The sequence below is a fragment of the Labilibaculum filiforme genome, from assembly GCF_002843315.1.
Lineage (GTDB): Bacteria > Bacteroidota > Bacteroidia > Bacteroidales > Marinifilaceae > Labilibaculum > Labilibaculum filiforme.
Map to the genome: position 1 here is coordinate 461,372 of NZ_MVDD01000003.1, position 50,955 is coordinate 512,326.

General features: G+C 34.8%; 50 protein-coding genes (1 of these 50 running past the window's edge). 34 read left to right on the top strand and 16 right to left on the bottom strand.

All coding sequences use genetic code 11. The features are described 5' to 3' along the window. The 6 genes in view from BZG02_RS06615 to BZG02_RS06640 are tightly spaced (at most 58 nt apart) and all read left to right on the top strand, a layout consistent with a single transcriptional unit that may run on beyond the window. Nucleotides 1-823, top strand: the 3' portion of a protein-coding gene (locus BZG02_RS06615; protein ID WP_101260618.1) for a glycerophosphoryl diester phosphodiesterase membrane domain-containing protein. Its footprint begins 32 nt before the window's first position; only the last 823 of its 855 coding nucleotides appear in the window; its start codon lies off the left edge, out of view; it ends in the stop codon at nucleotides 821-823. Further along, nucleotides 816-1,562, top strand: coding sequence for a DUF4129 domain-containing protein (locus tag BZG02_RS06620; RefSeq protein WP_101260619.1), 747 nt, complete (start codon nucleotides 816-818; stop codon nucleotides 1,560-1,562). The genes BZG02_RS06615 and BZG02_RS06620 overlap by 8 nt, the downstream gene beginning before the upstream one ends. After that, nucleotides 1,559-2,749 carry a DUF4350 domain-containing protein gene (locus tag BZG02_RS06625; protein ID WP_101260620.1) on the top strand — a complete coding sequence of 397 codons (1,191 nt, stop codon included), beginning with the start codon at nucleotides 1,559-1,561 and terminating at the stop codon, nucleotides 2,747-2,749. The genes BZG02_RS06620 and BZG02_RS06625 overlap by 4 nt, the downstream gene beginning before the upstream one ends. Nucleotides 2,750-2,762: 13 nt before the next feature. After that, on the top strand, nucleotides 2,763-3,743 hold the full coding sequence (locus BZG02_RS06630) for an AAA family ATPase (protein ID WP_101260621.1): 981 nt from the start codon (nucleotides 2,763-2,765) through the stop codon (nucleotides 3,741-3,743). A 58-nt stretch (nucleotides 3,744-3,801) separates the two neighbouring features. Next, complete coding sequence (locus BZG02_RS06635; protein WP_101260622.1) at nucleotides 3,802-5,133, top strand: DUF58 domain-containing protein; 1,332 nt, start codon at nucleotides 3,802-3,804, stop codon at nucleotides 5,131-5,133. 47 nt (nucleotides 5,134-5,180) lie between these two features. Continuing rightward, complete coding sequence (locus tag BZG02_RS06640; RefSeq protein WP_180335653.1) at nucleotides 5,181-5,756, top strand: peptidylprolyl isomerase; 576 nt, start codon at nucleotides 5,181-5,183, stop codon at nucleotides 5,754-5,756. Nucleotides 5,757-5,761: 5 nt separating this feature from the next. Here BZG02_RS06640 and BZG02_RS06645 read toward each other — a convergent pair whose 3' ends face one another. Further along, on the bottom strand, nucleotides 5,762-6,451 hold the full coding sequence (locus BZG02_RS06645; protein ID WP_101260624.1) for an HAD family hydrolase: 690 nt from the start codon (nucleotides 6,449-6,451) through the stop codon (nucleotides 5,762-5,764). A 189-nt stretch (nucleotides 6,452-6,640) separates the two neighbouring features. On the opposite strand from BZG02_RS06645, the gene BZG02_RS06650 reads away from it, so the two are divergent. Further along, nucleotides 6,641-7,045 (top strand): DUF7670 domain-containing protein, encoded by a 405-nt coding sequence (locus BZG02_RS06650; RefSeq protein ID WP_101260625.1) that lies wholly within the window; start codon nucleotides 6,641-6,643, stop codon nucleotides 7,043-7,045. On the opposite strand, the gene BZG02_RS06655 is transcribed toward BZG02_RS06650, so the two are convergent. Beyond that, nucleotides 7,032-7,970 carry a metallophosphoesterase gene (locus BZG02_RS06655; RefSeq protein WP_101260626.1) on the bottom strand — a complete coding sequence of 313 codons (939 nt, stop codon included), beginning with the start codon at nucleotides 7,968-7,970 and terminating at the stop codon, nucleotides 7,032-7,034. The two genes, BZG02_RS06650 and BZG02_RS06655, sit on opposite strands and share 14 nt — an antisense overlap. A 97-nt stretch (nucleotides 7,971-8,067) precedes the next feature. Then, on the bottom strand, nucleotides 8,068-9,540 hold the full coding sequence (locus BZG02_RS06660; RefSeq protein WP_101260627.1) for an aminotransferase class V-fold PLP-dependent enzyme: 1,473 nt from the start codon (nucleotides 9,538-9,540) through the stop codon (nucleotides 8,068-8,070). Between the two features lie 328 nt (nucleotides 9,541-9,868). Between BZG02_RS06660 and BZG02_RS06665 the strand changes: the two genes are divergently transcribed. From BZG02_RS06665 to BZG02_RS06680, 4 genes are all read left to right on the top strand, one after another. Then, nucleotides 9,869-11,770 carry an AMP-dependent synthetase/ligase gene (locus BZG02_RS06665; protein ID WP_101260628.1) on the top strand — a complete coding sequence of 634 codons (1,902 nt, stop codon included), beginning with the start codon at nucleotides 9,869-9,871 and terminating at the stop codon, nucleotides 11,768-11,770. 95 nt (nucleotides 11,771-11,865) lie between these two features. Beyond that, nucleotides 11,866-13,395 (top strand): alkaline phosphatase, encoded by a 1,530-nt coding sequence (locus BZG02_RS06670; protein WP_101260629.1) that lies wholly within the window; start codon nucleotides 11,866-11,868, stop codon nucleotides 13,393-13,395. Between the two features lie 163 nt (nucleotides 13,396-13,558). Continuing rightward, nucleotides 13,559-14,698, top strand: coding sequence for a YibE/F family protein (locus tag BZG02_RS06675; protein WP_101260630.1), 1,140 nt, complete (start codon nucleotides 13,559-13,561; stop codon nucleotides 14,696-14,698). A 322-nt stretch (nucleotides 14,699-15,020) separates the two neighbouring features. Beyond that, a complete protein-coding gene (locus tag BZG02_RS06680) occupies nucleotides 15,021-16,142 on the top strand; it encodes a hypothetical protein (RefSeq protein ID WP_101260631.1) in 1,122 nt (373 codons plus the stop codon). Nucleotides 16,143-16,218: 76 nt separating this feature from the next. Here the strand turns inward: BZG02_RS06680 and BZG02_RS06685 are convergent, their stop codons facing one another. Continuing rightward, nucleotides 16,219-17,022 carry a Cof-type HAD-IIB family hydrolase gene (locus BZG02_RS06685; RefSeq protein WP_101260632.1) on the bottom strand — a complete coding sequence of 268 codons (804 nt, stop codon included), beginning with the start codon at nucleotides 17,020-17,022 and terminating at the stop codon, nucleotides 16,219-16,221. 337 nt (nucleotides 17,023-17,359) lie between these two features. Between BZG02_RS06685 and BZG02_RS06690 the strand changes: the two genes are divergently transcribed. The 6 genes from BZG02_RS06690 (at nucleotide 17,360) to BZG02_RS06715 (ending at nucleotide 22,495) form a co-directional block, all read left to right on the top strand. Continuing rightward, nucleotides 17,360-18,295, top strand: a complete 936-nt coding sequence (locus BZG02_RS06690; protein WP_180335654.1) for a helix-turn-helix domain-containing protein — start codon at nucleotides 17,360-17,362, stop codon at nucleotides 18,293-18,295. A 26-nt stretch (nucleotides 18,296-18,321) separates the two neighbouring features. Next, the gene (locus BZG02_RS06695) at nucleotides 18,322-19,191 is read left to right on the top strand and encodes an AraC family transcriptional regulator (RefSeq protein ID WP_101260634.1); all 870 of its coding nucleotides are present in this window, start codon (nucleotides 18,322-18,324) and stop codon (nucleotides 19,189-19,191) included. 218 nt (nucleotides 19,192-19,409) lie between these two features. After that, complete coding sequence (locus BZG02_RS06700; RefSeq protein WP_101260635.1) at nucleotides 19,410-20,054, top strand: NAD(P)H-binding protein; 645 nt, start codon at nucleotides 19,410-19,412, stop codon at nucleotides 20,052-20,054. A 78-nt stretch (nucleotides 20,055-20,132) separates the two neighbouring features. Beyond that, entirely contained in the window at nucleotides 20,133-20,726 is a 594-nt protein-coding gene (locus BZG02_RS06705; protein ID WP_180335655.1) for a carboxymuconolactone decarboxylase family protein, read from the top strand. A 171-nt stretch (nucleotides 20,727-20,897) separates the two neighbouring features. Then, nucleotides 20,898-22,184, top strand: a complete 1,287-nt coding sequence (locus BZG02_RS06710) for an OsmC family protein (protein WP_101260637.1) — start codon at nucleotides 20,898-20,900, stop codon at nucleotides 22,182-22,184. A 56-nt stretch (nucleotides 22,185-22,240) separates the two neighbouring features. Next, nucleotides 22,241-22,495, top strand: coding sequence for a DUF3861 domain-containing protein (locus BZG02_RS06715; RefSeq protein ID WP_101260638.1), 255 nt, complete (start codon nucleotides 22,241-22,243; stop codon nucleotides 22,493-22,495). Nucleotides 22,496-22,880: 385 nt separating this feature from the next. On the opposite strand, the gene tnpA is transcribed toward BZG02_RS06715, so the two are convergent. After that, nucleotides 22,881-23,327 carry an IS200/IS605 family transposase gene (gene tnpA / locus BZG02_RS06720; protein WP_101260639.1) on the bottom strand — a complete coding sequence of 149 codons (447 nt, stop codon included), beginning with the start codon at nucleotides 23,325-23,327 and terminating at the stop codon, nucleotides 22,881-22,883. A 393-nt stretch (nucleotides 23,328-23,720) separates the two neighbouring features. Between tnpA and BZG02_RS06725 the strand changes: the two genes are divergently transcribed. The 9 genes from BZG02_RS06725 to BZG02_RS06765 all read left to right on the top strand — a co-directional run bounded on the left by BZG02_RS06725 (nucleotide 23,721) and on the right by BZG02_RS06765 (nucleotide 33,776). Then, complete coding sequence (locus BZG02_RS06725; protein WP_101260640.1) at nucleotides 23,721-24,992, top strand: OsmC family protein; 1,272 nt, start codon at nucleotides 23,721-23,723, stop codon at nucleotides 24,990-24,992. A 218-nt stretch (nucleotides 24,993-25,210) separates the two neighbouring features. Beyond that, nucleotides 25,211-25,594, top strand: coding sequence for a hypothetical protein (locus BZG02_RS06730; RefSeq protein WP_101260641.1), 384 nt, complete (start codon nucleotides 25,211-25,213; stop codon nucleotides 25,592-25,594). 140 nt (nucleotides 25,595-25,734) lie between these two features. Next, complete coding sequence (locus BZG02_RS06735; RefSeq protein ID WP_101260642.1) at nucleotides 25,735-27,102, top strand: OsmC family protein; 1,368 nt, start codon at nucleotides 25,735-25,737, stop codon at nucleotides 27,100-27,102. 122 nt (nucleotides 27,103-27,224) lie between these two features. Next, nucleotides 27,225-28,589: an FAD-dependent oxidoreductase gene (locus tag BZG02_RS06740; RefSeq protein WP_101260643.1), complete on the top strand. Its 1,365-nt coding sequence runs from the start codon at nucleotides 27,225-27,227 to the stop codon at nucleotides 28,587-28,589. 603 nt (nucleotides 28,590-29,192) lie between these two features. Continuing rightward, a complete protein-coding gene (locus BZG02_RS06745) occupies nucleotides 29,193-30,632 on the top strand; it encodes a reductive dehalogenase (RefSeq protein ID WP_101260644.1) in 1,440 nt (479 codons plus the stop codon). A gap of 153 nt (nucleotides 30,633-30,785) precedes the next feature. Next, nucleotides 30,786-31,097, top strand: a complete 312-nt coding sequence (locus tag BZG02_RS06750) for a hypothetical protein (RefSeq protein WP_101260645.1) — start codon at nucleotides 30,786-30,788, stop codon at nucleotides 31,095-31,097. Nucleotides 31,098-31,147: 50 nt separating this feature from the next. Then, nucleotides 31,148-31,840, top strand: a complete 693-nt coding sequence (locus BZG02_RS06755; protein WP_101260646.1) for an FAD-dependent oxidoreductase — start codon at nucleotides 31,148-31,150, stop codon at nucleotides 31,838-31,840. Between the two features lie 196 nt (nucleotides 31,841-32,036). Then, a complete protein-coding gene (locus BZG02_RS06760) occupies nucleotides 32,037-32,510 on the top strand; it encodes a DUF4405 domain-containing protein (RefSeq protein ID WP_101260647.1) in 474 nt (157 codons plus the stop codon). Between the two features lie 81 nt (nucleotides 32,511-32,591). Then, a complete protein-coding gene (locus BZG02_RS06765) occupies nucleotides 32,592-33,776 on the top strand; it encodes a 4Fe-4S binding protein (protein WP_101260648.1) in 1,185 nt (394 codons plus the stop codon). Nucleotides 33,777-34,266: 490 nt separating this feature from the next. Here BZG02_RS06765 and BZG02_RS06770 read toward each other — a convergent pair whose 3' ends face one another. The 9 genes from BZG02_RS06770 to BZG02_RS20695 form a co-directional block, all read right to left on the bottom strand. Further along, entirely contained in the window at nucleotides 34,267-35,121 is an 855-nt protein-coding gene (locus tag BZG02_RS06770) for a hypothetical protein (protein ID WP_101260649.1), read from the bottom strand. 89 nt (nucleotides 35,122-35,210) lie between these two features. Next, nucleotides 35,211-36,056, bottom strand: coding sequence for an SDR family oxidoreductase (locus BZG02_RS06775; protein ID WP_101260650.1), 846 nt, complete (start codon nucleotides 36,054-36,056; stop codon nucleotides 35,211-35,213). Nucleotides 36,057-36,162: 106 nt separating this feature from the next. Beyond that, the gene (locus BZG02_RS06780; RefSeq protein WP_101260651.1) at nucleotides 36,163-37,023 is read right to left on the bottom strand and encodes a helix-turn-helix domain-containing protein; all 861 of its coding nucleotides are present in this window, start codon (nucleotides 37,021-37,023) and stop codon (nucleotides 36,163-36,165) included. A 129-nt stretch (nucleotides 37,024-37,152) separates the two neighbouring features. Beyond that, the gene (locus BZG02_RS06785; RefSeq protein ID WP_101260652.1) at nucleotides 37,153-37,515 is read right to left on the bottom strand and encodes a DUF1801 domain-containing protein; all 363 of its coding nucleotides are present in this window, start codon (nucleotides 37,513-37,515) and stop codon (nucleotides 37,153-37,155) included. A gap of 12 nt (nucleotides 37,516-37,527) precedes the next feature. Then, on the bottom strand, nucleotides 37,528-37,719 hold the full coding sequence (locus BZG02_RS06790; protein ID WP_101260653.1) for a hypothetical protein: 192 nt from the start codon (nucleotides 37,717-37,719) through the stop codon (nucleotides 37,528-37,530). Between the two features lie 10 nt (nucleotides 37,720-37,729). Further along, a complete protein-coding gene (locus BZG02_RS06795) occupies nucleotides 37,730-38,764 on the bottom strand; it encodes a serine hydrolase domain-containing protein (protein ID WP_101260654.1) in 1,035 nt (344 codons plus the stop codon). Nucleotides 38,765-39,227: 463 nt separating this feature from the next. After that, entirely contained in the window at nucleotides 39,228-40,532 is a 1,305-nt protein-coding gene (locus tag BZG02_RS06800; protein ID WP_101260655.1) for a retropepsin-like aspartic protease, read from the bottom strand. Nucleotides 40,533-40,905: 373 nt separating this feature from the next. Beyond that, entirely contained in the window at nucleotides 40,906-41,070 is a 165-nt protein-coding gene (locus tag BZG02_RS20790; RefSeq protein ID WP_180335656.1) for a hypothetical protein, read from the bottom strand. 202 nt (nucleotides 41,071-41,272) lie between these two features. Further along, the gene (locus tag BZG02_RS20695) at nucleotides 41,273-41,413 is read right to left on the bottom strand and encodes an AAA family ATPase (RefSeq protein ID WP_143470427.1); all 141 of its coding nucleotides are present in this window, start codon (nucleotides 41,411-41,413) and stop codon (nucleotides 41,273-41,275) included. A 253-nt stretch (nucleotides 41,414-41,666) separates the two neighbouring features. Here BZG02_RS20695 and BZG02_RS06805 point away from each other — a divergent pair, with 253 nt between their 5' ends. From BZG02_RS06805 to BZG02_RS06840, 8 genes are all read left to right on the top strand, one after another. Next, nucleotides 41,667-42,230, top strand: a complete 564-nt coding sequence (locus tag BZG02_RS06805; protein ID WP_101260656.1) for a TetR/AcrR family transcriptional regulator — start codon at nucleotides 41,667-41,669, stop codon at nucleotides 42,228-42,230. A 280-nt stretch (nucleotides 42,231-42,510) separates the two neighbouring features. Beyond that, nucleotides 42,511-44,694: a haloalkane dehalogenase gene (locus BZG02_RS06810; protein ID WP_101260657.1), complete on the top strand. Its 2,184-nt coding sequence runs from the start codon at nucleotides 42,511-42,513 to the stop codon at nucleotides 44,692-44,694. Nucleotides 44,695-44,896: 202 nt separating this feature from the next. Then, on the top strand, nucleotides 44,897-45,214 hold the full coding sequence (locus BZG02_RS06815; RefSeq protein WP_101260658.1) for a (2Fe-2S)-binding protein: 318 nt from the start codon (nucleotides 44,897-44,899) through the stop codon (nucleotides 45,212-45,214). Between the two features lie 76 nt (nucleotides 45,215-45,290). Continuing rightward, the gene (locus tag BZG02_RS06820; RefSeq protein WP_101260659.1) at nucleotides 45,291-45,707 is read left to right on the top strand and encodes a hypothetical protein; all 417 of its coding nucleotides are present in this window, start codon (nucleotides 45,291-45,293) and stop codon (nucleotides 45,705-45,707) included. Nucleotides 45,708-45,973: 266 nt separating this feature from the next. Then, nucleotides 45,974-46,621, top strand: a complete 648-nt coding sequence (locus tag BZG02_RS06825; protein ID WP_101260660.1) for a DsbA family oxidoreductase — start codon at nucleotides 45,974-45,976, stop codon at nucleotides 46,619-46,621. A gap of 247 nt (nucleotides 46,622-46,868) precedes the next feature. Continuing rightward, entirely contained in the window at nucleotides 46,869-48,038 is a 1,170-nt protein-coding gene (locus tag BZG02_RS06830) for an MBL fold metallo-hydrolase (protein WP_101260661.1), read from the top strand. 32 nt (nucleotides 48,039-48,070) lie between these two features. Then, complete coding sequence (locus BZG02_RS06835) at nucleotides 48,071-48,613, top strand: peroxiredoxin family protein (RefSeq protein WP_101260662.1); 543 nt, start codon at nucleotides 48,071-48,073, stop codon at nucleotides 48,611-48,613. A gap of 63 nt (nucleotides 48,614-48,676) precedes the next feature. Further along, the gene (locus BZG02_RS06840) at nucleotides 48,677-49,258 is read left to right on the top strand and encodes a nitroreductase family protein (RefSeq protein WP_101260663.1); all 582 of its coding nucleotides are present in this window, start codon (nucleotides 48,677-48,679) and stop codon (nucleotides 49,256-49,258) included. A gap of 567 nt (nucleotides 49,259-49,825) precedes the next feature. Here the strand turns inward: BZG02_RS06840 and BZG02_RS06845 are convergent. Then, complete coding sequence (locus BZG02_RS06845; RefSeq protein WP_101260664.1) at nucleotides 49,826-50,266, bottom strand: SMI1/KNR4 family protein; 441 nt, start codon at nucleotides 50,264-50,266, stop codon at nucleotides 49,826-49,828. 2 nt (nucleotides 50,267-50,268) lie between these two features. Next, nucleotides 50,269-50,706 (bottom strand): hypothetical protein, encoded by a 438-nt coding sequence (locus tag BZG02_RS06850; RefSeq protein ID WP_101260665.1) that lies wholly within the window; start codon nucleotides 50,704-50,706, stop codon nucleotides 50,269-50,271. Nucleotides 50,707-50,955: the final 249 nt, after the last annotated feature.

Genomic DNA, 50,955 nt, shown 5'->3' on the forward strand with positions numbered 1-50,955 from the left:
TCGTGACTTTGGAGAACTTTTCAACGACACCTTCCTTTTCATTAAGTACAATTTCAAAAATTTACTGATGGGAATGATCTACTTTGTAGTGCCTTTTGCATTGCTACAAGGAATAGCTCTAGGAATAGTGCAACACCAAGCACTTACGTCCTTATCTTTAGGCCAAGTTCCTAGTGCTTTCGGCGCAAGTACGATTAACAATCTATTAATCACCTATTTGTTTTTATTCATTACGTATACATTTACTATCGCTTTTATTTTTCAATACATGAAACTGTACAAAGTTTCAACCGATAAAGTGATTGAATTAAAAAACGTTTGGAAATTAATGCTTGGAGTTACTCCTAAAATTTTCCTAAGTATTATTTCGATGGCAATTTTATCTGGTATTGGATTTATTTTCTTGATTATTCCGGGCATTTACCTAATGGTTTGTTTTAGTCTGGTTCTTCCAATCATTATTTTTCAAGAAGATTCGTTAGGAGGAGCTATCAGCTCCTGTTTTTCGTTAATTAAGAATAACTGGTGGAAAACATTTGGATTTCTAATTATCCTTGGATTGATTGCAAGCGCATTATCCTTTGTATTTCAATTACCTGCACTCATTTATCAACTAATTACAACTATTCATGTAGCACAAAATGAAACTTCACAAGTTACCGAAAGTTTAAGTATTCTTTTTTCCATTATTCAAGCAATTGGAACTTCTTTATTACAGTTACTTCCTTTTACAGGAATAGGAATTCTTTACTTTAGCTTAGTGGAACAAAAAGAAAATCCAGCATTACTTAAAGAGTTAGAAAGCGTTGGAGCGAATGAATAAAAAAATACTAATACTACTATTTATTGGCTGGTTCCATCTATTTATTGGAGCCAGCCCTATTTTAGCGCAGGAAACTTATAGCTCCGATACTATTGTTACAGATAGGGGGCAGGTAAAATTGTGGGAAAAATCAGTACCGGAAGAACGTATTGAAGCCTATCGTAAACAGAGCGATTTTAATTACGATTTTACGGTAGTAAAACAAGAAAGTATTTGGAGTCGTTTCATCCATTGGGTTCAAAACTGGCTAGGTTTTCTGATTAAAGGATTAGGAGTTGTTTGGTATTTACGATACATTATTTTAGCTGCGCTAATTATTTTTCTTATTTCACTAATTTATCGAGGCAAATTCACTGGTTTATTTAACACGAACCAGAATATTACCTCTATTGAGTTTAGTGACAGTGCAAATCCTACAAAAGTAAATTGGGAGGAAAAAATCCGCGAAGCTCTTCTTCATAAAGAATACCGCTTAGCCGTGCGATATCACTTCCTATCTATTTTAAAAAAATTAAGCGAAAAAAAATTAATAGTCTGGAAATCAGAGAAAACCAATTACGATTATATTCGGGAAATAAAACAGGCAAGAATAAAAACTGATTTTATTGAGCTAAGTGAATTGTATGAGGCAGTTTGGTATGGCGATTTTCCAATAATGAAACAAGACTATGATCAAATCGAAACCGAATTTGGTCAATTGAATCTTCTTCTATCGCAAGAAAAAGAATTTGCCTTATGAAAATAAATATCCCTAAAAACGCATTTCCGGTACTAGGAATTCTAATCATTCTTATATTGATGGAACTTTTTGCGCCTCAGCCAATCGACTGGACAAAGAGTTTTGATCAGAATGACAAACGTCCGTTTGGTTGTTTTTTACTAAATGAATTGCTTCAAGAAGATTTATTTCCTGATCAGGAATTTACAATTAGTAATAAAGCAATTTTTGAATATCCGGAACCAAATAGTACTTCCACCAAAAAGAACTACATTTTTGTGACCAATAATTTTTCTCCTCAGCCGTGGGAAATCAATATAATTATGAATTTGGCGAAAAATGGAAATCAGGTATTTATTGCAAGTTCCCTTTTAGGAAATGCTTTTGCAGATTCTTTACATCTTCATTTTACAAACGAAATTCAGTTAAGCGAAGTAGTTGTAACAAAAGAGAAAACTCAAACTTTCGAAAACCCGAAATTACAAGGAAAATCAGAATTTAAATATCCAAAAGCATTCGATAATTCGACCATTAGTCAATTTTACAAAGACAGTGTTATTGTTCTGGGACGAGATCATCAAAAAAACATTCAGCTTGTAAAAATACCACACGGAAAAGGCAATTTTTATATCTGCAGTCAACCATTAGCGTTTACCAATTACAATGTGGTACAAAATAAAAATGCAAATTATATTGCAGGAGCATTCAGTTATTTGCCTCCAATGCCAATAGTTTGGGATACCTATTACAAACCTCTAAGAGCTTTGCGATCCACTAGCCCAATCGTATTTTTACTTTCAAGTCCTCCATTAAAACTAGCATACTATCTCTTGCTAGTCTGCCTACTACTTGTTTTGCTTTTTCAAGGCAAACGGCAACAAAAAATGATTCCAATTCTAAAACCACTACCAAACACTTCGCTCGAGTTTATTAGAACAATGGGACGTTTGTACTACAATCGTAAAAATCATAAAGACATTGCTTTAAAGAAAATTAAATATTTAAAAGAATTTTGTAAGAGTCGCTATCATGTCGACTTAAGCCTCGACACGTTAACCGAAGTGAGTTTGCGATCGGGAATCTCTTTAAAAACGCTTCAAATTCTGTTTACACAGATTGATAAAATATCCAATTCCCAAAATATATCGCAGGAAGAATTGGAAGACTTACACTCAAAAGTGGAATTCATTTATAAATCCGGCAAATAAAATACATCCAAACATGGAAAATAAACCACAATTTAAAAACCGTATCGATTTGGGAGAACTCAATCATCTGATTGACCAAATTAAATTTGAACTTAAAAAAGTAATTATCGGTCAGGAAAAAAACATCGACTTATTATTGGTCGGATTATTTGCTAAAGGCCACGTATTAATTGAAGGTGTTCCCGGAATTGCTAAAACTCTTTCGGCGAAACTACTTGCCAAATCCATATCTTCCGACTTTTCGAGGATTCAATTTACGCCAGATTTAATGCCATCGGATGTTTTAGGAACTACCATATTCAACCTAAGCACCTCAAAATTTGAATTTAATAAAGGACCTATTTTCTCCAATATTATTCTGATAGATGAGATTAACCGAGCTCCTGCAAAAACTCAAGCAGCTCTTTTTGAAGTAATGGAGGAAGCACAGATTAGTATTGATGGAACCACGCATACAATGGAGCAGCCATTTTGGGTGATTGCCACCCAAAACCCAATAGAACAAGAAGGAACTTACCGTTTGCCAGAAGCACAATTGGATCGTTTTCTTATGAAAATAGAATTCACTTATCCCGACGAACTGGAAGAACTTGAAATTTTAGCGACAAAAAATGAACGAAAAGGTAAGAATGAAACTTTAGAGATAAATAAAGTTCTAAATTCGGAACAAATTAATATGTTACGCCAGCAAGTTCAAGAGATACATATTGATGAAAACCTACAAAAGTATATTGTGCAAATAGTTCAAAGCACAAGAAATCATCCAGGAATTATTTTGGGAGCTTCGCCAAGAGCATCGGTAGCAGTAATGATGGCCGCAAAAGCTCTTTCGGCTATTAAAGGAAGAGATTTTGTTACTCCAGATGACATTAAAGAAGTGGTAATTCCTGCTTTGCATCATCGTTTAATACTGACTCCTGAGAAGGAAATGGAGGGAATACTACCAAAACAAATTATTACACAAATAATGGAAGGAATTGAAATTCCCCGATAAAAATTCCGTAACAAATATATCAAAATACAAATGTTCAACATAAAAGGAACTACCATTAATGAAATTGATTAAATCAATATATCTAAACCAAAAAGTATACTGGATACTGGTATTGTTGGCTGTAATTTCCATTCTCGGACATTTCATTCCTTTCTTATTTCCTGTAGCCCGCTTACTTTTACTCGTATTTTTAGTGGGGATAAGTATCGATATTTTTCTTCTTTACCGAATCAAAGATGGTGTTGCAGCTTCGCGTAAATGCCCAGAAAAATTATCTAACGGAGATGACAATACTATTTCAATACGAATAGAAAATAATTATTCGATATCCACACTAATAGCTATTATTGATGAGTTACCCATTCAATTTCAAAAAAGAGATTTCCTTTACTCTTTCTCATTAAAAGCTGGCGAAGAAAAGCAAATTAACTACGATCTAAAGCCATTCGCCCGAGGCGAGTATCATTTTGGCTGTTTAAACGTTTATGTAGCTTCTCCTTTAAAACTAATAAAAAGAAGGTATAAAATAGAGGCGCAACAAATGCTTCCCTGCTACCCATCGTTTATGCAAATGCGTCAATACGAATTATTAGCCATTTCGAATCGCTTAAACGATTATGGTGTAAAACGCATACGCCGAATTGGACACCAAATGGAATTCGATCAAATTCGAGAATATGTAAAGGGCGACGATTACAGAACAATTAACTGGAAAGCTACTGCTCGAAAATCGCAAATAATGGTAAACCAATATCAGGATGAAAAATCACAGCCTGTATATTGTCTTATCGATACAGGTCGATCGATGAAAATGCCTTTTAATAGGTTAACACTACTCGATTATGCAATAAATACTAGTTTGGTAATTTCGAATACCGCTGTAATTAAACACGATAAAGCAGGTGTAATTTGTTTTGGAAAAGATATTAATGCTCATGTTCCTGCCGATGGAAGAAGAACCCAGATTCGGAAAATAATGGAGGTTCTCTACAATCAAAAAACCAATTATCCGGAACCGAATTATGAGCTACTACACAGTTCGGCCCGTAGGTTGCTTCGCAACAGAAGCTTATTAATACTCTTTACTAACTTTGAAAGCCTGGATTCCATGAAACGCCAACTTCCCTATTTACAAGGGTTGGCAAAAGATCATCTCTTACTAATCGTATTTTTTACCAATACCGAGATTAAAGAAATTACCAAACAAACGGCTAAAAACATAGAAGATATTTATATTAAAACCATTGCTGAAAAATTTATTTACGACAAAAAATTAATCGTAAAAGAATTGGAAAAATATGGAATTCATGCGATATTGAGTAATCCTAAAGATTTGACTATTAACACACTTAATAAATACCTTGAATTTAAGTCCAGAGGATTAATCTAGAAATAGATTAGGGCATGAGGTATTTAATTTCAAAACAAATAATTACCATGAAATATTTCGGTCTACTCCTAATTGCCACACTTCTATTTGTTTCCCATGCAAGTGCTCAAAATCCAAAAGTTGAAATTACCACAAGTCTGGGAAACATCGAATTAGAAATTTTTGAAGATAGAGCACCTATTACGTCCAAGTATTTTTTAGAGAATATTGACAACAACATCTTTCAAAATGCTTGTTTTTACCGAGTAGTCCGCATGAATAATCAACCCAATAATGACATTAAAATAGAAGTTATTCAGGGAGGATTGTATTTCGATTCTATCGTCGATCAAAAACCGACTATTGCTCATGAAACTACAAAAGAAACCGGTGTTTTACATACCGATGGTGTAATTTCAATGGCAAGAAATCAGCCCGGATCTGCTTCAACCGAATTTTTTATTTGTGTTGGCGATCAACCCAACCTAGATTATGAAGGAATGCGAAATAGAGACGGACAAGGCTTTGCTGCCTTTGGCAAAGTATGCAAAGGATTGGATGTTGTTAAATTAATTCAACAACAAAAAAATGATGAACAAATGTTGGTAGAACGTATCGATATTTTATCTATTATCCGAAAATAACCGATTTACAGCAAGTGAAGTAATTCGCGAATATTCTCAATTTTATTTATTCCTGAACTCAACTGCTCTTCCTCACTTACCATTTCGTGCACCCAAGTTGTATGAAAAGGAACGTGAACCGTTTTTCCGCCCAAATTTAATACCGGAATAATATCCGATTTTAAGGAATTCCCTACCATTAAAAACTCTTTCGAATCGATATCTAAATGTTGAATCAATTTTTTATAATCGTCCTCTTTTTTATCACTCATCACCTCGATGTGATGAAAATATTTTAGTAATCCTGATTTTTCAAGCTTTCTCTCCTGATCGAGTAAATCGCCTTTGGTAGCAACTATCAATCGGTATTTTCCTTGCAAACTCTCTAATACATCTACCACACCATCAATTAGTTCGATGGGTTTGTTTATTTGCTCTTTTCCCAAGGTTAGAATTGCCTCAATTTTTTCGGAACTAATATTGCCCTTCGTAATTTTCAAACTGGTTTCAATCATCGATAAAATAAAAGCCTTCGTGCCATATCCGTAAAGAGGAATATTGCCAATTTCTGTAGCAAGTAACTCCTCGGTAACCTCCTCGATACTCATTCCGTTTTTCAACAGATTACAAAACTCCATTTCCGATTCTCTAAAATAAGGTTCGTTTACCCAAAGGGTATCATCGGCATCAAAAGCGATTACTTTTATCTCGTTCATGTTTATTTCTTTAGGTAGCAAAACTGCAAAAACACGCTGAAAATACAAAACTGATTTATAAACAAACTCTTGCTCCTAAAAAGCAGACGCATTGCACCTACGACAACCATCTCATAATCAATTAAATTTGACTTTACATTCTCAAATCCGTACATTTAAATTACACATTGTAATTAAAGCACAAAAATTATGGAAAGGCGAATGTTATTTCAGGATAATCCATCGCAATTTTATCTTCTAACTGCAAGAATTATCGGTTTTCTAATCACAGGTAGCTATATTCTATTTATGGTACCTGAGTTTATTGTTTTGCTTAGTAGTAATGCATCAAATACCGAAATATGGATGATGGTATTCTACTCGCTATCAATTATTTATGGTGTTGGTTTTTTAATCACCTTCTGGAAAGTTGGATTAGGAGGATTACTACTTGTTGTAAGTAGTATTTTAATCGCAATTTATGCATTTATCGATTCGAATAGTTACGCTGTATTACTTCTATTTATCCCTCTTTCTTTTCCCGGTATCCTATTCTTAATTCATTGGAAAAAATCCAATCAGTTAAAGAAAAATAATCCAACTACTTTATCATAGCTTTCTTCACCTTCTTTACCGAAACAATATTCTTCTGACTTAATGGAAGAGTATTATCCCAACGGTAGGCAACAAATACACCATCATTGGCAATGCATCCATCCACACAACATAAATTACTACGAACAACTCCTGCTTTATCACCCAAACAATAATGTCCGAAGAATACGGGATAGTCATTTTCGGAATATAGCGGAATATCAAAATATAACTGAGCAGGAATCGTGTATTTAGGCAAGCGAAATCTATTTCCAAACGAAATATCTTCGAAACTTTTCCCATTCATTGGCTCCCACCACTTTACTCGATAGGCAGTACGTTTAAAACCATAATCATCCTTCAGTACTAAATTATCAGGAAAAGCAAACTCACGCCCTTTTAATAAGAGCATGGCCGCATTAAAGACTTTATCTTTTTCGAAATATATTTTTCTTAAAAACTCCTTACTCAAACAATTTTCTGGATTTTCCTTTTTCAGAAGTTCAACAGCTTCCTGATCCCAACAAGCATGAACAACACGAATTCCATCTAACTCTAAAAATAAAGGCAAGGATCGTAACCATTTTAAATAGACCTTTCGTTTCTCCTTGTCGAGTTTAAACTCTTCGTAAGTCTTTTTAATTTGAGTCTTGTTTTTCGGACTATGCCCTTTTAAAAACAGGCCATCATTATCTTTGGTGTAAAAAGTTAGTACATTCAATTCGTGATTTCCTACTATAGCATATGCATTCCCAGCAATAACCATTTCTCGGATAATTCTAAGAGTCTCAAAAATATTTGGTCCTCTATCTACGTAATCACCAACAAAAACAGCCTTTCTGTCGGGATGAAAAAATCCCTTTTTCCCTTCAACATAGCCAAGGCTAAGCAACATATGTTCTAATGTTGTAGCCTCTCCATGAATATCTCCTATAATATCGTACACGCTAATTTTTATTTTTTAATCCAATCAAAAATATAAAAAAATCCCGAGAACAAATTCTCAGGATTAAAATCATATTTATAAAGAATATTAAAATCGCCTATAATTTAAACAAATCGTTCACAATAATTTTTTTCTTGACTTTATTTTCTCCACTGTAAAAGAACTCGTTTGTTTTCCGATTGTAAGAATAATCCTTTTTCCATTCCTCAAAATTTTCCACAATCTGCTCTACTCCATGAATAAAAAACAACACCTCTTTATTAGTGGTTGTTGGATGTAAAGACCAACGTACCCATCCTGGTTTATGTGTTAAATCGCCTAATGTAATTTCATTGGTAATGGTATCGGATTGCTCCTGACTAACCTCCAAAAGATAATGCCCGTAGGTTCCAGCGCAAGCACATCCTCCACGCACCTGAATACCAAAACGATCGTTCAATAATTTTACCAATAAATTGTAATGTATGTATTCTACATAAAAGGACAATATTCCCAATCTTTTTTTGGTATTCCCGGCAAGTAAATGAACATCTTTTACTGCTTTTAGTCGATCAAAAGCCAAATCGAGAAGTTCCTCCTCCCTTTTAGCAATATTTTTAGTTCCCATTTGATTCTTCACTTCGATTGCCAGAGCAATACGAATTGACTGAAGGAATCCAGGTGTTCCGCCATCTTCGCGAGCTTCGATACTATCTACATACTTATATTTCCCCCAAGGATTGGTCCAATCAACAGTTCCTCCTCCAGGATTATCGGGTACTTCGCGAGTATACAATTTCGAATCGAAGATCATTACTCCAGAAGAACCCGGACCACCTAAAAATTTATGTGGCGAAAAGAAAATTCCATCTAACTTTTCCATCTCATCCCCGGGATGCATATTAATATCAACATAAGGAGCCGATGCTGCAAAGTCGATAAAACACACACCACTATACTCGTGCATCAATTTAGCCATTTGATGATATGGAGTTACAATACCAGTTACATTAGAACAAGCGGTAAAAGATCCTATTTTTATTTTACGATCCTTATATTTCTCTAACTGTGTTCTCAACTCATTCAAATCGATGCTTAAATCATTTCCCGGAGGAACTACCACCACATCAACATTGGTTTCGTACCATGAAGTTTGATTGGAATGATGTTCCATGTGAGTAATAAATACGACTGGCTTTTCTCTATCTTTTTGACAGGTATCTTGTCCAATAATTCCACACCCTTTCAAACCTAAAATTCGTTGTAGCTTATTAATAACTGCAGTCATACCAAAACCCGCATGAATAATTACATCATCGGGACCTGCATTTACGTGCTTTTTAATTAATACCTGAGCGCGGTGGTAAGATTGGGTCATTAATGTGCCCGTTTCATTTGTTTCGGTATGGGTATTTGCCACATACGGTCCAAATTCTTCGGCTATTTTCTTTTCGATAGGAGCATATAACCGACCGCTCGCAATCCAATCGCCATAAACGATTTTTTGCTTTCCAAATGGAGAATAAAACCGGGCATGGTGTCCGATAGTATTTTTGCGAAACGGTTTAAAATACTTTTCTAAATTACTCATTATTGTTAGGCTTATTTATGTGAAAGTTGTTTGCGTCGGAATGTATTAATTAAGCTTTATTTAAAGACAACTTAAAACCGCTTAAGGGTGAAGTCATCTTCGAAAAAAAAAAGAGTATTTCTTCTCCAAAAATTAATCGGTTGGGAAATTAGATATTCTACCAATGAAAATCAAGGAGTTTTAACAGGTTTTTAACTATTTACATAGTAAAGTACTAAACCATGAATACATTTACATTTTTTTAATACATACAGCTTGTTTAGAACGGGCTAATCAGCTATTTTTGGAATTCGTTAAAATACAGAGTATCCTCACAATATAGAAGTAAATGAAAACGATTATACAACTCTTTGAAAACAGCGTTAATCAATTTGGGGCAAACCCTTTTCTATGGGAAAAAACAGACTCAGATTATCAGTCTGTTAGCTACCAGTCATTATATGAAGAAGTGCAGCAATTTGCTGCTGGTTTGTATTCTTTAGGAATTAAAAAAACCGACCGTGTTGGTCTTCTTTCGGAAGGTAGAAATGCATGGGTACTCTCCGAACTAGGAATTTTATTTGCTGGTGCCGTAAATGTTCCTTTATCCGTAAAATTAGATGCTCAAAACGAACTAAAGTTTCGCCTAAATCATTCCGAAGCTCGTTTTGTAGTAGTTTCCAACAACCATCTCGAAAAAATAAGATCGATAAAAGATCAATTGGAAAGTATCGAAACCATAATTGTTTTGGATGAAAATACTGAACTTCAAGAAAAAGAAATTTCACTTTCTCAGCTATTAAAACTAGGTAAAGAACTATCAGAAAATAATATTGCTGAACTAAAAGAAATTCAAAAAAACATTGTTGCTGATGATGATGCAAACATCTCCTATACCTCTGGAACTACCGCAGATCCGAAAGGAATTATTTTAACCCACAATAACTATACAAGCAATGTGTTGCAGGCATCCAACCTGATGGATATTCCTGCCAGTTTTAAAACTTTGTTGATACTTCCCTGGGATCATTCATTTGCACACACAGCCGGAATTTACAGCTTCATGCTAAAAGGAGCATCCATTGCTGCTGTACAGCAAGGAAAATCGCAAATGGAAGCCTTAAAAAATATTCCAAAAAATATTAAAGAAATTAAGCCCGACATTTTATTGAGCGTTCCTGCCTTGGCTAAAAACTTTAAAAAGAATATCGAAAATGGAATAAAGGCGAAAGGTCCTAAAGTGGAAAGACTATTTAATAAAGCTCTTGAAGTTGCCTACAAATACAATGCTGCAGGTTGGGACAGAGGAAAAGGTAGTAAAGTGTTTTTAAAACCACTATATCTTTTCTACGATAAACTATTGTTTTCGAAAGTGAGAGAGAATTTTGGTGGCAACTTAAAATTCTTTGTTGGCGGAGGTGCATTATTAGATATTGAATTGCAACGTTTCTTTTATGCTATTGGAATTCCAATGTATCAAGGTTATGGTTTATCCGAGGCCTCGCCAATTATTTCTTCCAATGCTCACCACAAACACAAATTAGGTTCATCGGGTTTTATTGTTCCGGATATGGATTTAAAAATCTGCAAAGACAATGGAGATTCGGTTCCTGTTGGGGAAAAAGGCGAAATTGTGATTAAAGGTGGCAATGTAATGAAAGGCTACTGGAAAAATGACAAAGCATCAGCCGAAACTCTTCGCGATGGCTGGCTACACACTGGCGATATGGGTTATGTAGATCAGGATGGGTTTCTTTATGTATTGGGTAGATTCAAATCTCTTTTGATTGCGAGCGATGGCGAAAAATTTAGTCCGGAAGGAATAGAGGAAGCGTTTGTAGATCAATCTCCATTAATGGATCAATGTATTCTGCACAACAATCAGGACCCTTATACCATTGCACTTGTGGTACCTAACAAGGGAGCTATTCTATCTCGTTTAAAAAACCAACATTTAAGTTTAGAAACGGAAGAAGGACAAATTGCTGCTTTGGAGCTAATACAGAATGAGTTAAATCAGTATCGCTTAGGAGGAAAACACGAAGATATGTTCCCTCATCGTTGGTTACCTACAGCAGTTGGCATATTACCCGAAGCTTTTACCGAAGATAATAAGTTGCTAAACTCAACCATGAAAGTAGTTCGCGATAAGGTAATTAACCATTTTAAAGAACATGTAGATTTTCTTTATACACCAGAAGGAAAAAACATTTTAAATGCGAAAAATAAAGAAAGTCTTCGAAACATATAAAGAAGGAAGTTCTATACGTACTATTAATTTAACTATTTAAACTCATTATAAATAATATTTTATTAGTAGATTTGATAAAATTTAAACAACAAATAATGGTGCACTTTAAAATACAATTGAAACAAATTTTAGCGATTGTTTTCTTGCTTACTTCCCTTAGCAGTATAGCTCAGCCTAGCGAAAGAGATACTTACAAAGAAGAAGCTCCAAAATATATTTTCTATTTTATTGGCGATGGCATGGGATTATCTCATACCAATGCTGCCGAAGCTTACTTGGGTACTTTGGAAGGATTAAGCGGTATCAAAAGATTGCAACTGAGTAGTCTTCCCAATCAAGGTTTTTATACCACCTATGCGCTAGATCGTTTCATTACCGACTCTGCTGCCGCAGGTACAGCACTTGCTACTGGAGAAAAAACCACAGTTAATACCATCTCGATGGATGGCGACAGGTTAGTTCCCCTAAAAACCATTGCCGAAATGGCAAAAGAAAAAGGATATAAAGTAGGAATTGTATCGTCGGTTTCTATCGATCATGCTACTCCTGCAACCTTTTATGCACACCAACCTACTCGTAATATGTATTACAATATTAGTTTGGATTTAAGTAAAAGTGGTTTCAACTATTTTGCTGGAGGTGGGTTTAAACATCCGGAAGGAGATGCAAAAACATCTGAGAAAAATTCCCTTTCCAATTTTGGTATGGGAGCCGATGATGAAATAGAGGAGAAAGAAACGAACTCGATGAAAATTGCAGAGCAAAGAGGTTACACCTTTGTGACTACTCTTAACGATTTTGAAAAACTAAAAAAAGGAGATGATAAGATAATTGCAATTGCCCCAAAATTAGGTGGCGGTTCTGCTCTTCCCTATTCTATCGATCAGGAAAATGGAGCCGATATTTCCTTGGCTGATTTTACAGCCAAAGGAATCGACATTTTAGATAATCCAAACGGATTTTTTATGATGGTAGAAGGTGGAAAAATAGATTGGGCCAGTCACGCCAACGATGCTGCTACGGTAATTAAAGAAGTATTACAATTCGATAACGCGGTTGCAAAAGCAATTGAATTTTACAAGCAACATCCTAGCGAAACATTAATTTTGGTTGCCGGCGATCATGAAACCGGCGGATTAGCCATGGGATTTTCGGGAAGTCATTACGATTCCTCTTTTGGCTTACTTCAGTACCAAAATATCTCCTACGAGGCATTTTCTGATAAAATTGCCAGGTATAAAGAAAAGCATCCTAAAAATTATGATATAGCTGATGGTTTGGAAATGGTAAAGGCACATTTCGGTTTGGGAGATGCATCCAAAGAACTTCAATTGTCGCCATTTGAAATGCAACAACTTAAGGATGCCTTTGTAAAAAGCATGACTTACGAAGCTAAAATGACCAAGAATGATCAGTTCTATCTACTTTACGGAAGTTACGATCCCTTCACGGTTACGGCTTGTCATATTCTGTCGCAAAAAGCTGGAATTGGATGGACATCCTATTCCCATACAGCCTCCCCAATTCCTGTACGGTCGATTGGTGTTGGTGCACAACTATTTACAGGTTACTTTGATAATACCGATCTACCAAAAAACCTGATGAAAATTATTGAAAACAAATAAAACGTAAATACCCAAATGAAACGCTCTGCAGAAACTGTAGGGCGTTTTTTATCAACAAAAAATAAATCTTCTTCCCTAATTTCAAGTATTTCTCCCTATTTTTTTCCCGTTTCGTCCGTACATTACGCTATATGACTTACGTTTTTTTAATACCTTTATACGCATGTTAAAATTCAAACTTCCACAAAAGTCAGACCTTGCATTAGTTGCTTTACTTCTGATCTTAAGCACTATAATCCTTTATCTTCCAACAGGATTTTCTGAAAACGGTTCTAAAAATTCGGAACGAGTAAAAGCTTTAGTTTTAGAAACAGACAACTCGATGGTAGTAGCAACCGGAATTATAAAAACCGGTTCGCAAACCCTTCAAATTAGAATTTTGAATGGAAAATTCAAGGGAAAAGAATTAACTGCATTTAATCAGCTGATTGGAAGAATGGAGTTTGATAAATATTTTGTTGCTGGCGATAAAACACTCACTGTTCTGAATTTCAACCAAGATAAATCTAAAATTATTAGTGCCAATGTAATCGATCATTATCGAATTAACCTCGAAGCTTTTTTACTTGGTTTATTTGTTCTCTTTTTAATTTCGTTTGCAGGATGGACTGGTGTAAAAGCAATGCTTTCGTTTCTGTTTGCTGGAATTACTATTTGGAAACTACTACTGCCTGGTCTACTAAAAGGCTACGCTCCTATTCCACTCTCTCTGGCAATTGTAGCTTTGCTTACTTCAGTAATCATCTTTTTGGTGGCTGGCACCAATAGAAAAGGTTTGGTTGCCTTTTTTGGTGCCATGAGTGGAATTGCCATTACCTGTTTTATGGCAATACTCTTTGGAAATCTATTTAATATTCACGGAGCCATTAAGCCATTTTCCGAAACACTTCTTTATTCGGGTTATTCCTACTTAAACTTAACTGAAATTTTCCTTGCCGGGATTTTCATTTCCTCATCGGGAGCAGTAATGGATATTTCGATGGACATTGCCGCTTCGCAAGCTGAGGTGTACCAACAAAACAAAGGTATAACTGCCAAAGAATTGCGTCACTCGGGTTTCTCGGTAGGAAAAGCGGTTGTGGGAACCATGACAACCACCTTGCTTCTTGCCTACTCGGGAGGATTCTCGGCCTTATTAATGGTATTTATTGCACAAGGAACTCCGATGGTAAACATTTTAAACCTAAATTACGTTTCTGGCGAAATACTACATACTTTGGTAGGCAGTTTTGGACTGGTTTTAGTAGCTCCTTTTACAGCAATTATTGGCGCCTGGGTGTTTACACGAAAAAAAAGAATTTAAATTTATTGTGTGTTCCTCTATTCGCTCAAACAATAAGCAGAAAACAAGTTCCTTGCTTCGGCCTTTCTAAAATGAAAACTAAATTTTTATTGAAGTGAACAGAAAATTACACTTAAAAATGAGCTGCTAAATCGAAAACAATGGCAGTTTATATTTATTAAAATCCGTACAAAAACAGACATTAACCATAATCATTCTAAATATAGAATTTTCCAAAAAAATCAGAAGTAAGTATCAATACGAATAGCTTTCTTTAGCTCCGAAACTAAAAAAAGAGTATTATTCATTAAAGCTACATGCTCCAAAAAAATATTTTCCCTTTATGAGTATCCAAATTGTAGAAGTTCAGAATCAAATTCAACGTAAAAAGTTCGTAAACTTTCCGTTTAAATTATATAAGGACAATAAATTTTGGGTTCCTCCTTTTAAAGCTGGAGAACTGGAGCTCTTACTCCCCGAAAAGAACCCTGCTTTTGATTTTTGCAAGGCTAAATTTTGGCTGGCTTACAAAAATGGAAAAATTGTAGGACGAATTGGTGCGATTGTAAACCACTTGTGTATTGAAAACCAAGGTGAAAAAATTGGTCGTGTTACTCGCATGGAATTTATTGATAGCTATGACGTTTCCGAAAAACTCTTTGAAACCGCAGAAGAATGGCTGAAAAAAGAAGGAATGATTGGTGTGAGCGGACCACTAGGATTTTCGAACTTAGACCATGCCGGTTTATTGATTGAAGGACACGAATGGCTTCCTTCCATGGCTTCCGATTATCATTTTGCCTACTATGAAAAACATTTCGAAAGATTGGCATATTTGAAGGAAATTGATTGGTTGGAATTTAGAATCAACTTGCCAAAAGAAACACCAGCTAAAGCTGGTCGAATTGCCGAATTAATTAAGAAAAGATATGGTTTACAGACTGTAAATTTTACATCAAAAAAAGAACTGGAACCCTATAAAGAAAAAATATTTAAAGTTTTTAATGATGCTTTCTCCGATTTATTTGGATCTATTAAACTACCCGAAAAGCTAATCCGTTTTTACATTTCGAAATACTTTCCAATCCTTAATCCACGATACGTTAAAATCATTTTAGACAAAGAAGATAAATTGGTTGGATTCATTATTGCTTTGCCTTCCTTATCGAAAGCATTGCAAAAAGCCAAAGGCAAATTATTGCCTTTCGGATGGTGGCATTTGCGAAAAGCCTTAAAACATCCTACCGAGATGGATCTAATGCTGACCGGAATTGATCACGACTGTCAAAAACTGGGTTTTGTATCGATATTAATGCATGAACTATTAAAAACATCGAACAGCGACGGACTAAAGTTTGCAGAAACAACCGGAATGCTGGAAAATAATCATGTAGCAATTCAACTTTGGAAATCGTTCGATCATATTCAGCACAAGAGAAAGCGTTGCTACCGAAAAATGTTTTAAAAGTAACTTGCGATTTTATTGAGAATCCGACTTAAAGTCGGAGCCTCAATTCTTTATTTATCCGGAAAATCAGCTTCTAATTTAGAAGGTATTTTTCAACCACTTCGGCAACACCATCCTTGTTATTCGATGCAACAATAACATCGGCACGATCGCGCAACTCTGGCGTAACATTATCTACCCAAACGCCCAATCCGGCATACTCTACCATCGTTAAATCGTTACCTGCATTGCCTACCGCAATAATCTCCTCGCGAAGAATACCTAATTTTTCAGCCAATCGGGCAATACTTGCTGCCTTATCGATACCTTGCGACATTACCTCCAAAAAAAATGGTTTCGAAATAGCAACGCTCTTATTTGGCTTTTCATGCTTCAATTTTGCCTCTACCATTTTTAAATATTCTGGTTCCTCTAAAAGAATACATTTCACCGCGGCTTCAGTTACCGCGGCCTTAAAATCATCAACTTTATTAAATTTCATCTGTGTAAGCTGCACCTCAATATCAATATATTTCGAAGTTCTCTCGCTAATAATACTATCGGAAGTATAGGTAAGAATATCCACATTGTTTGCCATCGAAAAATCGTGCAAATCGTGAACTTGTTCCTTACTTAAACTTTGTTCGAAAATACTTTTTCCCTGCTTAAGATCGGTAATAATTGCCCCATTGTACGAGATAATATACGATCCATATTTTTTTAATTCGAGTTCATCGGCATAACGAAGCATGGCAGGTGTTGGTCGGCCCGAAGCCAAAATAACGTAAACACCTTTCTCCTGCGCCCTAATTAGCATCTCTTTATTTCTTACTGATATACGGTGATTATCGCACAAAAGCGTATCGTCCAAATCGAGGACTAACATTTTATATTTCATCTCTTACATTCTATCATCTCCCTCACCCAACTCTTTCTTCCTCCTTTTAAAATGATTTTCAATTAGAGATTTTTCAATTAAAGTATATTGCCTGGGAATATTTCATTTTGGCTAACAAACAATGCGTTAGTCTTCATTTTCAGCTTGCGAAAGTAAAAACAATTCTTGAATAATCCTGTAAGTAAATCTTAAATCCATATTAAGTTTAGATTCCAACGTAAAGAATCCAGTTTTTTAATTGCTCACTAAAAAGGGAAATGAACATTAATATTGCTGAATTTTTAGAAGTTGAATTATTTGTGTTAGATTTAGATCATTAGAAAGAAATTAGATGACTATGAACAATAAAAAAGACCTGCCATTTCATCATTATTCAGAAACCTATAAGTATGTAAATATAAATGACGGTCACCCTGTTCTTTCTATTGATCCAAACTTTCCATTTGTAATGACTCAATTTGGCTTTATGCACAATAGAGCGCAAACCGAAACTCCTCATCGTCATGATTATTTTGAAATTCTATTTATTGAAGATGGTGCAGGGCAACATATCATTGATTACGAGACTTATGAGATAAAGCCACCTTGTTTTTATTTTCTCTCAAAAGGACAAATCCATTTATGGAAATTAAAAAAACCATTAAAAGGAAAAGTGATTCTTTTTCCAAGAGAATTTTTAATTCCACCTACAACAGCTTTCAACCAAGAGGGTGATTTAGGTATTTTTAAAGGCTTAAGTGAAGCCCCGTATGTTCGCATTAATGATGAGAATTTACCCAAGATTCAAGAAATACTTAATAATATAAAAGAAGAGTACTCGCGAAAATCGGAAAGTAGTCTTTCAATGCTTAGAGCTTATTCGCATATTTTATTGGTAAATCTGCTTCGTATTTATGCTAATGATCAACCAACAAATATTTTAGATCCTTCCAATACAATGGTTCGTAAATTCAGACAGTTAGTTTCTGAAAATTATCTTGTTATCCGTTCTGTTCAAGCATACGCTGATCTCATCGGAATAAGCTCTACTCACCTTAGAGATACCGTTAAAAATATTACCGGCTATTCGCCAGGCCAACTAATTAGACAAGAGATAATTTTTGAAGCAAAAAGAAGATTAGCCAATACCGAATTAACCACCGCAGAAATTGGCTACGCACTTAATTTTGAAGATACATCCTATTTCAGCAGATTTTTTAAACGTGAAACAGGACAAAGCCCATTAAACTACCGAAAAGAAATCCGAAAAAAATATAAAATTAAGTTGCTATAAATTCTCATCAGGATAGATTAAACACTATGAAATACATTCCGGAAATAAGCTTTTGGAAAGACAAAGAATTACAAATAAGTGGATTTCAATTTTTCATACTAGAAGAATTAATAACTGACGACCTAAATCCATCAGACCACAGTCCTTATTTGCCGCACCGTTTAAATTTTTATGCCATACTGATTATTACGGAAGGAGAAGTCAACCATATTGTTGATTTTAAAGTTCATACCTTGCAAAAAGGCGATGTAATAGTTATTGCGAAAGGACAGATACATGCGTTTGAAGAACACACCGAGTACAAAGGATATTTAGTAGTTTTTTCCGAAGCTTTTATGCAGAAATATATGGCTCAGGCATCTATCGCTCGAATTAACCATTTATACAATTATTTTTTAAGACAAGAAAAACTTAACAATCCCGACTACAATCAAATTCTATTCAACAAGTTAAAAGAGGAGCTGAAAAGCGACTCGTCTTCACTGCCAAATATTATAGCAGCCTTATTGACTGTTTACTTGCTAAAATTAAACGATGCGAATACGCATTTGGTAACAACTTCTGTCGACAATAGATATCTGGAGTACTTTAATCAGTTTAAACTTCTTGTTGAGCAAAACTATTCAAAAACCCGTGATGCTAAGGTGTATGCTTCCGATATTGCTATTTCCTACAAACACTTAAACGAGGTGAGCAAAGAAATTGTAAAAACCACGGCGAAATCATTTATCGATAATTATGTCATTCTTGAGGCTAAACGAATGCTGGTTTCGACTTCGCTTTCGGTAAAAGAAATTGCCTTTACTTTAGGTTTCGATGAACCTACAAATTTCCTTAAATATTTTAAGAAACACACTAGTTTAACACCCGTTGAATTTCGTAATGCTTTGGCTTAGAAAATAGTTAAATCGTAAGCTTTGGCTTCGTTGTTCTGTCTGTCAGCTGGCAGATTAAAACCTATTGTTTTACTTCGATATGCTAAAATAAATTCAGCATACGAAATTGAATTAGCACGCCTAATTTTTCATAGGTTATACATTTACCATCCATTTGCTACTATTCACCTTTCCCTCAGTTCGTTTTCCCTGCATCTTTGTATTGTAATATTTCAAAGATGAAACAAATAACAATTTTAGGCGCAACTGGCTTTGTTGGCAAAATTCTTTTGCAAAAAGCTATTGATAAAAACTTCAACATTAAAGCATTAGCCTTAGATGCTGAGGAATTGCATGACTTTAAACATGCAATTGAAGTGATTGAAGGAAATTATTTCGATAAAGACAAACTACAAAAAGCCTTGGAAGGTTCAGAAGTAATTCTCTCCACCATTGGTTCACCAAAGAATCGAAAATTATCATCTGAGGATGAAGATAACTACATAAATTCGCTAGCTTTTATTATTAAACAGATGCAAGCTAATAAACAAACCCGTTGGATCAGCATTTCGAGTGCAGGAGTAAAAAAGGAACACGAGAACTTACCTTTTGCTCGCAAGCTTTTGCGCGTAAAGTTAATGACCATATCTAAATCAATCATCAATATTAAAGATCGAGAACTTCGTTTACTTGAACAAAGCAATCTGGCTTGGACAACTATACGTCCTCCCTTTATTAAAGAAAAGGTAGAGGGCGAATTCGTGGCTGATAAAAATAAATTCATTGGTAATACTGTTGATGTAAATCAGTTAAGCGATTTTATGCTTGCTGAAATTACCAGTAACAAGTGGATTAAAAAGGCCCCGGTGGTAGGTACTAAATAGAACCTATCTAATAAAATATCCAACTTTTGAAATAAGCATTAAATGCATATTACGAATTTTTATAAAACTACATGTGCAATGAAAACAAAAGAATTAAAAGCTAGAATATTTACACCATCAGCTTTCTACAAGCATTTAAAAATAGCAATTGCAAGCTTTTCGGATTTACGAAAAGCAAGAAAAAACGGCAATGTTAACAAAGCTTTCAGCGAGAAAATAATGCTGGCCGTAACACAAGTAAATGGCTGTAGGTATTGCAACTACGTACATACCAAGAATGCAATTGACGCAGGTGCTTCCGAAGATGAAATAAATAGAATGCTTAATGGGGAATTTGGCGAAGAAGGTAAGGACGAATCTGTTGCTCTGCTGTTTGCTCAACATTATGCCGATACTGATGGAAATCCTGATAAGGAAACGTATGCGAAATTTGTGAAGCATTATGGAGCACAGAAAGCAACTGATATTTTGGCTATGATTAGAATTATAATGACTGCCAACATTCATGGCATTGCCTTAGATGCTTTCTTAAGCAGATTTAAAGGAAAAAAGATGAACGGAAGCAAACTTTATAATGAGCTTGGCATTTCCTTAGGAATTCTTGTTCTGCTTCCTGTTGCAATTATCCAACTTGGCTTTGAAAAATTATTTAATACTTGTCGTAGAGTCTAATCTTTGTTCTACACACTTCTTGAAAACAGTGATTTATAAAAGTGCTTTTACATGATTTTTAGAAAAACAAGGCTTGAGCTTTTTGAATCAAGTATTCAAAAAAGAAAAGTAGTTCTCTTGCCAACTGAATTAAAATAAATAGAAAATAGATTTAATAAAAAACGAAGAGAAATGAAAACAATTAAAAATGTGTTCATCCTAACGATTCTAACTGCTCTTTTTATTAGTGGAGGAACAATTAATGCTCAAAGCAATGGAGCTTCAATAGACTATAATGTAATATCGAGAAGTGATATTGGTCCAAGACCAGCAGGATTTCAGCCAGAAAATGCAAGCCCTGTAAATGGCACTTATACCGAGAGCGTGGCTACGGTTTCAAGTAGAGTATTAAATGAAAAAACAGCCATGCTAAAGAAAGTATGCGCACAACCAATAGGTAAAAAAGGCTTTAGTGCATGGGAATTTTTATGTGATGAGGGTGGCCATACTTATGCGCAATCGGCTCCAAACCCATTGAGTTATATGGTAGGTGGTATCTCATCAAGTTTACTAACTCGTGTTGAACAGGCTATAAAAATGTTGAGTTTAGATGTTGTTAGTGCAAAAGTAGAAGCTAAAGTGTTTTTTAGGTTCAACGATCCTTTCACTCCGAAATGGACAGGGTTTACCGATAAACTTATTGCCAATATTCTTATTGATAGTAATGAGCCAGCAGAGAAAATTGCTGAAGTAAAGAGAATGGCTGTTCAGGCATGGGCTATTGGAGAATGTATTACAAACCCAACGCCTGTAGATGCACAATTTGCATTGAATACAAGAATTTGGGAGACAGAATCTGCTCGCTTGGGAAAAGTAGCTGGTCCCGATTCGTATGATAATGGCATGAAAATCACATCGAAAGGAAATCAACCTGAACCGGAGAGTTTTGAGCTGGGTATTGATGTTAGCATGGCAGAATTCACAAATCCATTTATATTCGAAGTGGTAAGTATTTCTGAGTCGGCCAATGATGTTCAACGACCTTATTTGCATAAAATAAAAATCAGAGCAATTCAGGAAAACTACTTGGCATGGGATATTTATGCTGATGATAGTCGTGAGTGTGAAGGCATAGACAAAGCCCCGACTTCAAGCGATTACTTTACTGCAGGTACCAGTTTGTGTCTAATGAGTCAACTAACTGGATGGTCAGAATTTTACAACCATCAGGGTATTGAATTCGATGACTATCGTGTGGAGCATCAATTCAATTATCAGGTAGATAATTATATGACTCCATCGGCTACAGGTCATGTTGATGGTGTGACTACAAGAATACTAATAAAGAGCAATGCTAGTGAAAAGGTAATGAGTGATTTTGCAAGCCAAGCTCTTCGAACATGTTTTGCTGGAGAAGCTGTAACAAATGCCACTACAACGGAAATTAGTGTTTCTAAAAATGGAAAACTGCTTAAGTAAAGACAAAAGAAAATTAAATAATTCATTTAAAAATTACAATGGCGTTTAAGAATAATATGAAACAATATAAAATTACAGTAGAAGAGATTTCGGATGAAAACACACTCACTTTTGAAGCCGAAAGTCACGAGAATATACTTGCAATTGTTGAGAAATTAAAACAACATCCCAATCTCGGAGAAGATGCTGCCGCATTTGGTCTGGGTTTAAAATTATTTACTGGGGTTATGATGAAACAAAAATCGAATTCTTTATTCAAAGATTTTTTGCCTCATTTCAAAGATTTTATGAAAGGATTAAAAGGAGCTTAAAAGGGGAGGTAATTACTTTTAGTTGGATTCTCCACTTATTGAATGGAATAAAGCCACAAGTGAAACTAAGCTGATGAATAATGCACAGCGAAGCTTTGTTTGTGGCTTTTAGTCGATTATTTTATAAATAGATTATATCAAAAAAATGAGTGTTGGCTAAATATTTTAAAACTAACACCAAAGAAGTCCTGAAAGGACTAAACATGAATAACCACGGGTGAAACCCGTGGTGGAAAAACAGAGACTAAACAGCCCCGAAAGGGGGTTGAAATTAAATACCAATAAAAGGGCAAAGCCCTGACACATAAAAGCACAGGGTTTACCCTGTGTTTTTATATGTTACGGTAAAATCAAGGGCTGAAAGCCCGATACGAGTCAAATAGATTTAATCCCAAACATAACGCTCATCATAATCAATCCCATATTCCTTAAAAAATGCCCGTAACTCGTCCTTAAACGATTTCTTTTTATGATGTTCTTCTTGGCTTCGGATATATTTGGCCACAATCTCAATCTTTGACGAACTTACGGAAAATACTCCATATCCATTTTGCCAACCAAAATTTAGCACCCCATTTTCTTTTATCCATTTCGATGATGATGATTTAATTTTTGAAATAAAATCAGCAAGGGTAATCGTTCGTGGTAAGTTGCACAAAATGTGCACATGGTCGGTATTTGCATAAATTTCGTTCGTATAACTTTTTAGGTTAGCAATAGTTCCCACCATGTAGGCATGTAAGTCTTTTTGAATTTCTTTTTTGATAATTGGCTTACAATATTTTGTTGAAAAAACAATGTGTATATAAACTTTTGCTAATGATTGTGGCATGATATTTAGTTTTATGGATTGATAAATTTATGTAATTAAATTACATTTTCACCATTACTCTTTGGTTTATTAAGTGTCGGCCTTTCAGTCCTTTGTTTAGTCGCGCATTGCAACGTAGGTTTACTTCCTACGCTTTTACGTGCTGTCCTTTCAGGACATTTCCGTGATTAATTGATTTTTTATCTTAAACCTTTCCTCACCCATCATAAAAATACACCTACCCAATACTCATTTTAAGCAGAATACTATACGAAAAATACGTTAGGTTACACATTTACCATTCCTTCTCTTTTATTAACCTTTTGCCAGATTTGTTTTCCCCGCATCTTTGTAATGTAATATTTCAACAGATATTAAAATCAAATAACATATTAACGTAAAAAAATTATAAAGATGAAAACAAAAAGAAATGTAAACCTTGTAACCGTTCTTATTGCACTATTAATTAGTACAACAGCAGCTTATGCACAAGAGAATTATACGGTAGTAAAAAGAGTGGATAACTTTAACCAGCCTACTACATTTTATCCTACCAAAGCAACACCTGTAAATGGAGCTATTAGCGAAAATGTAGTGACCTCAGCAAAAAGAATTTTAAACCAAGAAAAACCTTTCCTAAAAAAAGGGGTTGTAAAAACTGTAGGCGAAGATAAGCTTAGCGCGTGGCAAATGACCAGTGATGAAGGAGGGAATCCACAAAGTGCTCCAAACCCACTAACTTACTTTACGTCTGGAGCTGCTTCGGATCTGCTGACTCAGGTAGAAAGAAGTATACAAATAATGGGTTTAGATGTTGAAAGTGTAAAGGTGGAAACTGAATTCTTTTTTAGATGGAGCGATATCATGACCGATAAATGGTCGGGATTTACCGATAAAGTGGTAACCAATATCATTGTAAAAAGTAATGAACCAATAGAAAAAATTAAAGAACTAAAGGAAATGGCAGTTAGAGCTTGGTCGATTGGAGAATCTTTAGCTAACAAAACCCCAATTAACAAAGCAAATATAATTAATGGTGCCGATTGGGATGGAAAAGCTGCACAAACAGGACAAATTCCTTCGCCCGTTTCTACCGATAATGGTCGTACAATTACTAATACAACTTCGCCTTTAAATTTGCAAACAATTGAAGTTAAGCCTGACCTTGATATGGATATGAACAATTTTCCAAAAGACATGATTTTCTCTGAAGTGGGTATTGCTGAATCGGCTAATGATCCTAAGCGTCCATACTTACACAAGATAAGAGCAAAATCCTTAACTGCACACTACGAAACCTGGGAACTTTATTCTGACGATAGTCGTGGTTACGAAGGTATAAACGCAGCACCTACATCAAGAGAATATTTTACTTTAGGAACATCCTTTTGTTTGATGAGCCAATTGACGCCAAACCAGAAGTATTTCGCAAAAAAAAGGATTAACATTGATGATTTTGGTGTTGAGCACCAGTTTAATTACAGAGAAAGTAATTTTATGACCCCTACAATGACAGGCGAAATGACCGATGTAGTCACTCGAATCTTGGTTAAAAGTGATGCCGATAAAGAATTGGCAAATGAATTTGCTGTTCAATCTCTTCGTTGTTGTTTTGCTGGAGAAGGAATAGTATATGAAACTGAAATGGAAACAAGTATTTATTTGAATGGAAAGCTTGTAAAATAGTATTTCAGTAAATGATTAACATTAAAAAGACCTATTTGAGATTATCGTCTCAGGTAGGTTTTTTATTTTAAGAAGCTTACCGAATGTAAATAAAAAAGCTCTTTTTATGCACGAACTAACATGAGGTTACACATTTACCCTTCCTTCTCTTTGATTAACCTTTACTTAGTTTGTTTTACTCAGCATCTTTGCAGAGTAATATTTCAACAGTTTAAAAGATGAATCAAATTATACAAGGGATGAATTATACAACACTATTGGATAGAGGAAAAGCTTTGCTATTGTGGATTTATAAGAATATCACGAATAAATTTACAGCCCCTTTCAGAGTACTAAAAGATAAGTTTCCAGTAATAGACAAATATCCTGTAGTAAAGTACAGTTTAATTCCTGTGCTTATTGCCTCGATTTTTGCTGTTCGCTATATCCTTAAATTTGTTATTAACGAATTAGCTGAATGGACTTCTGGTTTTGTAAACGAAACAGCTGATTATTCCATCTCCGAAAGAACAATTGTACTAAGTATTGTAGCTGTGTTTATTCTTGTGCGTGTTGTTTTGAAAATAAGGAGCCAACAAAATAAAAATAGCCAACAAAAATAAAATTCATAAGTAGCACTCAATTTCGTTGAAAAGTACCAGATTATCAGGAATTAGTTACCTATCAACTACAAGGGTAATCGATAGCTTTGTTTCTAAATAAGTTATTGAATTCAACAAGAAAAATTATAAAAAACATAAAAATGAATACAAAGAAACACCGGAGTCGTAAATCTAAAATTACAGTATCCATAGTTGCCATTTTACTTGTCGTAGCCTCAATAGTCGCTATTATTTGGTTTAAAATGCCAAGTGAGCAAAGAAACATGGTGTCGTTTATGATGAAGAGCGGAGCGAATTATGATGCATATCAAGAATATCAGACTATTGATAGAAATAAAATAGCTCCACAAACTACTTCTTTTAAGCCTGTTGTTGCCAAAACAACCGATGATGATTACAACAGTAATGTTACTGTAATCACAGAAATGGTACGCAATGAAACATCAAAAATGCTTAAAAAAGCCATGGTGAAACCTAATGGTACTAATGGTTACTTGGGTTGGCAATTGATCGCAGATGAAGGTTTTGAAGAAGGGGTGAATAGTTTCGGCCCATCACCTCTTAGTTATTTGACAACAGGTGTTGCGGCTAATTTGCATACACAGATTATTCGAGTAGCAAAAGTTCTAAATATTGAATTAGACAATGTAAAAGTGGAAGTATTGAATAAATTTCACTGGAATGATATGATGTCGGCCAAAGGAGCAGGTTTTCTTGATGAAACTCATACAAATATCATTATTGAAAGCAGTGAATCGGAAGAAACCATCCAAAACTTAAAAAATATTGCCTTAAACTCGTGGACTGCTGGTGAAGGTTTAGCCAATGCAACTACGATTAAACCCACTTTAGTTGTGAATGGAAAAAACTGGGACAATTATCGTGCGACTCCTGGCACGACTCTTACCGATGAAGCTTATGTAGATGGACTGAAAATAAGTCACATAACTGATGGACCGATAAAATCAGACTACATCGAACAGGTTGCTAAAGGCATCGGTGATCAGTCAATGGATGATATTTCAAATTTGGTGTTTGAAATATTAGCCATCTCAGAGTCTGCAGAAAATTCTGATAGACCTTATTTAAAAAAAGTTACGGTTTCTTTTAATAGTACAGGCTCAGAAACTTGGGAACTTTACTCCGATGAGTTGAATGGTGCGGAAGGAAAAGCTATGGCTCCAACATCTTTGGAATATGTAACAGCAGGAACGGCTTTGTGTCTTACATCACAAATGACACTTGTAAGTGCTATGTTGGATTTAAACTGCAGAGATTTTCGAGTGGAACAGCAAATTGACTACCGAGAAGAAAATATAAATTCTACCGAAATGGTTGGTTTCGCAGACATCGTTCACTCAAGTGTTCTAATTGATTCGGATGAATCGCAGGAAAGATTGAATCGTTTTTATCAACAATCTCTCTCGATGTGTTTTGCTGGTGAAGCTTTTAAAGGAGCTACCGACATGTATACTCATTGCTATTTGAACGGTAAAGAAATAAATTAGTCTTATAATAATTCAATTTAAAATTGAAGTTTATATTCATCAACGCAAGAAGTAAAAAGAGATATAAAAAACTATCGCTTTAGGCTTTTTCCTGAAAAAACAAAAATAAAATAGAAGATAAAATGAATTACGACGTAGTAATAATTGGCGGTAATCCTGCCGGAGGAGCAGCAGCAGTTTCTGCAAAAATGTTGCATAAAGACAAATCAATATTGATCATTAAAAAGGAACCGGTATCTCTTGTTCCTTGCGGTATTCCTTACACTTTTGGAACCTTAAACAAGGTAGAAGATAATCAGATTGATCCTGAACGTATGAAACAAGGAGGCATAAATGTTCTTATCGGTGAGGTAACTGTAATCGATAGTGTCAACAAACAGTTAAGCTTAAAAAATAGTGAGCTGGTTTCGTACGACAAATTGATTGTTGCTACAGGTTCTGTACCTTTTGTACCTCCTATTCCTGGGGTTGACTTAGAAGGTGTGGTAACCATTCGTAAGGAAATGGAATATATTAAAGCAATACAGCCACAATTAAAACAAGGTAAAAATATTGTTGTGGTTGGGGCTGGCTTTATTGGTGTTGAAATGAGCGACGAACTTAGCAAAGTTTGTAAAAATGTAACACTTATCGAATCGATGGATTCTATATTGCCATTGGCTTTCGATGAGGAAGTAGTTGAATCAGCTGCAAGGGTTCTACAAAATCATGGTGTAAACATTCGCACCAACACCCTGGTAGATAAAATTGTAGGCGAAAACGGAAAGGTAAGTGCAGTAAAGCTTAAAGATGGAGAAGAAATTAAAGCAGACCAAGTAATACTAGCAATTGGTTATAGATCGAATGTTTCTTTGGCAAAAGAATGCGGCATAAACATCGGTATTTACGGTGGTATTATCACCGACGACTACATGCGTACAAATATCAAAGATATTTTTGCAGTAGGTGACTGTGTAGAACACCGTGACTATTTTACCAATAAACAATCGAAATTGATGTTAGCCTCAACCGCCGCTTCCGAAGCGCGTGTTGCAGGAATGAACTTATTCGATTTACGAATTATCCGTCAAACCAAAGGTAGCATTGCCATCTTTTCAACTTCTCTCGACGATATTTCGATGGGAGCAGCCGGACTTACTGAAAAACAAGCAAAAGCGGAAGGCTTTAGAATAATTGTAGGCGTACATAGTGGCGTTGATCATCATCCTGCAATCTTACCTGATACTTCGAAACAGATAGTCAAATTAATTTTCTCTGAAGGAAGTGGTGTGATTATAGGAGCCCAAATCGTTGGTGGTGTTTCAACCGGTGAAATGATAAACATGTTAGGTTTGGCTATTCAAAAAAATATGACAGCATCAGAATTAGCGTTAATGCAATATGGCACACAACCTAAACTTACAGCTGGTCCTACAGCTTATCCAATTGCTTTAGCTGCTATGAAAGCTGTTCATAAAATCTATGAATATAATAGTTGTATATTATAACAATAATTCGTGAGATATGAGATTTAAGACATGAGACTGATTTACAAACGACTTATTATCAACATATTGATAAAAATGCAGCAGGTTTAAAAGGCACTCATTATCAGATCTTTACTAAACCTTACCGAACTATTGTTATAAGTTAGGCCAATAAAATAGCAGAATCTTTAAAACTAATAATCTCAGATAAGTAAACTCTCTGTTCTCGCACAGTTTAATTGTGTGGTTTGGCACTAAGTACTATGAGTAATGTGCTGTCGCATTATGTTATTTATAATTAACTGATATACGGCTTGTTTTGCAATTGTTAATTGCCCATTATTAATTACTAATTACTTAATTAATACATGACCAATTAATCTGAGTCCACAATAATGAAATAGAACAAGCAAAGTATCGCTTTGCTAATAATTTTAAAATCCTGAAAGTAAAAGTCTTTCAGGATTTTTTGTTAGCTCAAGTTAAAAAAATATTGCTCCGTTGAAAAGTACCATATATTCCTCATTTAGCACCTTACTATCACTCTTCCAGACTCTTATTTTTGTGTAGCAAGTATTTTAAAACGGGAAATCAATTAGTTGTTGAATAAAAACGGAGGATAATATGGCAAAATCGAATAAAAAAGATCCCTCATCGGTAGGTCGAAGAGATTTTATGAAAAAATTAGGTTTAGGAGTTGGTGCTGTTGGCTTTGGAGCCGCCGCTTATGCTTCTGGATTTAAAAATCTTGATAAAATGATGGAAACCCCTTTAGCGGAACGAAAATTACCGTTTTGGGTAAAGGAAGTAGATGAGCCTACTGTAGAAATTGATTGGGAGAATATGGAAATATTCCATGGCCCTGAGAATACATTATTCAATCCTGCTTCTTGGGAGAATCCTCAAGATTACATGGACATATACGATAGAAATATTGCATCAACAAAGAAAAATGTTCAAGATAATGTTCCTGGTCTTTCGTTAAAAGACAGAGCTTTAGCAGATGCTAACTGTTGGGGTTGGGGCGGACGCTCGGGTGCGGATTTAGCTTCCCCTTGGGCAGGTGCTGATGTTAAGGCAAATCCTATGTGGGAACATCCTACCATGTTTTATACTCCTGAAGATTATGGAGTGTCGAAACATGAAGGAACACCAGAAGAAAATTCTAAAATGCTACGAACTGCAGGAAGAATTATGGGAGCTTCTGACATGGGCTTTGTAAAACTCGACGAAAAAACAAAAAAATTATTGTGGGGTAAGATTACATTTGAAGACGTAGAAAAGGGATACGCAGAACCAGAAAAAAACAAATATGTGTTACCAAATAAAGAATTGTGGGCAGTATGCTCTGTAATACCACAATCCTTATGGATGCAGCAATACTCCGAGCGGATGAGTTGGGCTTCCAGTAATACCATGAGTTATTCAAGAGCCAATATTTACGGAAATAGATTGAGTGTGTTTTTAAGAGGTTTAGGATATCAAGCCTATGGTGGAGATACCGAGTCTATGGGACGCTCAGTAGGTTTTGGTGTAATGGCAGGACTGGGAGAGTACGGCAGAGCAGGTATTCTGATTAGTCCAAAATATGGAACTGATATTCGAACTGTATTGATAACGATTACAGACCTGCCGTTGGCAGTTACAAAACCGATAGATGCTGGCATCACCAAATTTTGTGAAACCTGCAAAAAATGCGGAGAAATGTGCCCTTCCGGCGCCATTAGTATGGAAGAAAAACCATTCTGGGGAGGTGGTGAAGCCTATCAGGCAAAAGGAATTAAAGGATGGTATATGGATGCCAAAAAGTGTTATTCTTTTATGCTGGGAGGCGAACCGGATTGTAGTCGCTGCCAAACTGTTTGTCCATTTACAAAATTTGATGACGCGGTAATACATGACCTCATTAAATTATCAATCGGATCTGCTCCTCTTTTAAATTCAGCAATCCGAAAAATGGACGATATATTTGGATATGGCGAAGAGCCGGACTTAAATGAAACACCTTGGGATTTAGATCCAATGGATATTCCTCTTTACGGTTTAGATAAATCCCGTTCATAAAGAGATATTAGAATTGAGATTGGAGACTTTTTCATCTCCAATCTCCATCTTATCATCTATAAAAAAATAACAACAAGAGGTTTGAGTAATAAGACATGAATAAAAAAAACACCATCTCATGTCTCACATCTCCTATCTCACAATCTAAAAAATATGAAATTAATTACTTGGAATTGGTTCTGGTATGTTTTGGTAGGTTTTCTAATGGGTGGCGGAGCCGTAATGATATGGCACATCTTAAAAAATATGAAATTAAAGATGGTTTGGTTTGAGTGGATTCTATTAATTCTCTGTTTTTTTACTTTCATGCTTATGAGTCAAACCTTTATTGCATCCTTTCAAGAGTATGAACCTCGAGCAGCATGGCTTTCGCTCGTTTTTATGGGAATACCTATTCTTTTAATGGCGGTAGTAGTATACAGATCGATAAACAAGCGATATTCTAAAATTAAAGCACTTAGCTGAGGTCAAAAAAGACTATATCAAACACACAATTAACAAACAAAAAAACTTATATGATTACGACAATAGTTAGGCGCATTTCCACACCTATTACATTAATTAGCATAGAAAAGGAAACGTTTGGGACGTACACATTTAAGTTTGCTGTTCCCGAGAAAAGTAAATGGACCCCTGGTGCATATGCTCATTTCTTAAGTTCAGACCTGCAAAACGGAGAAAAAGTAAATAAAGAATCGGTACGGGAATTATCAATCATGAGCCATCCCGATGAAAAATTTATTGGGTTTACAACTCGAATCCGTCAGAACCCTTCCGATTTTAAACAATGCTTGCTTAACCTTAAACCAGGCGAGGCAATACGTATGTTTAAAATCGGGAATCATTTTAAAGATAAAGGAACCGATAAACCGATTGTTTTTATCAGTATGGGAGTTGGTTTAGCTACCTTTCGACCACTAATTTTGGAGCATTTAAAAGATGCTACCAAGTTCGCCTCAATGATAAATATAAACATAGATCGTTCTGGTAATTTTGTATATCAAGAAGAACTTGCAAAATTAGATGAAAGTAAGTTGAAAAATGTGTTTGTAACAAATAGAGATGATTTGTACAGAGTAATTAGTCAGTGCATTAACAGCGATGACAATATATACTATGTAGTAGGCTCAACGGAGTTTAATAAATCCATAAGAGATTTTTTACTAGAGAATAATATATCGAAAAAAGCAATTGTTTTAGATGAGTAATACCATCTTACTCAAGACTTATTACCCTGATGAATTAAGAATATGACAAATTTAAAACAGCAACTTAGAGTAAGAATTAAGCATTAATAATACAGGCCTTCGTGTCAATGAATCGCTGTGTAATTTTTGATGCATTTGTGTTGATATTTGTCCTTATCCAGTAATCCATAAAGTGAACTAAATTAGACTTTTAATAATGAGTAAATCAGCTAATAAAATCCGTTTTACGATATACGCAATTGCCTTTATTCCTTTTATTCTTCTATTAGCAACAGGAGTTATTTTGCTAAAATATCATACAGGAGCACCACTAGAATCAACGGTTATGGGATGGAATGCACATTATTGGTTTTCATTTCATAAGTTAACAGCTGTGCTATCTATTCTTTTAATTTTGCTTCATCTTTTTGTAAAAACTGATTGGGTAAAAAACTTACTTCTTTCCAAATTGAAAGCCAGATTTAAAGCATCAAATATAATTTTGTTCATCGTATTTATTATTTGCTCGCTAACTGCATTATGCTCTTGGCTAATTTTCGATGGTGCCAATATTGCGGAACTTTTAAGAGGAATACATAACAAATTAGGATTGTTGCTTATTGTAATGTTTGTAATCCATTTATGGAATTACAGAAAAGTGATTGTTTCTCATTGTAAAGAATTGAAATAAAGCCAAAGAAGAATAGAGATGCAATTGAATTAATTATACTTTTTATATAATTGTTGATTGCCCAAATTAGAATGCAGTGCAATGTGTAATAAAAAATCAAATAAAAAGAAAGCAGAAAACTGGCTCGCTATTATTGCCATACTACTAATTATAGTGGCTTGGTTTGTTGGGGGACAACTGGAAAATGCAGATATCCTCTCCTCTATTCAGACAAAAATGCCTGAAATTGCCAAATTAAAAGAAGTTGAAGAATCTACTTACCAAATTTATAATTCAAACGAAGAACAACTAGGTTATCTTACTGTGGAAGCCGCCATGGGATATGGTGGTCCGCTAAAAATGGCTGTTGCAGTCGATCAGAATGGAAAAATATTCGATCTTGCAGTTATTAACTCCAAAGAAACCCCTTCGTATTTAAAAAAAGTTCTGGATGCTAAATTCCTTGATCGACTGATCGGTAAATCATCTCAAGACGAATATTCCCTTGGTAATGGAGTTGATGGGATTTCAAGTGCTACTTATTCCTCGCGCGCCATAGTGCAAGCCACAATCAAAGGAAATCGATTTATTGCGGCTAAAATGCTTGGCTTAGATGTACCAAAAGAAGCAAGTCCTTCTTTAAAATTTGGGACTCCTGAAATAATTTTGCTACTCCTTTTTGCAGTAGGATATTTTGCTCATAAATCTACGTTTAAGTACACAAAAATTGCTCGGTGGGGAACCATGCTCGTTGGTTTATTTGTACTCGGTTTTTTTTACAATAAACCTTTTACTCTTTCCATGATCAACCAGTTATTTTTGGGCTATTTTCCTCCCTTATATTCACAATTATATTGGTATTTGCTGTTGGGTGGAATTTTTCTTGTGCTTACCGTAGAAAATAAAAATCCGTACTGCTCGTGGTTTTGCCCATTTGGCGCTGCTCAAGAATGTATGGCTTTGGTTGGAGGTGCAAAACCCAGATCAACAGGAAAATTTAAAGATGTATTAAAATGGACCTTAAGGACAATTACTTTTTTGGCCATTATTGCAGCTTTACTATTGCGAAATCCAGGCGTTACGAGTTACGAAGTGTTTGGTACTTTATTTAAACTAACAGGCAGTGGTTTGCAGTTTGCAATATTAGGTATCGTTTTGGTAGCATCATTGTTTATTAAAAGACCATGGTGTACCTATCTATGTCCTTTAGGCCCGGTAGCTGATTATTTTACTTATTTACGAAAATTGATATTTAACAAATGGAAAAAACAAAAAGTAAACGAATAGGCGAAATTGTTGTAATAGCTGTTGTAATAATTTGTTTGGGCTTAATTAGTATTCAATTAGTAGGTAGCATTCAGCATTCGATAGATCTCAATTTTTAATCCTGTAAAGTAAAACTTGAATATAAAAGCATTCGCATTTCTTGTTTGAAACAGAACAAAAGAAAACTTTTTCATCAATAAATCAGGGACTTTGTCCCACAAGATTGGCTTAGTGGTAGTTCAAGGGTTAAACTTTAAAAAGTTTAACCCTTTCTATTTTGCAGTAGTACAACAAACAATATTTTACCCTCCCATTTTGCATTCGCAGGATCCAATTATTGGGTTTCCCTTTTGTTCCAATAAAACCAGTCCTTTGCAATATTCTTAAACGGAAAGAACCAATCGTTCCTGTCCTCTTTATCTATCAAAAACTTTACTTACCCTTTAGCAGGTACAACAAATCGGGAAATCCATTCAGAAATCCCGATTCATTATTTTATATCATCTATTCCTTAAAAATTATAAAGCTTCTCTGCTATTCCTTTTAAATCCTCTTCGCCTTTACAATCTGAATATTTTAAATTCATTTCGCGAATAAACTCGTCGGCCGATGTTGCTTTAAAAGCTACTTTCTTCATGTCCTTCAAATACTTAATTTGAAATTCTAAATCGTCGACTCCTGCTTTTCCAAATCCATGCGAACCTAACAATAAGGTATATCCTGCTTTTTTAGCTTTAGTAGCATCGGCAAGCGCTCCATCTATAGCCAATTTGCTTTCAATTTGATTTTTAGATGCATGAAACCCCTTTGCAGGAGCAAAATGTTGGTAATAAACATTCTCGCCAATAGCGATATTTACACCAGGCATACCAGGTACCGATGTTGGTTCCAGCGTGTACTTCACACCATCTACTGTAAAAGTTGTAGAAGCATCAATCTGCTCGTCGAAAGCTACAATTTCCGTATCCATAGCTCCCTTAAATGCTTTATCAAAGAATCCTAACATTCCTTTTGCTGCATCCGACTTTAAAAATTCTGCCATCGATTTTGTGATCACCTTGTGTTCCTCCCTGTAAACCTTTAAGCCTGCTGGATGAAACGAAACAAGCACTCTCTCAATGGGTTTGCCTAATTTTTCGGTGTAAGCAATAAATTCTTCTACTTTGCCTTTAAAAGCCTGTGGCTCGAGTATTACAAGACTATTCTCCCCTTCTATAATAAAAGAAACATCTGCCATAGCATCAAAAGAGGCATAGGTGTGTAGGGTAAAATTCTCCATCTTATTGATTGAAAAATTGGCTTTAGGTTGTGCATATGCCGAAATTGCGATCATTGCAGCAGCAAGTAAAACACTTAATTTTTTCATTTTCTTATCCTTTTTTTGAATCAACGAGCTAGTTATTTCTTTACCTAGCTCGTTGAAATTTATTTTTTAGTGATATTTTTATCAAGCACTTATGCTAAAACATTTTTTACCGATTCGGCAATTGGAGTTGTTGGTCTTCCTAAGATTTTGGAAAGTTGTTTGCTATCGTCAAACAAATCATTTTTAGATGCACTCACATCCCAACTTGCCAAACCTAAGGCTAAACCCTCTGGCAAACCAATATTTTTAAGAATGTTGGCATATTCTTCTTCAGGAATGTTGTTGTATGGAATGGTTTTCCCCGTTTGTTTGGAAATTTCGGCAGCTAAATCGCTTAATGTATAAAAGTGATCTCCGGCTAATTCAAAGCTTTTTCCTTTATTTGTTTCGTTGGAGATTACAATACCAGCCGCTTCTGCGTAATCGGCACGTGGAGCCGATGCTATTTTTCCTTGTGCCGCACTTCCTAAAAATGCACCACCACCAATCGCACCAGGTATCGATGCTGTGTAGTTTTCAGAATACCATCCGTTGCGCAAAAGTGTGTATGCAATTCCTGATTCTTTTAAAGCTTGTTCGGTGCTTTTATGCTCTTCGGCAAGATTTAAGCTAGTTGTTTCCAGGTGCAAAAGACTAGTATATACAATCCATTTTACACCAGCCTCTTTCGCTGCGCGAATAACATTAGCATGTTGCCCGGCACGTTGGCCAATTTCACTTCCCGAAATCAGTAACAACCGGTCTATTCCCTGAAGCGCTCCCGTCAGTATTTCTGGTTTACTGTAGTCAAATTCGCGTACTTCAACACCTAAAGCACCCGCTTTTTCGGTATTACGCGCTAAGGCTACTATGCTTTCTATTGCAAGTCTTTTTTTGAGTTGCTCTACAACAATACTTCCTAATTGTCCTGTTGCTCCACTTATTGCTATCTTCATAACTATACTTTTTTTTTAATGTTTATCTCTATAAAAATCGAACACTACAAAAGTATGGCAGAGAGCAAAGGCAGGAAAGGTAAAAAAGCGCCCTTAGATGGTAATTTTACAATTGATTCTGTTTTTGATAGTCGGTAGGCAATATATTTTGGCGAGATTTAAAATATTTAGTGAAATTGGTAGGATCGTCGAAACCAATTTCATAAGCAATCTCTTTTACACTTAGGTTGGAGTGCACCAATAAGCGTTTAATTTCCAAAATTACCCTGTTTTCGATATATTGTTTTGCGGTAGTATTCGTACAGATTTTTAAAGCCATATTTACCTGCTTAGCACTCACATTTAGCGTTTTGCAAATATCTGTAACCCGCAATTTATAGCTTACTTTTTCCTCCAATATTTTTCTAAACTTTAGGTAAAGGGTAAGCGACTCATTACAGACTATATCAGCCCTTTCGCGCTTATTCCTTTCTATCTGAATTAAAAAATTCTTAAGTAAGTTGCGTTGGTACTCTCCCGAGTCGAATGGCATTCCCTTTTCTTGCTCGGTAATCATTTCCTGTAAAAGGGTATAAACTTCTTTATTTGCAATATGACTTTGCGGATTAATTGTATGATTAAATATGGTATAATCGTATAAGTAATGATAATCAAATTCATCCTTAACCAAAAAGTCGGGAGTAAACAGTAAGGCATATCCCTTAAGTTGTGGGTTGGAATAAAAACGTTGTACCTGTCCCATAGCTACTGGAATTACCGTATTTTCGGAATAGGCAATTCTTTCAAAATCAACCTCGTGCACTCCCCTTCCCTCGGTAATAATAATTACCTGATAAAAATTTAGCCGATGCGAGTAATAAGCTTTTTCACTAGAAAAAGTAAGAATCCTTTGCAAAGGAATAATTTCCAAACCTAAATTGGACTGTTTATTATTAAAATCATATTTAAAAATTATTGATTCATCCATAATACATAGGCAATTAATTAATTCAATAAACAATCATTTTCGGTATCATATGCTTGCATATACCTGCTAGCTTTAGCAAAAGCTATTTTACTTGGGCCAAAACACCTGATATTCTCTTAAACGTTTCATTTACAGATCGATCTTTTGTGATTGTTTCACAAAAAAATCAAGTCTCTTTGTATTCACCTCTTCCAAACATTTAATTTTTAAATGCCGGCGGTATTTCCCTTTCCCTTCGAGCACCTTTGCGGGATCTTCAAATAAAAACCCGTTGCTAAATTCAAAAGAAACGTGCTTCGTATATACAAACACACCTCCAAAATCCTCGTCTAAAGAAAATAGAATTCCACCATACATCATGCGCTCGGCAGCATTCGGATAATTTTCGAAAAGCAATTTACGAGAAGCTTCCACTATTTGATGCTTTACAGGATCTGTATTAACCAAGCTCTCTATAAACTCCCGAACTCCTTTATTTTCCGATTCTTTCATTTGTTAAGCGTTTTAAAGTCTCTTTTTCTTCGGATTGAAAATACTAACAATTAAGATAGAGGCTCCTGCACCAACTAATATTCCAGATAAAAAATCGGTAGTCTCTTCGTCGATCAGTACAATTTCGCCTTGGTAATAAAATTGATAAACTAGTCCTGCTACAAGGCAGAATAGTGCGATGATTATTTTGATTTTTTTACTCATAATTTAAATTTTAGTGTTGTTTACGAATAATTTTCACAATCCGATTGTAGCATATTTCCGCTAAATTCCAGTCATATCCATCAAAGTTAGTGGTATTATTAAATTGAATAACAACGGTATCAATATCTTTATGATATTCGGCAATACTCTGATAGCCGACTAGCAAACCTGTATGTTTGTACACGTAAATGGAAGAATAAATTTCCTGTTCACCTTCCTTAAACACCGAACCATCGTTTAGTGCCCGCAGGAATATACCTACATCCTCGGCTGTAGCGATCATTAAACCAGAAAATTCATTCTTTAGATCCTCTTCCACTCCAACATAATATCCACTCATCACCTCACTTATATCCACTTCGTGCAGGGAACCAAAGGTATTTTTAAGCTTAAGTGGTATCAAAATCTCCTCCTTTATAAATTGCAGGTGACTATATCCTAACACTTTATCAATTAGATCCGAAATCAACATATAATTCGTGTTTGAATAGCCGTAGTCTTTACCCGGCTCAAAGTCGGCAGGTAAATCGAGCGCGTAATTAAGTGTTTCCTGTTTATTTTTGGGCGGATTACTCCAATAATTGGGATGGTCTACAAAATTAGGAATGCCACTTCGGTGTTGCACCATCATTTTTAAGGTAATTTTGTCGGCATTTTCGATCCTTCCAACCAATTCGGGAAAGTAGGTAGCAAGTGTTTTATCCAAAGACAAACGTCCGTCTTTAACTAATTTTGCAACGGCAACGGCTACATACAACTTAGTGATGCTGGCAATCTTAAATAATGCTTGTGGCCGGGCAGGGATTTCATTTTTTCGATCGTGCCAGCCTGCGGCATAAAACGCTGCGGGCTTCCCAGCTTGGTCCACATAAACAATCATTCCATCAAAGCCATGTTCAATCCCCTCCTCTAATTGTGCCTGCACAGTATTAGGCAGTGGCAATATCCAAGCCCATACCAGTATCCATGGTACAAAAAACAGAGAAGTTATGCTCGAGCCAATTAATGCTATTTGAAATATTCGTTTGGTTAGCTTTTTCTTCATCATGTGCTTTTTTAGGGTAAAGTACATCTAGTAAATTTCTAAGCATAAATCGTGATTGATTGCCTCGGCGCTCCATCGCCAATAGAATGATAAGATTCTGATAAGCTGTAGGCAGAAACTCAATTACTAAACGTATTTACTCCTCGTTTATTAATCCTCCTAAAAGTACCGAAAGCATTTCAATTATATAAATTAATTGAAATGCTTCTTAAAAAAAGAGAATCAATAATAGGCTGGAAATTATCGGAGTAAAAAAAAGAAAACGACGGGAACTAAAGCCAGAATAGAACACAAATAAAAATATAAGGAACCGATTTTGTGTTAGAATTTAGATTTATCAATTTTAACCGTACTGCTCCGTTTGGCTGCATTTCGACGATTGTTTACATTTTGTTGGTATTAAAAAAAAGCCACTATAGGTAAATTGTTTGGATCTAACATTCCTCCTGCTACATTTACGATTTTAAAGTTTTTTGCCATTAAATACGATAGATGAATACTTAAAACTAATTATCATTTCATCAAACTGCTTGATATAGTCTTGTCCTAAATTGCCATGACACTTCTTATTTACTCCTCCAATACCTTCACTATGCAATTGTAAACTATCTAATTGTGCATCCGAATTAGCAATTTTAAGCGTTAAATTATCAATAACATAACCTTCAAACTCCACTCGACCACCTGCACTAGCAACTTTAAATGTTTTTTTTGGATAATTATCAACGATCGATTGTTTATATTCCTTGTAAAATAGTGAATATAAGGTAGTCGTTGTTGCTCCAGTATCAAAATGAAACCTCAAAGTATCTCCTTTATATTCACTTGCTAAAATGGGCATAAACCCATCCAAAGCAAAATTATCATACGAATATTCAGTAAGTTCTTTCGGAATAAATAGTTGATGATCTTGTCGCAGATGTATCTCTTCCATGGCTTTTATTACTGGAAAACCGATGATTCCTTTAATTGAATAGTCTATTTGAGGAAATGACAAATTTTCGTCGTCGAAAACAAGGAATACAACATTTGAAAATGTTAAGCCACCAATACTAAGTGTTTTTGCAATAGCTAAATCACTCTTCACTTTAGCTCCAGTAGCGGCAGTCACAAAAAAATCAGCTTTAATTAATTTTAACCCTAGCTGATCGACAAGTGATTTTTGTATGACTGAAAAATTTGCTCCTGTATCAAAAATCAGATTCAATGAAGTATCTCTAAAAACTGTTTTAATAGTAGACAAACCGACTTTGTCTTTTATTAATGGTATCGTAACATCCTTATTCCTTATGACTTTTTGTGGAGGAGTATTTATTAAGGCTTTCCAAATTTTGTAAGAATTTTGTACGTTATCAAGTTCCAACGAATCAATTATCCCTGAATATTTCTGTTGAATAAATTCACTACTTAACGCAGCGTTTCTGTATTCGAATAAGTTTCCTTCGTTTTGCAACTTCATGTAGTATAATGTTCTAATTAATGAATCATTAAGCGAAATTTCAGCATTGTCAAGTAGCTCTTTAATTGCTTTGTTTGATTCCTTAGACTTATTAAAAGCAAGAGCTATAACTGCTTTATAATAGAGAGCGTCCTCTTTTGATAATTGATTGCTTTGTCGATCATATAACTTTTTTAACTTAAAAAAACTTTCACTTTCGGCTAATTGTTCTAGTTTATTTATAAGATGAAGATCGGATGATTTGTCCGTTAAATTACCACAAGCAACAAATAGAAGTAGTACCGTTCCAACTAAAATTATTTTTATCATGGAATTATTTTGATTTTTAAACTAAAAAAATATTTTTTTCAACCTGCAAAATTAATTTTTGCATAAACTGAAAATTGAAAACTGCCGTCAAAACAAAAACCAGTGAGTTTTATTTTAAAAACTGTTGATTTTCAATTGTCAAAACACTCGGTTTTTCTACGTTTTTAAAAACAATTACTTTGGATTATTCCAACCGATTAGAAATTCACCTAAAACAAAATCAAGAACGATGACAATCACAATTATTGATACTATAATTCCGATAATTTTTACTGCTTTTTTATTCATTTTTATATGCTTATTTATTTGGAATAAGTTTGTTTTTATACTGATTTTTTATTCAAAATCTCTCACAACTGCGAGTGAATTTATATTATTTTTGAAATTTTCGCTCTGCAAATTGACCTATAAAGTAAAATGATAGAATCGGTATTAACATAAATTTCGCTGATTTTTCAAGTAAATCAAATTGATTAAGAGTCACTAATAAAATTGCAATTAGCAGTATCATAATAATATCAAATGTTCTTTTTTTCATTTGTATGTCTGTTTTGTTTAAATAAATGCTAATGTAAAAGTATTTATCCTTTCGTTTTTTAAAATTAACAAAATAGTTTTAGAAGACTGATTTTTGATTCTGAGAATAGTTCTAAATAAAAGACTTAATAGAATTGAACAATGTCGCCTGAACTATGGGTATTTAATTATTTTACCGCGTATTATAGCTCTCCAAATAAAGACTATTTTATCTTTTTAGGAGTGGCCGAATACATGTCATCTGCAGACACATACAATGCTTTCTTACTGTCTAAATTCTCTTTAATGTTTTGAGAAATCATTGTAGTTTTACCTACACCTCGAGGACTAACAATCCCAATCATAGGGCTATCCCTAGAGACTTTATCGTACAGATAACCTTTAAAATCTTTTGTTGTGTTTTATAAAAGCATTTTAAATTTCTGATAAAGTGTTCTCGTTGCATTGCTAATTATTTCATACAAATTGCACAAGGAAATCGACAATTATTTTTATTTGTACTCAAATTCAACTAAATACATTGCAATTTATAAAAAAGGTTAAAATATTTTTTTATTACTAACCGATTGTTTAGCTTTGTTGTGTAATTTAAAAACAATGGCAAGAAAAAAAGAATATAACGAAGGTGTAGTATTAGAAAAAGCAATGAATCTTTTTTGGCGAAATGGTTACGAAACTACTTCAATGAAAATGCTTGAAAAAGAAATGGGCATAAATAAATTTTCTATATACTCAAGCTTTGGAAGTAAACGCGGTCTATTTCTCGAAAGTGTGGTGAATTACAAGAAGAAAATAAATTCCATTTTTGAAGAATTAAAAAATTCAAATAATGGTATAGAAGATATAAAAGACTATTTCTATAATTCTATTAAAATTTGTAAGCTAACTGGAAATCAAAAAGGTTGCTTGGTAACAAACACTTATAATGAATTTTCAGAAAAAGAAGATGATCAAATTAAAGAACTAATCAATTCGTATATGAATAATCTAAAAGAACTATTCATCGAAAAATTAAAACAAGACTCTAGCAAGGATGAGTTAACCGTACTAAAACAAGCTAACTATTTATTCTTGGCAAAGAATGGTTTGGCAGCCGCGTCTAGAGTAAATAATGAGAGAGAAATTGAAGATTATATTGAAATGACCTTTAAGAATCTATAATTTTTTTATCTCATTACTAAACGATCGTTTGGCTATTGGTGTGATAACTAAAAATTGATTCCAACCAGGAAAAGTTACCGTACTAAAACAAGCTAAGCAATTCTTTTTTTTGCAAAGTATGATTTGACTGCAGCGTCAAGATTAAATAGTAAAAAAGTAATTGAAGCTTATATTGAAATGACCTTAAAAAATTAATCAACATTTTTTTTAATTAGTAACTAACCGATAGTTTAGTTATATACAATTACTACAATAAACATCTTAAATTAATAATTAAACAATGGAAAAAATAACAAAAATTTTAACAAGACTATTTCTTACAGGAAGAGAGTCTACTTTGCTAAAAGAAAGTCAAAAGAAGGTATTCCACAATAGTATCTATCGCACAATAGCGATACTCTTTGTTTGTATTTCTGCTACTACGATTACGACAAAGACTGTTTCAGCTCAGGAGCATCATGCGCACAAACATCATACTCACGACCTGGAACAGCTCAGAAATGATCGTCCCATACAAGAGAGAAATCCGGTTATCACCTACACCGAGCGCAACCCAAAAGAGGAATGGGTTACACCATCTATCACCCAAAAGCTTAAGCCAGGTCAGCGTGTGAATCACGAGTCGGTAGAACCGGTCGATAAGATCATTATACAGCGTTTAACCGATCGTACCTATTGGGCGTGGTCTAATCTTTACAGTTTGACGATTTATGTGGGCGACGAGAGCGTATTATTGATCGACGCTCCAGAAACCTTTCCATACGAAAAGTTCCTGAATACGTTGAAGAAGATAACGCCACTTCCAGTTTCGACGCTTGTGTACGATCATGTTCATGTCGACCATGCTGCTGGGGGAAAGATTCTTTTTGACATGATGCAAGCCCAAGGAATCAATTTACGGATCATTGGTAGCGAAGCTGGTGCAAAAGAAATTGCTAGGCATAAAAACATGGTTATGATGCCAACTGAAATATTGCCGAATGGTTATGCAACATTCCAATTTGAAGGGAAAACCTTCAAATTCGCAACACCAGTAAACGTAGCTCACTCCGGCGCCGACAGTTATGTCATTACCCCAGATAGAGTTGCGGTTGTCGTAGATTTTTTCTACCCTGGCTCCCTCCCATTAGCACAGACAAGTGGGGTTCAGGATATGACAGGCTACATTGAATTCCTTCGTCGATTGGCTGGCGAAGACTGGGATTACGCCAATTTAGGCCATGACAATGTGGGGTACAAGAAAGATTTAGAAGCAAACCTAGAATACCATAAGGATCTTTATATTGCAGCCAATAAATACTGGCCTGGATTCGGTGCCGAGGGGCTTCAGGCATTCAAAGGACAGAGTAGTGGTGTCTTAATCCGCAACTTTATGGATCAGATCGCAACTATTATGGCTAAGGAACAAAAAGAAAAGTGGGGCCATCTTCCTCATTATGAGCTTGCCTGGGATCATGCGCACAACGTACTTTGGGACTTTGCCTTGAACTGGGACTACACGGGAGCACGCAAAGAGAATAACTTAGAACGAGCAATTCCAGATTTTACTCCTATTGCGCCCCAAAAATCTGCTTATACACAAGAAATCTCTGCAGAATTTCCCTTTGAATCTAAATATATAGAAGTGCACGGGTCAAAGATGCACTATGTAGAAGAAGGAACTGGAGATCCTATTCTTTTCCTACATGGTAACCCTATGTCTAATTATCTTTGGAGAAACATTATTCCACATGTATCTGGCCAGGGACGTGCGATCGCACCTGACTTGATTGGATTTGGTAAGTCCGATAAGCCAAATATTGAATACCGAGTATTCGACCAAATTAAATATGTGGAAGGTTTTATTGAAGCTCTCGACTTAAAAAATATCACGCTGGTTGTTCATGATTGGGGCTCGGCAATTGGCTTGCACATTGCTATGGCACATCCTGAAAAAATCAAAGCAATTGCCATGATGGATGCTCATTTAAAACCTATAGAATCATGGAAAGAATTTTCAGATAGCGAGGAAGGTATCGAATCGTTTAAGGCATTTCGAACACCAGTTCTTGGCTATGATCTTATAACCAACAAGAATGTTTTTCTAAATGGCTTAATTCCAAGTGTAATACTTCGCGATATGAAGCCAGAAGAAATGGAGGTTTATAATGCTCCTTTCCCAACGGCAGAAAGTCGTCGCCCTATTTGGAGGTTTGCCAATGACATCCCTGTTATGGGCCAGCCAGCCGATACACATAAGCTATTTGCAACATATAGTGAAAAGTTAGTGAAATCTGAGGTGCCAAAACTCCTAATCAAGTTTGAGCCAGGGTTTATTATCAGAGATGAACAGTTTGCATGGGCAAAAGCGAATTTGAAAAATCTTACGGTAGCTAAGGTTGGCAATAGCGTACATTTCGTTCAAGAGGATGATCCTCACGGCATTGGCGAGGCTATTTCAGCATGGTATCGGAAGTTGAAGTAGTACTGTTTTGTGTTTCTCGGCAAATGGAATGGCAATTCGTTGCTAAAACATCTGTCGAGAAACAAATTTCCGCCCTTATTTGAAACAACAATTAAGAAAGATAAGCCTGAGAACTTTGACTTCTCACTGAGACGACTTTTAAAGCAGATTGATTCTGTACAATAAACTAATAAATAATGTCTAATAATAGGAGATTGCAATTATGAAAGAAAACAAAATTATCTGTTCGACAAATAATATCGATTACATCAGTATCAGAAAAGCAATGGTAGCTGGTGCAAGAACTCTTGAAGATATGAAAAAGCATGGGCTTTGTCTCACCTGTGATGGCTGTAAAAATGAGTTAGAAAAAATTCTTTCTTCAGTATGCGGCTGTAACAATGTTTCAATGGTCAATGTTATTGAAGCAATTAAAAACGGGGCCACAACAGTTGAAGAAGTTGGAAAACAGACAGGAGCCGGTACCGACTGCGGTAGATGCAAGGCTCTTATTGCTAATGTTATTGAAAAGGGATATTGATATATAACAGTTTAATTATAATATTATTAGATAAGTTCAGACATAGTGTTTGGGCTTATCTATAAAAACATCAATTATGAAAAAACCAGTAAAAATAATAACAGGGATTTTAGGCTTTATTATACTAGTTCCCGGATTACAAAAATTCACAGAGCCTTACAAGACTTTTGTGTTCCAGCAATTGTCATTGTCGGGAATCCCTTTCGCAGAAGTATTACAATACTTTGTTAAATTCAGCCAAATTGGAGTTGGGTCCGTATTAATATTTTTAGCATATAAAGGAAATACATTAAATAAATCTTTAAAAAATAAACTATTCTATTTAGGAAATTTTGCCATCATAACCATGATGCTTGTTGCGACTTATGTACATCTTCATCCTAACGTTCCTGCTCACATAGTGCCTATTAAGCCTCCTGTTATTCCTATTTCATATATTGTTCTTGTAAGTATTAATCTTTATTTGAATAGTAAACAAGCGATCAATAATTGATTTAAAAATAACTGGTGCTAAATTGGTCGTAATTACACCTGAAATCCAAGATGCATGCTAATCAACTTCAGAAAGACATAGCTTAAAGCTTAAAGTTTTAACTGATACTAATGGTGTTTACGCAAAGGAATTGGGATTACTGTTTACAATTAAAGAACAGTCTCGCCATGTGTCAAATTCCTTCAGGGAAATAAAGGGTGAGCGTGAGGTAAATGGAGGACTTTAAAAAAAGTCAATTACTGTTTTGAATAAAAAAAGAAGTTAAAATGAAAGAAAAGTTAACTATAGATATCGTTTCAGATGTAGTGTGTCCTTGGTGTACAATTGGCTATAAACGTTTAGAAAGAGCTATTTCAGAATTAGGGATAGAAGACCAAATACATATAGAATGGCACCCATTTGAATTAAATCCAAACATGCCTGCTAAAGGTCAAAATTTAACAGAACATATCACTCAAAAGTATGGTTCAACTAAAGATCAACAGAAAGAAGCGATAAAAAGAATGACAGAATTTGGAGAAGAATTGGGCTTTAAATTCGATTATTTTGAAGATATGAGAATGGTTAATACCCTTGAAGCTCATGTTTTATTAGAATATGCTAAAGAATCCGGCAAACAAACCGAATTAAAAATGCGTTTAACCACAGCCTTTTTCAGCGAAAGAAAAGATGTTTCCGATAGAAGCATTCTAAAACAAGCTTTATTAGATGTTGGTTTAAATGCTGAAGAAGCCTTTACCAAATTAGATAATGACGAAGCACGTTACGATATAAAGAGTAAAGAAGTCTATTGGCAAAAACTAGGTGTATCGTCGGTTCCAACAATTATTTTTAATCGTAAAAGCTCAGTATCTGGAGCTCAACCAGTAGATACTTTTAAACAGGTTTTAACAGAACTATTGCTAAAAGATTAATACCAATTTCACTTTGGAAGTAGTGTCCAAGTTTTGAGTTAAATCACTCATTTTATTGAGAGGAATTCTTTTCATGAAATAGCATTTTAGAATAAATTCATTGTAACAGTACCATTTTAAAGTCTAAATATTCGAATAGGTTTCAATAATACCATTTTATGGTTTAAATGCACCATTTTTTATTTTCTTCTTACCATACATTTGTATTAGTAATTTTTTAATCGTTAAATAATAAAGCAAAACAATTATGTCAAATAAAATTAGTTGGACCATTACTGCATTTGCCGTAATCGCGATGGTAGCAATGTATTGGTTACGAGAAGAAGGAGTTGAACAAGGCGAACATATTTTTCGTCCAGTTTCTCCAATTACATCAAAGACAAAGCCAGTAGATAATCGAGAAATGGTGTCCATTTCGGAAACAATAGCTTTAAAACCAGACCAGATGCTTGAAATTTCAGAGTATCCTATTGGAGAAATTAACATCCAAAAATTGACAGATAACAGCTATTGGATAATGCATAACCTACATGTTATGACGATGTATATTGGAGCAGAAGAGGTTCTATTAGTAGATGCTGCCGAGGGCTTATTTGCAGACCGATTATTGAAACGCATTGCCAAATTAACCGATAAACCTGTTACTACTTTAGTTTATACCCACCCTCATTTAGACCATGTTGGTGGCGCTCAAAATTTAGTAGATGCTCTTGCGAAAAAAGGGCATTCATTAAGAATTATTGCAACAGACCAATTTGTACGGTCATCCAAACAGTATCAACAAAACATTCCACAACCGACTGAAATTATATCAACCCCAGTTGGCTATTTCGAATTTGATAATAAACAATTTAAAATTGGTACTCCTGTAGATGTAGCGCATAGTAATGCGGACAGCTATATTCTTTTCCCTGACCGAGTTATCACGTTTATTGATTTTATTTATGCCAATCGTATGCCTTTACAAGATTATAGTGGTGTGCAAAATATGACGGGCTATATTACATTTTTGCGACATGTGGCAGGAGAAGAATGGGATTTTGCCAATACAGGGCATACTAATATTAGTGCACCAAAGGATTTGGCATTTACGCTTCAGTATACCAAAGATATTTATGACGCCTGGTTTGATGTAATTCTTGAGAATTGGGGTGTGTCAGGATACGCTCGAGGTAAATTAAAAGATGATTATGTAGCTATTTGGTTGCGTAATATATTTGATAAAGTAGCTTTTGAGGTTGCTAAAAAATTAGAACCTAAGTACGGGCATTATCCACAATTTGAATTAGCATTAGACCATGTTTTAAAAGTTCATTGGGATGGTTTCTTACATTATGATTTTGCTAATCATCCTGAGATTCGTCCACAGTTCACACCAATATCTCCACTTGAACCCACTCCAAAAACAAATAAGTAGGCTAGTAATAAATTTTTTACAATAATAGTAAAATGGAAAAAATAGAATTAAACAGTCTCGCTATCTCATTTAATGCAACTGACTTAAAAGGAAACATTATTAACTTAGAAGATTATAAAGGACAAAAACTTTTACTCTCTTTTTTTAGGAAAGCAGCATGTCCTTTTTGTAATTTAGGGATTCAACAACTAATTAAAAATCACCATAAATTCGAAGATAAAGGGATAAAAATAATTGCACTATTTGCATCATCAAAAGAAGATGTGGAAAAATACGCAGGTAAACAAAACCCTCCTTTTCCTATTATTCCCGACGGAGATTTTAAAATATATAAACAGTATGGTATTGAGGTTTCTTACATTAGGATGTTAAAAACTATGGCAAATCCTAAGAAAGTAATCAAAGCAATGTTCGGAGGTTTTTTTAGCTCAAAATCAATGAATGAAGATCCAGTTATACCTGCTGATTTTTTAATTGACGAAAATCAAAGAGTATTCAGAGCTTATTACGGAAAAGATTTTGATGACCATATTCCAATATCAGATATTTTATCGTGGAAATCCGGCAAAAGTTGATAATGATAATATAGTATAGAAAGTTTATTTTGAGAATAATAGTTAACGAAAAATATAGATAAGATGAATGTATTAGATGTAATAAAAAGAAGAAGAAGTATACGCAAATATACAAATCAAGAGCCCAGTGCAGATTTAATTAAAAATGTATTGCATGCGGGCAACTGGGCACCATCAGCAGGCAATAACCAACCATGGGAGTTTATAGTCGTAAAGGGTGAGATAAAACGTGAAATTTCGCAGGAATTTTACAATTTCGCTAAAGACTATATTCCAAAAGCCACTTACATTCCTGAAGATCAAAAAGTACGGATGCTTGAATACTCAAAAGATTTTGGCGGAGCGCCAATTCACATCATTGTAAGTTTTCCAAACCTAGAGGATGAAGAAAAAAAAGAAGAAGCTTTAAAAGCCTGCTGTGCCGCTATTCAAAATATTCTTTTGCAAGCAACGGAAAATGGTTTGGGAACAGTATGGATTGATGGAAATATAACTCACTCGAAGAAAGTGAAAGATATTATTGGGCTTTCAGAAGATCGTTTAATAGCTGGAATTATTCCAATTGGATATCCTGATATGAATCCTCCAGCACCACCAAGACTAGATTCTGAATTAACTAAAAAAGTAAAATGGCTTGGTTTTTAATATTTTAAACAAGTAAAATTGAAAATTAGGCTGTAAGGTATGTAGACCTTCCTCCCCCGCTACGTTAAAATTGTTGGTAGCAGGGGAGCCTGCTCAATTCTCCTTTTTTTTTTGACATTTTCATTACTGTATTTGTTTTATAATTCATTACCCTTTCACTATAAATACAGTATCATTTAGCCCTCCCTCCTTAAAGTTCACAACTATAGTTTCTTTTCTGTAAATAAGTAGTGAGTTTTTCCTCCCATTATTTTTTCTTCTTTTCGTTAAACATTGCCCGAAGTATGTTCATTGTAAAAATCAAACAAAAATTCAATACGTGCATTTTCGATTGTAAATACTTGCAGACAATATCACACATCAACCGCTTTACCTACCTCTTGATGTGCTTTTACTAAGTTTGGTGACATTATTAAATGGTCGTAAATTTGCCAAACTACTTTCCTAAAAAGTCCGCCAAATACACCATTCCCCATAAAGTAACAATAATGCCATCGGAACCATCAACGCCCCGTACCTATTGGGCAGTTGTTGCTACTAGAAGGTTTCGTTATTAGCGGAAGTTTTTTATTCTTTCCAAAATTCATCCTTCCAAATCTGTCTCTCAGTTTTCAACCAATGCCAAATCTTATTTGACCAAAAACTACTCATAGTAAGAGTCAATACATAATTATCCTGTGGGTTTATTATTGACCATGAATCAGCTTGATTTAACTCTTTGGTGTCAAAATATACTTTTAAGTCTTTATCAAATGTCGCAAAATGAATTTTGTCATTCTCCAAGATTGACCAGTTTTCAAGCCGAAGCAATTCAAAATCTGGTTGATGAGTTTTAAATCCATTATGGAATCTATAAAACTCCTTAGTCTTGTCAGAAATACTAATCCCTAAAGCCTTTTCAACTTGTTCAAAAGTCTCTTTTCCTGCTTTATCCCAGAGTGAAAAAGTGAATTTCTCATTTGAGTCTTTTACTTTCTGAAGGTTTAGCTTAAAATCTTTTAAATTCATTATTATTTCTTATCATTTAGATAGTCAGTTTCAAGGCTCTCCATATATTGAATTTCATCAATATTTTTAATTAATTGTTTAAGATTCTCCCAGTTTGATTTTGCTAATTCGCAAATAATCAACCATTCAGTGTCTCTTAAAATATTAGTATCAGACAAATTCTTTTTCTCTGGTTTTTCCACATACTTATCAAGAATCTTATGAAAATCCTTTATGATATCTAGTTCTTCTGTATTTATGATTTCATCATTAATGAAGTCAGTATAACCATCCTCAAGACTGAGGTCATTAAAATATTTGCATACTGCTTCTGTGAAATCACTAACTGAATTAGGATAATCATCAAGTAACCATAGTCGTTCTTGAAACTCAATATGAGCAAATTCAAATAGAGAAAATAACCATCTCTTTCTTATATTTTGAATAAGTTCTGTGTCCATTCAATGTTCTGTTTACCGCGATGTTGAAATGCAACCTAACGGCAGTCTGTCTAAAAACTCAACAAACTGCTCAAATAAGTGTTAAATATAGCTGTTTTAAGGATACATAAAAATTGATATTGCTTTTATTTTCTGACAGAAACCAAGTTCTTATTTTGGCTAATTTCAACCCTAAGAGCTCCATTAATTCAAGAAAGTAAGATAATAGCTGTTTTGCCCATTTTATCAGGGCTTTTATGCCAACAATAT

What these genes read in the sequence shown, in the direction of transcription:
- BZG02_RS06620 (WP_101260619.1), top strand. Translation starts at nt 816, where the DNA reads ATGAATAAAAAAATACTAATACTACTATTTATTGGCTGGTTCCATCTA.
- BZG02_RS06625 (WP_101260620.1), top strand. Translation starts at nt 1,559, where the DNA reads ATGAAAATAAATATCCCTAAAAACGCATTTCCGGTACTAGGAATTCTA.
- BZG02_RS06630 (WP_101260621.1), top strand. Translation starts at nt 2,763, where the DNA reads ATGGAAAATAAACCACAATTTAAAAACCGTATCGATTTGGGAGAACTC.
- BZG02_RS06635 (WP_101260622.1), top strand. Translation starts at nt 3,802, where the DNA reads ATGAAATTGATTAAATCAATATATCTAAACCAAAAAGTATACTGGATA.
- BZG02_RS06640 (WP_180335653.1), top strand. Translation starts at nt 5,181, where the DNA reads ATGAAATATTTCGGTCTACTCCTAATTGCCACACTTCTATTTGTTTCC.
- BZG02_RS06645 (WP_101260624.1), bottom strand. Translation starts at nt 6,451, where the DNA reads ATGAACGAGATAAAAGTAATCGCTTTTGATGCCGATGATACCCTTTGG.
- BZG02_RS06650 (WP_101260625.1), top strand. Translation starts at nt 6,641, where the DNA reads ATGGAAAGGCGAATGTTATTTCAGGATAATCCATCGCAATTTTATCTT.
- BZG02_RS06660 (WP_101260627.1), bottom strand. Translation starts at nt 9,540, where the DNA reads ATGAGTAATTTAGAAAAGTATTTTAAACCGTTTCGCAAAAATACTATC.
- BZG02_RS06665 (WP_101260628.1), top strand. Translation starts at nt 9,869, where the DNA reads ATGAAAACGATTATACAACTCTTTGAAAACAGCGTTAATCAATTTGGG.
- BZG02_RS06670 (WP_101260629.1), top strand. Translation starts at nt 11,866, where the DNA reads ATGGTGCACTTTAAAATACAATTGAAACAAATTTTAGCGATTGTTTTC.
- BZG02_RS06675 (WP_101260630.1), top strand. Translation starts at nt 13,559, where the DNA reads ATGTTAAAATTCAAACTTCCACAAAAGTCAGACCTTGCATTAGTTGCT.
- BZG02_RS06680 (WP_101260631.1), top strand. Translation starts at nt 15,021, where the DNA reads ATGAGTATCCAAATTGTAGAAGTTCAGAATCAAATTCAACGTAAAAAG.
- BZG02_RS06685 (WP_101260632.1), bottom strand. Translation starts at nt 17,022, where the DNA reads ATGAAATATAAAATGTTAGTCCTCGATTTGGACGATACGCTTTTGTGC.
- BZG02_RS06690 (WP_180335654.1), top strand. Translation starts at nt 17,360, where the DNA reads ATGAACAATAAAAAAGACCTGCCATTTCATCATTATTCAGAAACCTAT.
- BZG02_RS06695 (WP_101260634.1), top strand. Translation starts at nt 18,322, where the DNA reads ATGAAATACATTCCGGAAATAAGCTTTTGGAAAGACAAAGAATTACAA.
- BZG02_RS06700 (WP_101260635.1), top strand. Translation starts at nt 19,410, where the DNA reads ATGAAACAAATAACAATTTTAGGCGCAACTGGCTTTGTTGGCAAAATT.
- BZG02_RS06705 (WP_180335655.1), top strand. Translation starts at nt 20,133, where the DNA reads ATGAAAACAAAAGAATTAAAAGCTAGAATATTTACACCATCAGCTTTC.
- BZG02_RS06710 (WP_101260637.1), top strand. Translation starts at nt 20,898, where the DNA reads ATGAAAACAATTAAAAATGTGTTCATCCTAACGATTCTAACTGCTCTT.
- BZG02_RS06715 (WP_101260638.1), top strand. Translation starts at nt 22,241, where the DNA reads ATGAAACAATATAAAATTACAGTAGAAGAGATTTCGGATGAAAACACA.
- tnpA (WP_101260639.1), bottom strand. Translation starts at nt 23,327, where the DNA reads ATGCCACAATCATTAGCAAAAGTTTATATACACATTGTTTTTTCAACA.
- BZG02_RS06725 (WP_101260640.1), top strand. Translation starts at nt 23,721, where the DNA reads ATGAAAACAAAAAGAAATGTAAACCTTGTAACCGTTCTTATTGCACTA.
- BZG02_RS06730 (WP_101260641.1), top strand. Translation starts at nt 25,211, where the DNA reads ATGAATCAAATTATACAAGGGATGAATTATACAACACTATTGGATAGA.
- BZG02_RS06735 (WP_101260642.1), top strand. Translation starts at nt 25,735, where the DNA reads ATGAATACAAAGAAACACCGGAGTCGTAAATCTAAAATTACAGTATCC.
- BZG02_RS06740 (WP_101260643.1), top strand. Translation starts at nt 27,225, where the DNA reads ATGAATTACGACGTAGTAATAATTGGCGGTAATCCTGCCGGAGGAGCA.
- BZG02_RS06745 (WP_101260644.1), top strand. Translation starts at nt 29,193, where the DNA reads ATGGCAAAATCGAATAAAAAAGATCCCTCATCGGTAGGTCGAAGAGAT.
- BZG02_RS06750 (WP_101260645.1), top strand. Translation starts at nt 30,786, where the DNA reads ATGAAATTAATTACTTGGAATTGGTTCTGGTATGTTTTGGTAGGTTTT.
- BZG02_RS06755 (WP_101260646.1), top strand. Translation starts at nt 31,148, where the DNA reads ATGATTACGACAATAGTTAGGCGCATTTCCACACCTATTACATTAATT.
- BZG02_RS06760 (WP_101260647.1), top strand. Translation starts at nt 32,037, where the DNA reads ATGAGTAAATCAGCTAATAAAATCCGTTTTACGATATACGCAATTGCC.
- BZG02_RS06765 (WP_101260648.1), top strand. Translation starts at nt 32,592, where the DNA reads ATGTGTAATAAAAAATCAAATAAAAAGAAAGCAGAAAACTGGCTCGCT.
- BZG02_RS06770 (WP_101260649.1), bottom strand. Translation starts at nt 35,121, where the DNA reads ATGAAAAAATTAAGTGTTTTACTTGCTGCTGCAATGATCGCAATTTCG.
- BZG02_RS06775 (WP_101260650.1), bottom strand. Translation starts at nt 36,056, where the DNA reads ATGAAGATAGCAATAAGTGGAGCAACAGGACAATTAGGAAGTATTGTT.
- BZG02_RS06780 (WP_101260651.1), bottom strand. Translation starts at nt 37,023, where the DNA reads ATGGATGAATCAATAATTTTTAAATATGATTTTAATAATAAACAGTCC.
- BZG02_RS06785 (WP_101260652.1), bottom strand. Translation starts at nt 37,515, where the DNA reads ATGAAAGAATCGGAAAATAAAGGAGTTCGGGAGTTTATAGAGAGCTTG.
- BZG02_RS06790 (WP_101260653.1), bottom strand. Translation starts at nt 37,719, where the DNA reads ATGAGTAAAAAAATCAAAATAATCATCGCACTATTCTGCCTTGTAGCA.
- BZG02_RS06795 (WP_101260654.1), bottom strand. Translation starts at nt 38,764, where the DNA reads ATGAAGAAAAAGCTAACCAAACGAATATTTCAAATAGCATTAATTGGC.
- BZG02_RS06800 (WP_101260655.1), bottom strand. Translation starts at nt 40,532, where the DNA reads ATGATAAAAATAATTTTAGTTGGAACGGTACTACTTCTATTTGTTGCT.
- BZG02_RS20790 (WP_180335656.1), bottom strand. Translation starts at nt 41,070, where the DNA reads ATGAAAAAAAGAACATTTGATATTATTATGATACTGCTAATTGCAATT.
- BZG02_RS20695 (WP_143470427.1), bottom strand. Translation starts at nt 41,413, where the DNA reads ATGATTGGGATTGTTAGTCCTCGAGGTGTAGGTAAAACTACAATGATT.
- BZG02_RS06805 (WP_101260656.1), top strand. Translation starts at nt 41,667, where the DNA reads ATGGCAAGAAAAAAAGAATATAACGAAGGTGTAGTATTAGAAAAAGCA.
- BZG02_RS06810 (WP_101260657.1), top strand. Translation starts at nt 42,511, where the DNA reads ATGGAAAAAATAACAAAAATTTTAACAAGACTATTTCTTACAGGAAGA.
- BZG02_RS06815 (WP_101260658.1), top strand. Translation starts at nt 44,897, where the DNA reads ATGAAAGAAAACAAAATTATCTGTTCGACAAATAATATCGATTACATC.
- BZG02_RS06820 (WP_101260659.1), top strand. Translation starts at nt 45,291, where the DNA reads ATGAAAAAACCAGTAAAAATAATAACAGGGATTTTAGGCTTTATTATA.
- BZG02_RS06825 (WP_101260660.1), top strand. Translation starts at nt 45,974, where the DNA reads ATGAAAGAAAAGTTAACTATAGATATCGTTTCAGATGTAGTGTGTCCT.
- BZG02_RS06830 (WP_101260661.1), top strand. Translation starts at nt 46,869, where the DNA reads ATGTCAAATAAAATTAGTTGGACCATTACTGCATTTGCCGTAATCGCG.
- BZG02_RS06835 (WP_101260662.1), top strand. Translation starts at nt 48,071, where the DNA reads ATGGAAAAAATAGAATTAAACAGTCTCGCTATCTCATTTAATGCAACT.
- BZG02_RS06840 (WP_101260663.1), top strand. Translation starts at nt 48,677, where the DNA reads ATGAATGTATTAGATGTAATAAAAAGAAGAAGAAGTATACGCAAATAT.
- BZG02_RS06845 (WP_101260664.1), bottom strand. Translation starts at nt 50,266, where the DNA reads ATGAATTTAAAAGATTTTAAGCTAAACCTTCAGAAAGTAAAAGACTCA.
- BZG02_RS06850 (WP_101260665.1), bottom strand. Translation starts at nt 50,706, where the DNA reads ATGGACACAGAACTTATTCAAAATATAAGAAAGAGATGGTTATTTTCT.